We start from the raw sequence: 56,750 nt of genomic DNA, 5'->3' as shown, positions 1-56,750 counted from the left end.
CGTACGGCGCTTTTCTGATATCGCTTCGAGCCCCCTCTCCTATGCTTGGCAGTACGCGGCTGCCGGGTATAATCGGTCGCCGTATACCTGATACTCAACTGATAAACGCAAGCGGAGAACATCCTTCGCCGAGCTTGCCGCTAACCGGGGCCGACAGACATGGAAGCAAAGCCGCCACGCCGAACCCGCGAACGAATTCTTGAAGTGTCGCTACGACTCTTCAATGAAATCGGTGAACCGAATGTAACGACCACCACGATTGCCGAGGAGATGAAAATCAGCCCCGGCAATCTGTACTATCATTTCCGCAACAAAGACGACATCATCAACAGCATCTTTGCGCAGTTCGAACAGGAAATCGAACGGCGACTGCGGCTGCCTGACGATCACAAGCCGGACCTGGACGAAGTCGGAACGTACCTCCAGTACATGTCCGAATTTCTGTGGCGTTTCCGTTTTCTTTATCGCGACCTGAACGATCTACTCGCGCGCAATCGCACGCTTGAGACACACTTCAAGCAGATCGTGGGCCACAAACGGCGTTTCGCACGCGAGATGTGCGACCTGCTTGTGGCCGATGGGGAAATGGAGATCACGCCGGAGCAGATCGACGTGGTAACCACCAACATGGTGGTGCTTTCCACGTACTGGCTTTCCTATCAATTCGTGATGAACCCGCGCAAATACAACGATCCGGAAGAAATCGGCGCCGGGCTGCATCAGGCAAGCTATCACATCCTCTCGCAAATGGCGCCCTACCTGAAGGGCCATGCGCGGGAGATGTACGATGAAATGGCGCGCAAGGCGTCAGCATCCAACGGAGCGCAGTAAAGTATGTCGTCGGAAGTCAAATCCATTTGTATCTATTGCGGCGCCGCCACGGGCGTGCGTCCCGCGTATGCCGAGGCCGCGCGTGAGCTGGGCCGTCGCATGGCCGAAGCAGGCATTCGCCTCGTATACGGCGGCGGCAAGGTCGGGCTGATGGGCATCATCGCCGACGCCGTGCTGGCCCATGGCGGTCAGGTCGTCGGCATCATTCCGAAAGCACTGATGGAAAAGGAAGTCGGCCACACCGGGCTAACGCAGTTGCACGTCGTCGAGAACATGCACCAGCGCAAGCAGATGATGGCCGACCTGTCGGATGCCTTCATCGCCATGCCCGGTGGCATCGGCACATGCGAAGAGCTGTTCGAAGTCTTCACGTGGCTGCAAATCGGCTACCACGCGAAGCCGATCGGTCTGCTCAACGTCGAGCAGTATTACGACCCGCTGATGGTGTTCCTCCAATCGATGGTGACGGAACAGTTCCTCAAGGACGCGCAGCTCGATCAGTTGCAAGTCGCCGCGTCGCCCGAGACGCTGCTCGAAACAATGCGACACTTCAAGCCGTCGCAAGTCGATCGCTGGGCGCATCAGCGTACGCAGATCTGAGCGTATCGGCGTGATCGCTGCGCGGCGGCACCTCCGCTGCGTAGCGCCAGCATTCGCTTCTCCCGGCCATTATCCAGTCGTTATCCAGCCATTGTGGCCTGCCACACCGGGGCATCGCGCACAGCGTGCCGTCGCCTCGCCATTGAACTCCTTCGGTGCACAGCACTCAGACATCCGTTGCGTGCGGGTAATTCACTCACGCCACCGCCTCACGCCCGCCTGGGTCAACACATTCCTCGACGAGCAACCTGCCCATGATGTTAAAGATGCTTCGCCCGATGCGGCTGCTGCGTTCACGCTGGCTACGCCCGCATGCCGACCTGCTGCTGCGCCGTAGCTTGTGGCAGCCCACGCCGCGTGGCGTGGCCATCGGACTGGCGTGCGGCGTATTTTTCGGAATTCTGATTCCGTTTGGTCAGATGCTGGTGGCCATTCTCGCGGCGGCTTTGCTGCGCGGGAATCTCTTCGTCGCGGCTGCCGGCACGCTGGTGACCAATCCGCTGACGGCGCCTTTCGTCTACCTGGGGGCGCATCGTCTGGGCCGCTGGATGTTCGATTGGCCGCCACAGGCGGAGATCGAGGCAACGGTGGCGGCCGCCGCGCGGGCCAGCGAGAGCCTCTGGTCCCAATTGAAGAATTTCGACTTCGGCACCGCGACGCTGTATCTGGCGGCAGGCCTCACCGCCTGTGCCGTCGTCGGCGGTCTGCTCGCTTACGTCATCGGATACTACGCGATCCAATGGCGGCAACGCCGCCGGGCCTGAGCGCAACGCCGGCCGTCGTCAGAACGACGAACCCGGCTCCTTCAGAAAAGCGATTTCCTCCGGCGTCGAGGCACGCCCCAATGCCGCATTGCGATGCGGATAGCGTCCGAAACGCTCGATAACGACCGCGTGTTTGCGCGCGTAATCGAGGTTATCGACCAGCCCCGACACCTTCGCCAGTTGCTCGTACAACGCCAGCGAGAGATGCTGACTCTCCAGTGATTCGTCGTGTTCGAACGGCAGATAAACGAATACGCGATGCTGCGCGGTTGGCAAACGCTGATCGCCACCGGCCTCTACCAAACGACGCGCGACGGCTAACGCGAGTGCATCGCCCGCAAACGCTTTCGCCTGATGCCGGAACAAATTGCGGGAGAACTGATCGAGCACCACGATCAACGCGCAGGCACCGATCGGCGTTTGCGCCCAGCCCGCCAACTCCCCGGCGAGCGCCTGAGCATGCAGCGCACCAAAGCGGGTACGTATCTCTTCATCGAACGTCTCCGATTTACGAAACCACTCCGGGCGCGACAGGCCGTATTCCGGAGAATCCGGGGTGCCGAACCAGAAATCGAGCACGGCTTGCCAGGGTTGCGCTTGCGAGGAAATGTCTGCTGCCGGAGTCGCCATCGATAGTCCTGATGCGGGGGAAGAACAGGAGGGGATGGCTCGCATGATGCCAGACTCAGGCGAACGCCAACACCACCCGGCGCGTGCGTGAGGTCTTCTTCTCGATCTTGGCCACGCGTAACGCACCAATCTCCGCCGTGTTGGCCACATGCGTGCCACCGCAAGGTTGCAGATCGACCCCCTCGATACGCACCAGGCGCACGCGTCCCAGCCCCACCGGCGGCTTCACGCTCATCGTGCGCACCAGCTCGGGACGCGCAGCCATCTCCTCGTCGCTGATGCTGTCGATGGCCACCGGCCGTGCCGCCGCCACCAACGCTGCCAATCCCGCTTCGACCGTCTCGCGTTCGATCGGCTCGTTCGTGACGAAGTCGAGTCGCGCGTACTCCGTCGTAATGCTGCACCCGTCGACCGGGTGCGGCAGCACGGCGCACATCAGATGCGACGCCGTATGAAAACGCATATGACGGAAGCGCCGCTCCCAGTCGATTTCGGCACGCACGGCGTCGCCAACGGACACCCGCGCCAACAAGTCCTCCTGCCCCTCGGCGGGCACATGCACCGCGTCGTCCGGCGTCGCACCGTCTTGCTTCGACTTACGCGTGTCGGCAATGGTCAGTCTTGTGCCATCCGCAAGGACGAAGCCCCCTGCATCTCCCGCTTGCCCGCCGCCCAGCGGATAGAACACGGTGCGATCGAGCATGATGCCCGTCTCGTCGATATGCGTGATGCGCGCCTCGCACTGACGCAGATAGGCGTCTTGTCGAAAGAGGGCTTCGGTAGTCATGGGGCGTCTCCTTATTTAACGTTGTATGGTCGCGCGAACTGCGCATACATGACAAGGGACAATCCGGCGCCGAAGCGCCAGTACGGTCGTTGCGTGCTGACGGGCATGTCTTCGTTGTAGCGGACACCGCTGATGACACCGCCAGGCGAAGGTTTCACGGCATCGGCCCAACGTCGTCAAATTGGGCATACGCGGAGCGCGTGACACCCCATTTTTCCCAATGTGTTGACGTATAGAGGGCGGACGACATTGTCGTCCACGATTCGAAAGAGACGGTTATGGCGTCGACCATAACATTCGTCAGAGCACCACCTGCGTGGTGCTTGTCAATCCGAAACGATGCAAACCGGAAAGCCACCCTCATGCACTCCACGCGACACTCCCCCCCGCCCTCTCGTGGCGGCGTCACCGGGCCTGCGCACTCAGCGCCCATCGACACGGCCACCCTGCGCTATCAGGAAGCGCGCGACGCCTACAACGCCGCCGATTACGAAGCGGCTCTCCATCGGCTCTATCCACTCCTCAAGGAACGTCCGCTGGACATCAGTGTGAACAAGCTGGTCGGCTACGCGCACTTCGCGCGAGAGGAATACGCGCTCGCCATCGCGCCACTCGGCACAGTGTCGATGTTCACGCCCGACGACCCTCAACCCACGCTGATTTGCGCCCAGTGTCTGGCGAAGCTGGGCGACGCTGCGCTCGCACGCGACCTGGCCTTGCACGCCCTCGAGACCTCCCGGGAAAACGCGGCCTATGCCGACGTCGGCGCCGACGCCGAACGCTTTCTCGCCACGATCTAACGCCAACTCATCTCCGGGAGATTCTCATGACGATAGGTAATGCTTCGTCCTCCATTCAGCCCGCTCACGTCCCTCAAGTCTCCTACACCGCGAACGCGGGTGGGAGCGCCCAGGTGCAAATCACCATGCCGGAAGCGCCCAAGGATCTGATGGCGGGGCGTTGGGAAGAGTTTCAGAGCACCGTTCAAACGCATCGCGGCGCTCGCAACGCCGCCCTCATCGGCCATGTCGTCAACGTCATCGCCAAGACCACGGCGCTGAGCGTTTCCGCCGCCACGATGGAACACGACTGGAAAGAGTATGTCGATATTCCGCTTCATGCCATTTCCGCCTTCGTACAGCTTGCGAACCTGATCCTCGCTGCCAAGAAGTACAACGACTCGCCCGACATTCCGGGCACTGAGATTCGTGATACGAACATCTTCCAGGCACTAGGCCAGTGGCAAGGTGTCAACTTACTGCGAGAGTACGGTGGAGTGCTGAATATGGCAGCGACAAACGGCCCATTGGTGTTCGGCGCCGTGCACAACGGTGCCGCGCCATTGCTCGAATCGTTGGGCATAACCGTGCCCACATGGTTGAAGGACGCTGCGAACGAGGATGCCAGCACCGCCATCGTTGACGGTGTGGCGGCGGCCACCGACTTCGTGCAAAACCGCGTGTTGGGAACGGTCATCGATGGCCGTGAAAGGCGAGCGTCGATGGATAGGGTGGTGGCGGCAGAGGCCAGCGTGAACTTTGTCGTGCTGGAAGACAATCGCGATTACGTGCATATGGCGCCGCGTCCGGCGGTGGACTACGAACTGAATGGCGTGACGGTCATTCCGCGAGTGCCGAACGCGAGTGCGGCACAGCCGTCGGCTCACTCCAATAACGCAGACATCGCGGATACGGCGTCCCTGGCATCCGGCGACGATGACGAATTCTTCGACGCCGAATCCGACACGCATACACTCGTTTCGGAGACAGTGGGCGACGAGTTTCATGATGCGCTGGAGACCCTGTCGCAAGCGGAGAGTCCGCAACCGTAAGCCACGCGCGTGAGCATTGCGTTTCGGCACCCTGCTCACGCACGTCATCCCTCACAACGCCGTGACTCTCGTGTTCGGCGCCGGGAGGGCGAGTCCGCCCTTCCGGCACACTCCCATACGCCTTCACCTAATCGTCGGTTGACGCAGCCATGCGATTAACCGGCCCGGTTACGCATCCAATCGGCGGTTCCATGAAACGCCTGCATGAGCCGCTCCTGCAACGACGCCTCCACGCCAATGTCCTGCATGGCCCACGCCATGCAACGCAGCCATTGGTCGCGCTCGCTCGTCGCAATCGGGAACGGCAGATGGCGAGCGCGCAGCATGGGATGCCCGAATCGTTCGATGTAGTGATTGGGGCCGCCCAGCCACCCGCACAGGAACCAGAAGAGCTTATCGCGCGATCCGCCAAGCGCCTCTGGATGCAGGCTGCGAATGCCGGCGAATTCCGATTCCAGGTCCATCAAATCGTAGAAACGGTCGACAAGCTCGCGTACGCGATCCTCGCCGCCGAGTAGGGAAAAGGCCGTCGGTTGCGCAGGCGTATCCTGCGTGTCGTCTGCCTGAGAGGTTTGAGGGGTGTTTTCGGTCGTCATGACCGCTATTGTGCCCGAGGCCCACAACGTCTGCCATCGTCGGCCATCCGTCTGGACGCGGCACAATGCCGCGCCCCCCGCAGGCGTCAGACTTCGCGCAGCGTGCGTAGCGCCGACTGACGCAGCACGGCTCTCAGGCCACTCCATCCGCCGACCAGCGCACACAGCACGCCGGCGCCGACACCCAGCACCGGCAGCCACGGATTGAAGTTCAGCGCGAACTCGAAGACGTAACGCGCCAGTGCCCAGCCGAGCGCACCGGCCCCCAGCGCGGCCAGCAGTCCGGCCAGCGCGCCAACCGTTACCAACTCTGCCAGATGCACGTCGCGCAGTTGCCGCGACGATGCCCCCAGCGCGCGCAGAATACCGCTCTCGCGCATCCGTTCGTCGCGCGTGCCGGCAAGCGCGGCGTACAAGACCAGCACGCCTGCGGCGAGCGTGAAGAAGAAAAGCGCCTGCACCGCATCGATCACTTGCGACAGAATCTGTTGAATCTGTGCGAGCAACGCGCCTGTGTCGATCACCGTCACATTGGGGAAATCGCGCACCAACGCGTCGGCCACGTGTTGCTGCTTCGGTTCGAGATGGAACGAGGTGATCCAGGTCATCGGGAAATCGCGCAGCGCGGCGGGCGGCATCACCACGAAGAAATTCACGCGCATCGAGCCCCAGTCCAGCTTGCGCAGGCTTGTGATCGGCGCGTCGATGGTCTGCCCCGTGACTTCGAAGCGAAGCGTATCGCCGAGCTTCAGACCCAGCGTCTTCGCGATGCCTTCTTCCATCGAAATCTGCGGCGTCGTTGCGTCGCCGTACCACTGCCCGGCCGTCACGCGATTTCCGTCGGGCAGCTCCGCCATGTACGACAGGTTGAACTCGCGCTCGGCCAGACGCCGCGCTCGCTCTTCCGTGTAGCGCTCGCCCGTCACCGGTTTGCCGTTGATGGCGGTCAAACGCGCGCGAATCATCGGGGAGAGTTGCACATCGGGTAGCCCCGCCGCGCGCAGTTGCGAGAGCACCGGTGCGTCCTGTCCGGGCTGGATATCGATGACGAAGCGGTTCGGCGCATCCGGCGGACTCGACTGACGCCAGCCCGCGACCAGATCGTTTCGCGTGACGGCAAGCAGCAGCAGCGCCATCAGCCCAAGCCCGAGCGCCACCACCTGCAAGGCGCTGCCGAGGCCACGACGGCGCAGGCCCGCCACCGCATAGCGCCATCCGATACCACCCATCGCCCCGCCGGCGGCACTCGGGCGCCGTGCCCAGGCCGCCAGCACGCGAATGGCAAGCCATGCGAGCACGCCGAACACGACCGCACCGGCGACGAAACCACCGGCCACCATCGCGCCGAGGCGCAGGTCTCGTGCGGCGAACAGCAGCAGTGCGCCGAAGGCGAGTGCGCTCGCGCCATACGCCAGCCATCCTTGCCGGCGGGCGCCCACCACCACGTCGCGACGCAACACGTGCAGCGGTGCGACCTCCGACAGCGGGAGCAACGGCGGCAAAGCGAATCCCAGCAACATGACCAGCGCACTCGTCAGGCCGAAAAACGCCGGACGCCACGTCGGCGCGGGCAGCCCCGCCGGTATCACGTCACCCAACTGGGCCAGCAGCACCCAATGCGCCGCATAGCCAAGCGCGACGCCCAACACGCCGCCGATCAGACCCAGTCCGATGAATTCAATCGTCACCATGCCGCGCAAGGCCCGGCGCGACAGTCCCAGACAACGCATCACGGCACAAGCGTCGAGATGGCGTTCGCTGTAACGACGCGAGGCGATGCCCACAGCCACCGCCGCCAGCACGGCAGCGAGCAATGCGACCAGCGACAGGAATCGTTCTGCGCGATCGAGCGTCTGACGCACCTGCGGCTGCCCTTCTTCCAGCGATTCGAGATGTACGCCACGCGCCTGTTCGGCCGCCGGACGTGCCCACGCCGCGAACTTGCCGACCTGAGCATCTGTTCCCGCCAACAACAGGCGATAAGTGATGCGGCTGCCGAACTGCACGAGGCCCGTCGACGGCAATTCGTCGAAGCGCATCATGACGCGCGGTGCCAGCGATCCGAAGCCATAGCCGCGATCCATCTCGCGCGTGATGACAGCCGCGACGCGCAAGGTCCGATTGCCCACACGAATGGACTCGCCGGGTTGGACATGCAGGGCGTCGAGCAATGCGGCATCGACCCAGACCGTGCCCGGCGCGGGAATACCGGCGGCGGGAGCATCCGGCGTGCCGCCGCCCGCATCAGGTGCGGTACGCACGCGCCCGCGCAAGGGATAACCGTCACTGACGGCCTTGAGCGACGACAGACGGCTCGCACCGACCTGTCCGCTTTGTGCAATGGCACTGGCCATGCTGGGGAAATTGGCGACGACGGCCGTCGCCAGCCCGTCGGCTTGCGCCTGACGGGTGAATTCGGGTGACAACGGAGCGTCGCTGCGAACGACGAGATCGGCGGCGAGCATCTGCCGCGCGTCACGCTCGAGCCCGACCTGCATCCGATCCGAGAGAAAACCTACGCTGGAGAGTGCGCCGACCGCCAGCAACAACGCCACGAGAAGCAGATGCAACTCGCCTGCGCGCCAGTCGCGCTGGAACATCCGCCATGCTTGGCGGGCAACCTCAGTGAACCCCATCGTTCCTCTATCCTTTGACCCGCGCCAGCAACGAGCGCCACCCGCGCCAGACGCGGGGCAGCCACCACCACGCCAGCACGACGAAGACCAGCAACATCACGAGAAAAACGGCGGGAAGGAAGAACGCAAGCGCCAGTCCGCCCACCGTGGAGATATCTTCGCCGGCTGAGGCCGCAACATTGGAGAAAGGTTCCGGCGACGTGTTGATTAGCGCGCGGCTACCCGCTTTGGCCAGATGCGCCGTTCCCGCCAGCGCACCGCCCGCCAGACCGGCCAGCACCGTGACCGTCGGGTCCATCTGCCCCAGCGCCGCCGCCCCCAGCACAATCCCCGCAGGAATGCGGATGAAGGTATGCACCGCGTCCCAGGCACTATCGACGAAGGGGATTTTGTCGGCAACGAACTCGATGACAGCCAGCACACCGGCCACGGCAATCACCCACGTCGACGTCAGCACCATCAGCGACGGCGGCAGATGCAACCAACCCAGACGTGCCGCCAGCCCCGCGCAGAACACCGTCAGGTACAACCGCAGACCACTGCCCCAAGACAGCCCTGCGCCCAGCGCAATCGATTCAAGCATGGTGACCTCGCTGCCGCCGACATGACGGCGTCGCACGATCACGCGCCTCAGACCGCCGACGCGATAACGGCCAACCGGCAACGCGCATTGCCGCCACGCCATCCGGACTGAAGTGACCGGCGCAGACCGGAGACGCTCCCTTGCCGCCGGACGGCCATCGAAAGGTAATTCGACCGCTACCGCGTCATTATGCCGCGCGTTGCGGCAACGCACCACCGGTGCCGGAAGTTGGGGGATATGGCCCGGTTCGAACCAAACCGGGCGTGCCCTCAGGCTGCCGTCAGCTTCAGTCCGACGAGACCCGCCAGAATCAATGTCACGCTGGCGATACGGGCCGCGGAGGCCGACTCCCCGAACAGCACGATGCCCAGGACAAACGCGCCGACGGCGCCGATGCCGGTCCAAATGGCATACGCGGTCCCCAATGGCAGTGAACGCACAGCGAGCGCGAGCAGCCAGACGCTGCCGACCATAGCGGCAATCGTGAAGACCGACGGCACAAGACGCGAAAAACCTTGCGTGTACTTCAGGCCAACGGCCCATGCCACTTCGAGTAAACCGGCAAAAACGAGAAGTATCCAGGCCACAACTGACTCCGATGAAAAAATCGGGGTCGTCCCCGGAAAAAAAGCGAGCCGATTGCCAGGCCGTCCTGGCAATGGGTTCCATCGGATGTCGAATGAAGTGGCGCAGCGCCGACGTCGCGAAACCGCAGCTTGGCACCTCACCGCAAGGGAGATCGCCAGACACGCCGGACGGAACACCGCGATTTTAACAAAGCCGGCATCATACGGCCGTAGGCCTCATCCATAACCGGGGCATTGAGCAGCGTGCTGCCAAGTCATGGGGCGGGCAAGCGTCATCCGGTCGCCCGATCACCCGATCGCCTCGACCTCAAGCCGGTAACCGACGCCCGTCTCGGTCAGGATGTGCTGAGGCTGAGCCGGATCGGCCTCCAGCTTCTGGCGCAGGTGTCCCATATAGATGCGCAGGTAGTGATTGCTCTCTACGTGCGAAGGCCCCCACACTTCCTTGAGCAATTGCCGATGCGTCAGCACGCGTCCCGCATGCCGCACCAGCGTGACCAGCAGCCGGTATTCGATAGGCGTGAGGTGGACAGGCTCGCCCGCACGCGTGACCTTGCGTCTCGCAAGATCGATATGGATATCGCCGAACGAGAACGCTTCATCGAGCGTCTCCGAGTTGCCGCCACGATGGTGCCGTCGCAGTTGCGCGCGAATTCGCGCCAGCAGTTCCGACACCCCGAATGGCTTCGTCAGGTAATCGTCGGCACCCACGTCGAGCGCCACCACCTTCTCGGCCTCCTCATTGCGGGCGGACAGCACGATGATCGGCATGTCAGTCCAGCTTCGCACTTCCCGGATGACCTCCACGCCGTCGATATCCGGCAGTCCCAGATCGACGATGAGCAGATCTGGCTTGCGGGTGGCTGCCTCGACCATGCCCTGCCGTCCGGCTTCCGCCTCATGCACGACCATGCCTTCGGCCTCCAGCGAAGTGCGCAGAAAGCGTCGGATCTGCCGTTCGTCTTCAATCACCACGATGGTGATGGTGGGTTCACTCATGTTCTTGTGTCGCGTTGGCGTCTGGAGAGCGAGGCCACGGCGAGCCTTCGTCCTTCGTGGGCGTCACGTCTTTCATGTCCGTCATATTCGGCTCGTCCTCGTTAACGCCTTCGGGTGCGTCCGGGGCCACCGGCGGCGTCTCCACCGGCAACGTAAAGACGAACCGGGCGCCGTGACCATCGGGCACATTGGTGGCATGAATTTTACCGCCATGCGCCTCGACAATGGCACGACAAATCGCCAGGCCGAGTCCGATACCGGGCTTGGCGGACTCCTTCTCACCTCGCATGAACTTCTCGAAGATGCGGCCTTCCATGCCCGCAGGCAGGCCGGGACCGTCATCGCTCACACTCACTTCAACGTCGTCGCCGTTCACGCGCGCGGCAATTTCGATATGAGAACCTGCGGGTGAGTACTTCGCCGCATTCTCCAGCAGGTTGGTGAACAGCCGTTCGAGCAGTACGGCGTCGAAGCGCAGTAGCGGCAGGTCTGCGGGCAGCCGGGTCGTCACCTCATGCCCGGCGAGCACCCGGCGGCTGGCGCGCAGCGATGTGCCGACCACTTCCTCGAGCATCTGCCACTGACGATTGAGTTGCACCCCGCCCGCTTGCAGCTTCGCCATGTCGAGCAGATTTGTCACCAGGCCGGTCATGCGCTGCGCTTCCTCGTGAATGGCATCGACAAGTTCGGTGCGCAGCGGGCCGGGTGTCTGTGCATTGCGGCTGAGCATGCTCGCGAACCCCACAATGGACGTGAGCGGTGTGCGCAGGTCGTGCGAGATCGCCGAGAGCAACGAATTGCGCAGCCGCTCCGACTCCATTGTCACCAGCGCATCCTGAGCGATTTCGACGTAATGCACGCGCTCGAGCGCCAGCGCGATTTGTGCGGCGAAAGTATCGAGCAAACGTTGCTGTTCCGGCGTGTCGATGGCGCCGCCCCCGTCCGGCTCCGGTGCAACCACCAGCACCCCGCGCGTGCGCATGGGGGCGCGAAGCGGCAAATAGTAGGCGTCGGATGCCGGTAACGTGTTCGTGCCCTGTCCGGCGGCCTGCTGACGGTCGTAGACCCACTGTGCGACATCGGTATCGATATGGGCAGGCATCGTCTCTGCCCGCGCGTTCTCCACCGGCTGACGCACGCTGCCCTGGCTGTCCGGCAACAACAGCGCCACACGCGCCTGAAACACTTCGCGCACGTGGCGCGAGCCGATCTCCACGATCTGCGGCGTCGTGAGCGCCGCCGCCAGTTCGCGGGCCATGGCATACACCGCGCCCGTGCGACGCTCACGCCACGTAGCCAGCCGCGCCTGAAAGCGCAAGCTCGTTGTCAGATGGCTGATGACCAGCGCCACGGTCAGCATGACGGCGAACGTCAGCAGATACTGAGTATCCGAGACCGACAACGACATCTTCGGCGGGACGAAGAAAAAGTCGAACGCCAACACAGACAGAAACGAAGCCAGTACGCCCGGCCCGCGACCCAGCCGCATCGCGGCGATGATCACGCCAAGCAGATACAGCATCGCGATATTGGCCAGATCGAGGAACGACGTGAGTTCCGCCGCAACGAGCGACACGGCGCCGCAGATACCGACGGCCCACGCATACGCGCGCCACGGGCCGCCAACCAACTCCAACTCAGGCGCCGTCTCGAACCAGTCGCGCCAGTCCCCGCGCACTACGCGCTTGTCTGCCGCCGAGTCGCCAGCGGCTGGCCCGATCAGTACGACATCGACGCCTCGCGCGAGCCGCAGCAGTTGCTCATGCAGCGGCGTGCGTGCGGTCCACCAACGCCGCGCGCCACTTGCACCGACCACCAGCTTCGAGACGTTGCGCATCTGCGCATAGGCCAGCAGCGTGGTGGCGGCTTCCGCACCGTCGAGCGTGAGGGTTTCCGCGCCGAGTTCTTGCGCGAGTTTGAGCGTTGCATACGTACTTTCGCGACGCACCGGCGATTGCCGCAGCATCGCGGGCGTTTCCATGTGTACGGCCAGCCAGTCGGCACGCAGGCTTGCCGCAAGCCGCGCAGCCGAACGCACCAGCGCCACACCTTCCGGCCCCGGCCCGACGGCGACGAGCAGCCGCTCGCGTGCCTGCCAGACCTGGCTGATCGACTGATCGGCGCGGTATTCGCGCATCTGCGCATCGACACGATCGGCGGTGCGGCGCAGCGCCAGTTCGCGCAAGGCAATCAGGTTGCCCTTGCGGAAAAAGTTGCGCACGGCGCGCTCCGCCTGCTCGGCCATGTACACCTTACCCTCGCGCATTCGCTCGAGCAGTTCGTCTGGCGGCAGGTCGACCAGCTTCACCTCGTCGGCAAGATCGAAGACGCGATCGGGCACCGTCTCCCACACGCGAATGCCGGTGATCTGGCCGACAACATCGTTGAGCCGTTCCAGATGCTGCACATTGAGTGTGGTGTACACGTCGATGCCGGCATCGAGCAACTCGTGCACATCCTGCCACCGCTTCATATGACGCTCGCCCGGCACATTCGCATGGGCCAGTTCATCCACCAGCGCCACGGCCGGCTTGCGTGCGAGCATGCCGTCGAGGTCGAACTCCCGCAGGACACGCCCACGGTACTCGACCGCCTTCTGCGGCAGGATTTCCAGCCCTTCCAGCAAGCGCGCCGTTTCTTCGCGGCCATGCGTCTCCAGCACACCGACGACGACGTCGGTGCCCTCGTCGCTCAGCTTGCGTGCAGCCTGCAACATCGCAAACGTCTTGCCGACTCCTGCGGACGCACCGAAGAAAATCTTCAGCCGGCCACGCCGGCCGCGCGCTTCGTCGCGTTGCAGCTTGTCGAGCAATTCGTCGGGATCGGGGCGTTCCATGCCAGCCATCGGATCAGTCCACTATGAAGGCGCGAGCCACGCCATACGGCGCGGCAAGAATCAAATCACCGGTCGCCCGGCGATGCAAAAAGCGGCACGCGCCGGGGCGTGCCGCCAATCTACCGCAGGCCGTCGGGCAAGACCAGCGATTCACCGGCCCCACCCCGTCAGCGGATGCCCTTTTCAGACGCTACCGGGTGCGAGTCCGTCCAGCGCGAGGTTGAGCTTCAGAACATTCACCCGTGCCTCTCCGAAAATGCCCCATTGGCGGCCTTCGGTGTAGCGCGCCACGAGCGAGCGCACGGCATCGGGCGCGAGGCCACGCGCCTTGGCCACGCGAGCAACCTGATAGTCCGCGGCGGCCGGGCTGATTTGCGGGTCGAGACCACTGGCGGACGCCGTCACCAGATCGGCGGGCACCGGCAACGTGGCGTTCGGGTCGGCGTCACGCAGGGCGGCGATGCGGGCCTTCACGGCGTCGGCGAGCGCGGGGTTGAGCGGGCCGAAATTAGAGCCGCCCGAGGCCGTGCCGCTATTGGGCATTGGCGCCGTGGCCGACAGGCGCCCCCAGAAATACTTCGGTTCGTCGAAGTTCTGACCGATCAACGACGAGCCAACGGCGCGGCCGTCCTTGTAGATCAGGCTACCGGTGGCTTCGCGCGAGAACGCCGCCCGGCCGATGCCGGTCACGACCAGCGGATACACCAGACCCGTGATGACCGAGAGCACGACGAACAGGCTCAACATCGGGCGCAAGAGGGTTTTCATGACGTCTATTCCTTAGAGTTTCAGCAATGTGGCCCGGACGCGCGGCCCTTGTGGGCAAACGCGCCCGGAAGCCCCGCAATCAGGCCCAGCCCATCGCGGCGATGATCATGTCAATGGCCTTGATACCCACGAACGGCACCAGAATCCCGCCCAGACCATAAATCACGAGGTTACGGCGCAGCAGCGTCGCGGCTCCGAGCGGGCGGTACTTCACCCCCTTGAGCGCCAGCGGAATCAGCACCACGATAATCAGCGCGTTGAAGATCACCGCCGACAGAATCGCCGACGACGGGCTCGCCAGACGCATCACATTGAGCGCGTCGAGTTGCGGGTACGTGGTGGCGAATGCCGCCGGAATGATTGCGAAGTACTTCGCCACGTCGTTCGCAATCGAGAACGTGGTGAGACTGCCGCGCGTCATCAGCATCTGCTTGCCGATCTCGACGATCTCGATCAACTTGGTCGGGTTCGAATCCAGGTCGACCATATTGCCGGCCTCTTTCGCGGCTTGCGTGCCCGAGTTCATCGCCACGGCCACGTCGGCCTGCGCGAGCGCCGGCGCGTCGTTCGTGCCGTCGCCGGTCATCGCCACGAGCTTGCCTTCGGCCTGATACTTGCGAATCGTCGCGAGCTTGGCTTCCGGCGTGGCTTCGGCGAGGAAATCGTCGACACCGGCTTCGGCTGCAATCGCGGCTGCCGTGAGGCGGTTATCACCCGTGACCATCAGCGTCGTGATGCCCATCTGGCGCAATTCGGCGAATCGCTCCTTGATACCGCCCTTGACCACGTCCTTCAACTCGATCACGCCCAACGCGCGAGTGCCTTGCGCGTCTTGCTCGGCCACCACTAGCGGCGTGCTGCCGCGGCGTGCGATCTCGTCCACCGAAGTGGCCAGCGCGACCGGCCACAGGCCGCCGGCCGATTCCACATAACGCTTGACCGCATCGGCTGCGCCCTTGCGAATTTGCTTGTCGACGAGATCCACACCGCTCATACGCGTTTGTGCGGTGAACGGGATAAAGACCGCGTGCAGGCCGCTCATTTCACGCTCGCGCAAATTGAAGCGTTGCTTGGCGAGCACGGCGATGCTGCGGCCTTCCGGCGTTTCGTCGGCCAGCGATGCGAGTTGCGCGGCATCGGCCAGCGCGCGTTCATCCACACCCGGTGCGGGCACGAACTGCGACGCCTGACGGTTGCCCAGCGTGATCGTGCCGGTCTTGTCGAGCAGCAGCACGTCGACATCGCCCGCCGCTTCCACGGCGCGGCCCGACGTGGCGATCACATTCGCCTGCATCATCCGGCTCATCCCTGCCACACCAATGGCAGAGAGCAGCCCGCCGATGGTCGTCGGAATCAGACACACCAGCAGCGCAACGAGCACCGTAATCGTGACCGGATGACCCGCCTGCGTGACGAACACACTGTAGATCGAATACGGCAGCAGCGTAGCGGTGGCGAGCAACAGCACCAGCGTGAGCGCGACGAGCAGGATAGTGAGGGCGATTTCGTTCGGCGTCTTCTGACGCTTCGCGCCTTCGACCATCGCGATCATGCGATCGAGGAACGCTTCGCCCGGATTGACCGTCACCTTCATGACGATCCAGTCCGAGAGCACCCGCGTGCCACCGGTCACGGCCGAGAAGTCACCGCCCGACTCGCGGATCACCGGGGCAGACTCCCCCGTGATGGCCGATTCATCGACCGATGCCACGCCTTCCACCACGTCGCCGTCGGCCGGAATCACATCGCCGGCTTCGACCAGCACGAAGTCACCGCGACGCAGACTGGCACTATCGATCACCAGACATTCCGCATCACGACGGGCGGCGCGCAGTTGCTTGGCCGGCACATTCTTCTTTGCCTGACGCAGCGATGCGGCCTGCGCTTTGCTGCGGCCTTCCGCCAGTGCTTCGGCGAAGTTCGCGAACAGCACCGTGAACCACAGCCAGAGCGTGATCGCGAGGATGAACGGCGCGCTCGCCTCGGCGTGACCTGCCACGGCCATGCCGAAGAGCACGGTCGTGAGCAGGCTGCCGACATACACCACGAACATCACCGGATTTTTGGCCTGGGTGATCGGGTGCAGCTTGCGGAACGAGTCGACGATGGCCGGCTTCACGATGGCGGGGTCGAACATCGACTTGGCGGCCGATGTATGCCCTTCGCCTACCGGCCGGGTGACAGTATTTCCTGAGGTTTGATTCATGAGTGCCTCGAATGCCTCACTTCATTATTCAATGCGCACCGATCATCGCCAGATGTTCGGCGACAGGACCGAGTGCAAGCGCCGGGACGTAGGTGAGTGCGCCCACCAGCAGCACCGTGCCAAGCAGCAACACGACGAACAGCGGGCCATGCGTGGGCAACGTGCCCGACGTAGCGGCAATGCGTTTCTTGCGTGCGAGTGCACCGGCGATTGCCAACACCGGCACGATCACCCAGAAGCGGCCGAACCACATCGCGATCGCCAGCGTGTTGTTGTAGAACGGCGTGTTGGCTGACAGACCGGCAAATGCGCTGCCGTTGTTGTTCGCTGCCGAGCTATAGGCGTAGAGGATTTCCGAGAAGCCGTGCGTGCCGGGGTTCGCAACACCCGCCTGTCCTGCCGCGACAAGCACTGCAAGCGCAGTACCGCACAGCACGAGCAACGGCGTCATAAGCACGGCGACAGCAACCATCTTCATCTCGAACGCTTCGATCTTCTTGCCGAGGTATTCCGGCGTGCGGCCGATCATCAACCCGGCCACGAACACTGCGAGCATCGCGAAGACGAGCATGCCGTACAGACCCGAGCCGACCCCACCGAACACCACTTCACCCAACTGCATCAGCAACATCGGCACCATGCCACCCAGCGGCGTGAGCGAGTCGTGCATGGCGTTGACCGCACCGCACGACGCGGCCGTCGTTACCGTCGCAAAAATACCCGTCGCGGCGATACCGAAGCGTGTCTCCTTGCCTTCCATGTTGCCGCCGGCCTGCGTGGCGCTCACTTGCTGGTCCACGCCAAGCGTTGTCAAAACCGGATTTCCGGCTTGCTCGGCAGACACCGTAGCGACCGCTGCAATCGAGAAAGCAATCGTCATGGCAGCGAGAATCGCGAGGCCCTGACGACGATCGCCGACCATGCGTCCAAACGTAGTGCACAGCGCCGCCGGGATCAGGAAGATCGCGAGGATCTGCAGGAAGTTCGACAGTGGCGTCGGGTTCTCGTACGGGTGAGCCGAGTTCGCGTTGAAGAAGCCGCCACCGTTCGTGCCGAGCATCTTGATCGCTTCCTGCGAGGCGACCGGCCCCATCGGCAGCGTTTGCGTCTGCGTCACGGCGGGCGTTGTCACCGGCTTGCCTGCGGCATCGACCTTCGGCTGACCGTCCGGGCCGAGCACCGGGTTGTCGTAGTGCGTGGCCTGCAGCGTGGTTACGTCTTTATAGGCGTCGAAATTCTGGATCACGCCCTGGCTCATGAAGGCGGCGGCGAAAACCACCGACAGCGGCACCAGAATGTAGAGCGTAATGCGAGTCATATCGACCCAGAAATTGCCGATCGTCTGCGCAGTGTGGCGAGCAAAGCCACGAATAAGTGCGATGACCACGGCGATACCCGTGGCGGCCGACATGAAATTCTGGACGGCCAGACCGAGCATCTGCGTCAGATAACTCATGGTCGATTCGCCGGAGTAGCCTTGCCAGTTCGTGTTCGCCACGAAGCTCACGGCCGTGTTCATCGACGAGTCGGGCGAGACAGCTCCGAACCCTTGTGGATTGAGCGGCAGCCAGACTTGCCAGCGTTGCAGCGCGTAGACCGCGAAGGCGCCGAGGGCGTTGAAGCCGATCAATGCGAACGCGTAGGCGCGCCAGTGCATTTCCTTCTCGGGATCGATACCGCACAGGCGGTACAGCCCGCGTTCCAGCGGCGCGAACCAGCGGTTCACGCGAGATTCGCCGGCGAGTACGTCGGCCATGAAACGACCGAGCGGGCGCGCCAGCACCAGCAGCACGACGAGGAAGACGCCGAGCTGGATCCAGGCGTTGAGTGTCATGCTAAGTCCTCCGGCTTGAACAGCGCGTAGACGAGATAAACGAGCAGCGCGAGCGTGAGTCCGCCGCTCAGCCAGTACATGGCTGTCATTGCTGCCCCCCTACCGACGCGCAGAACGCGACAAAGCCGACGGTCGTGGCAGCGAACACCGCGAGGACGCCGAGATATAACCAGTCCATGACAACTCCCTATCGTGTGGCGGCCGGCGTGCCACGGACGCGACGCGCCCTCGCATGCGCATGCCAGCCGTGCAGTGAAAGATACGGATCGACGCGTAAAGACGGGGACAAAAGGGGTAAAGGGCGTGTAAACAACGTGTAAACAAAAAAACCCGCCCATATCACTATAGGCGGGCTTGGGGCCGGTCGTAGGGGCGGACGCGGCGGACATCTCATGCCGCCCGCGCCTCGGACGCGCGTCACTCGGTCACTTGCGCCCCCTTGTGCCAGACCTCGACCACTTCCTTGCTCGGTTCGAGGTGCAGGTTGACGTTACGCGGGGGGATGGGTTGTTGGAACTACTTGCGCTGAATGCGGCGAATCTCGCCGGAGCTGAATACGTGGGCGAGCGTCGTGTCGACAAAACGTTTGAATTGCGGATCGTCGCGACGCAGCATCGGGGCGTTGAGTTCCGTTTCCAGGGGCGCTCCAACAATGGCAAAATCCCCCGGTTCACGCGCGGTTGCGCGCAGGCTGGCGAGCAGTACGTCGTCGAGCGCGGAGGCTTTGGCGCGACCGGTTTCGAGGGTCATTATCGATTCGCCGTGATCGCGGGCGGGGATTACACGAAACCCGCCCTTCTCGGCTTGAAGACGGGCCAGACGTTCACCGGTGGAGCCGGCCGACGCCACGAGGTTTTGTCCCTTGAGGTCATCCAGTCCCCGAATGTTGTCCTTCTTGTTCACAAGCAGGCGAACCTCCGAAACATAGTAAGGATTACTGAAGCCGACTTGTTCGGCGCGTTCCGGCGTGATCGTATTTGGCGCGCAGTCCAGGTCCACCGTACCGTTCTTCACGAGGGGAATGCGGTTCTGGGGGGTGACGGGGGTGTCGGCCTTGGTGTTTGCAGCGATTGCCGTGGAGATGGCAGCTTGGGCGGCGAGCCAAACGGTTAGGCCCAATGCGGCGTGTTTGGCGACGCCTTTCCAGTTGACTTCCTTGAAACCGTTCACAGCAAATTCCTATCAAATCATCAGCACGATAGGAATTTACAGATATGGTACATAGAGGGCAAAGAACGAAGGGAATCGGGAGAGACGGATCGGGGCCCCTTTCTGCAGCGAGTTGGGTTTATGTCTGAGAGGCGGAAAGGGGCTCCGATCCGTCGTTGGGGGGGCGACGACGCGTGGTGAGTAAATTAGGGCGGTGAGTCGAACGTGGACAGCGCCTAGCTCCCGGGGGGATAGGTGGTGGTCAAAGCGCCGTGTCCCGTGAGGTTAGCGTTGGGGCTGATATCGAGACCGTCGCCGGAGGGGATACCAAAGCGGGCACCGGCTTCCCAGACCGCGAGCACCTCGGCGGACGGTTGAACATTCAGGCTGTGTCCAAAGGGCGGTATGGCGGTATGAAACCACTCGCGTTGGAGCTTGGCCATATCGCCGTTGCGGAACATTGCAGCGAGCGCGGCGTCCACGTGCGCCTTGAATACGGGGTCATCCTTAGGCAGAACCAGCGCGTAATACTCGGGTTGGTCCGACAGTGGCGGCCCGACGATTTGAAACAGCTCTGGCGATTTGCTCGTAGCGCGCAGGCCTTCGAGAAGAACGTCATCGAGCGCGAGGGCTTGAGCACGATGTTCGCGCAGCATGCGGAACGCGTCGGCGTAGTCGCGCGCCAAGAGGAGTTGGAAGCCTGTGCGGGGGTGCTGGGCGCGTACGAGCCGCTCGGCCGTCGTTCCTTGCACAACGGCGAGCCGCAGCCCGCGCAGGTCGTCGATGGAGTCGATCCCGGTGCCTTGCCGGACCATAAGGCGAACGTTGGCCGCGTAGTACGGAAGGCTGAAAGCCACCTGCTTCTCACGCGTTGCCGTGGCCGTCGACGGTGCGCAATCGATGTCGATGGTATCGCCCTTGATCATCGGCCCGCGCATCTGCTCGATCACTCGCACCGGCGTAATACGCAGGTCCGGCATCGCCAGTTCGTGCTGCAGCGCGGATACGATGCGCTGGCATAGTGCCCATGCCAGCCCCATCGGCCGATCCTTTGCGTCGACATACGAAAAAGGGACGGCGGTTTGCCGGTAGCCGAGCACGATGCGTCCACGCTCGCGGATACGCGCCAGCGTTGGGGCTACGCCCGACGCCGCAGTTTGCGTGACGGCGCTATCCCGGGATGCGGGCGAATCTGCCACCGATAGCGGGAGCGCGACGGTGTTGATCCGGGGCAACCCCGGCACTGGCGGCCCTCCGGCGTGCGCCATGACCGGGACGACGACCGCAAACCCGGCGACCGACCTCAGAACAAGATGAAGGAATTTGCGACAGAAGCCCACGACACTGGCCGCAGGCGAAGACGACAGGCAAAGAGGCAGGGACATGGTCGGCGTGGGCACAGGGAGGAAAGTGCCCCTACCTTAGCAACGCTCGCACCGCGCCCGCCCCCCGCAAAACGCGTTTTAAGACTTTTCCCATGGAACAAATTTCAACGATCAGCGCGTCTGCGCAAGCAGCGTTTGCAGCAGCCGCTCGTCATCGTCCAGCGCCGGTGCGGTGTTGTCGAAGCGAATCAAGCCGGGGAACGCGGCTGCGGGCGGCAAAATCCGACGTATGCGGTATGCATCCCAATGCGCGAGCTTATAGGCGTCGTTCGGATTCCCCCGGCTCTCGATGCGCGCCTTCGCGTGAGCCTCGTCGAGATCCACCCAAACGACATGCACCCCCACATCGTCATCGATACCGAGCCACGCACGGTCGAACAGCAGCCCTTCGCGCAACTCGCGGGAAAACGGCCCCACCACTAGCACGTTCACGCCGAGGCGCAGATTCTCCCGCGCCGTTTCCAGCAGCCCGGCGTACTCCGGTTCGCGCAGCGTCTGCAAATACAGAGGACTGTCGCGGTCGTTCGGATTGCCCGTCAGCGCGCCCATCACCGCCGCGCTGTAAGCACCGTAAAGCGTATCTTTATCGAGCAGACAGAACGCTTCTCCGCTACGGGCGATCAGTGGACGGATCAGCCGTTTCGCAAGCGTTGTCTTGCCTGCCCCTGCGTGACCGCAGAAGAAAATGAGGCGCGTCATGATTGCGTCTTGCGCTCGAACATCACGAAATGCTTGCGTACCGGCTCCACCACTTCGAACACCCCTTCGAAACCAGCCGGGATCACACAGGCATCGCCTGGCCCGAATTCCGATACGTTGCCGTCGAGATCGCTGATGCGAATACGCCCCTCGATCACCGAAAAATACTCCTGGCGATGCGCGCCGAACGCGATGCGCCACGCGCCGGGCTCGCACGTCCATTCACCGCAATCGAACTCGCCCAGCGCGTCGGTGTAGAACGAGCGCGTCACGCGTTGCGGATTGCCGCTCACGCGGCGGGCTTCAGCAGGATGGTCGAAGACGGCTTCGCCCGCCTGATCGGGAGCGAAGGTAATCAGAGAAGGAGCGGTCATCAGCGTACAGTCCGTAGTGAAAAGGATGTGCCTCAGAGAATGTGCCTCAGTTGAGCGCCGCGCTCAGCTTGCGTCGCCACGCGGCGACCGTGGCCGGGTCGGTCTCGGACAAGGCGTTGAAAATGGCCAGCATCGATTTACGACCGGCGTCGTCGCCAAACGCGCGGTCGCGCTGCACGATCTCCAACAGCGTCTGCAATGCGGGCTCGTAGGCGCGATCCGCCAGATAACGATTCGCGAGGTCAAGCCGTGCCTGCAAGTTATCCGGCGCAGCCGCCACGCGCGCCAGCAACGCCTGCGCAGGCGGCAAATGGCTCGCTTGCTCCGCCGCGGCGATACGCGTGTTCAGGGCGGCGATGCGAGCGTCGCCGCTGGCCGCCGTGCGCGGGGAAAGCAACGTCAGTTCGGTGCGTGCGCTCTCGACTTCGCCCATGCCAAGCAGCACGTCGGCCAGATCGAGACGCACATCGTCATGCGCGGGATCTAGCGCGAGGGCAGCCTGCAACGCGTCGCGTGCGACCTCCGGCTTGCCCTCCTGCAAGGCCTGGCGCGCCACCCGGCGAGCCATCTCCGCCGGATTCGGGACAACGCGATCGATGAACGCGCGCAACTGCCCCTCCGGCAACGCGCCCACAAACTGGTCGACAGGCTCGCCGTTGACGAAGGCGACTACCGTCGGCAGGCTGCGCACACCGTACTCCGCGCAAAGCTGTGCATTCTCGTCGGCATTGATCTTCACCAGACGAATGCGGCCCTGCCCTTCAGTCTCCAGACGTTCCAGCAGCGGGCCAAGCACATTGCACGGGCCGCACCATGGTGCCCAGAAGTCCGCCAGCACAGGCACCTGATGCGAGACGGCCAGCACGTCGGCGTCGAAACTGGCGAGGTTGGTATCGATCATAGTGTCTTCTTGAGCAGGGTAAATTGCGTTAACAGCGGCCGTCACTCATCGCATAAAGCCGCCAGCTTGAAGCATGGTAATCGTAAAACCGGGCAAATCGTTACGGACGCGCTTTGACGCCCGAGGTTCCCGCCTCGGCCGCGCACCACCGTCCGCGTCCCGATAAAAAACGCCCGCGGCCGATCGCTTCGGCGGCAGGCGTGCGCGGGCGTGAAAGGTGCTGAATCAGGTACTGAATTAGGTACTTAATGGCCAGCCGGCTTGCGCTCAGGCAGCGGAATCCACTCCGTCTCACCGGGCACGGTACCCATCTGCTGGGCCGTCCAGGCCGCCTTGGCCTGCTCGATACGCTCGCGGCTCGACGACACGAAGTTCCAGAAGATGAAGCGGTCGCCGTCGAGCGGGGCGCCACCGAGCAGCATCAGCCGCGCTGGCTTGTCGCCCGCCACGATGCGCACATCGGTGTGCGGCGCGAGTACGCCCATACGCTGTTCCGGCAACACCTCGTCGTTCACCGTCACCTCGCCCTGCACCGTGTAGACCGCGCGCTCCGCATACTCGGGCGGTAGCACGAATGCTGCGTAAGGCTCCATGTCGACGGCCAGATAGAAAATCGGTGAGAACACCTTCACCGGCGCCTTCTTGCCGAAGGCTTCCCCAAGAATCAGACGCATATGCACGCCCGGCAGGAAGATATCCGGCAGCGAGGCCGCTTCGTGATGCGCAAACGAGGGCTCCGTCTCTTCGTCGGCCTGCGGCAGCGCGACCCACGTCTGAATGCCGTGCACGTCGCCGCCACGCTCCCGAACGTCTTGCGGCGTGCGCTCCGAGTGCACGATGCCGCGTCCCGCCGTCATCCAGTTCACCGCGCCCGGCGTGACGCGCTGGTCGCTGCCAAGGCTATCGCGATGCCATATCTCCCCGTCGAACAGGTAGGTGACGGTCGCCAGCCCGATATGCGGATGCGGACGCACGTCCATGCCCTGCCCCGGCGCCAGCGTGGCCGGGCCCATGTGATCGAAAAAGATAAACGGCCCGACCGTCTTGAACGGCAGACTGGGCAGACTCCGCTGCACGGTGAAGGCGCCGATATCGCTCAAATGCGGCTTGAGCACGGCGAGAAAGGGACTCGTGGAATCTGTCATGGCGCTGCTCTCCTGCAGTCATGTGGGGCGTTGTGCCCGATTGTAGAGGACATTGGCGGCCCATTCCATGACACCTGAGCATGATTGCCAGGCGGCGAATCAGGCCTGTGGGCTTGCGCGCATGCTCGACGCGCATCGAACCTATAATGCATGAATCCTGAAACCCATTTCCGTACGCGCGCGTCGTGTGCATGGACTTATGAATAAAGCCTTCGTCAAGGAAGACAACGGCGACGACGATGACGATCTCGACGCCGGTGCCCCGGAAATTCCGGCAGGCACCAAGAACTACATCACGCCGACCGGTTATCGCCGCCTGAAGGACGAATTGCTCGATCTCATCGACAATCAACGCCCCGAAGTCGTGAAAGTCGTGTCGTGGGCGGCGTCCAATGGCGATCGCTCGGAGAACGGGGATTACATCTATGGCAAGCGGCGTCTGCGCGAGATCGACCGTCGCATTCGCTTCCTCACGCGACGTCTCGATAACGCCGAGGTTGTCGACACGCGCCGTCAGGAAAACGTCGATCAGGTGTTTTTCGGGGCGGAAGTGACCTATGCCGACACCAAGGGAGACGAGCACACGATCATGATCGTCGGCATCGACGAGGTCGACCTCGACCGGGGGCACGTCAGTTGGATCTCACCGATCGCCCGCGCGATCACCAAAGCGAAGATCGGCGACACGGTACCCCTGCGCACCCCGGCAGGGCTCGAACAGATCGAGATTCTGGACGTACGCTACCCGCTATCGACGTGATGACGGCGCTCACAAGGACTTTCAGGGTTTGAAAATAGCGGTACGGACTGTGCCGGCGCGCCTCGATTGACGGTGTGCGCCGGCCGCCTCGTCAAAAGTTGCCGCGTTCGCGCGCCATACGCAAGGCGCGCAGTTCTTCGTGATGGCGTTCGCTCGGGCGCTCGCGCGCCACCCGCATCACATCCGGATTCACGCGGATACGACGCATCACGTTGGCCAGATGCACGCGGTCGCTCACCTGGATGAGGAAGCGCAGCGTTGCCGATTCGTCCGGCACCACTTCATCCATGCCGATGTGCGCGATGTTTGCATCCGACGCGGTAATGTCGGCCGCCACCCGCGAGAACACGCCGCGGTTGTGATGCACGAGCACTTTGATGCCCACATCGAACAAACGCCCCGGCTGCGGTGCCCACGCCACGTCAATCCAGCGAGTCGGGTCCTTGCGATGAATACGGCGTGCGATCGGACAATCGGTCGTATGAATCGCCATCCCCAGACCAATGCCGATATAGCCCATGATGGCGTCGCCTGGAATCGGTCGACAGCAGGCCGAGAACTGCACCGACATGCCTTCCGTGCCCGTGATGAGCACCGGCGGCCCGACGTTCTCATCGCCGGTACGCGGCGAATCGGGATCGTCCGGGCTATCGGTATCGTTCTCGCCTTCCTTGCCCGACGAGAGCACGGCAAGACGCTTGGCCAGAACCGCTGCCACACGACGCCCCAAGCCGATATCAGCGAAGATGTCCTGCCGGTCTTTGTTGCCAGTCCACTGCGCGAGCTTGTCCCAGATCTCCGGCGAAATCTCGCTCATCGTCAGGCCATAGCCCTTGAGCGCCTGCTCCACCAGACGTTCGCCAAGTTGCACCGACTCGGCGAACCGCATCGTCTTGAGGTAATGACGAATGGCCGAGCGCGCCTTGCCCGTGCGCACGAACCCGAGCCAGACCGGGTTCGGCTTCGAATACGGTGCGGTGATGACTTCCACGATGTCGCCGTTCTTCAGCTCGGTGCGAAGCGGCAACAACTCGTTGTTGATCTTGACGGCGACACACTGGTTTCCCAGATCGCTGTGGACCGAATAGGCGAAGTCCAGGGCCGTCGCGCCGCGCGGCAGCGCCATGATGCGCGCCTTGGGCGTGAAGACATAGACGGCGTCCGGGAACAGGTCGATCTTGACGTGTTCGAGGAATTCGGTCGAATCGCCGGTCTCGCTCTGAATGTCGAGCAGCGATTGTAACCATTGATGCGCATGCTTCTGCACATCGTTCATGTCCGCGCCACCGTTCTTGTACAGCCAGTGTGCGGCCACGCCCGCTTCCGCAATCTCGTGCATGCGGCGCGTGCGAATCTGGAATTCGATGGGGGTACCGAAGGGCCCGACGAGCGTCGTATGCAACGACTGATAGCCGTTGACCTTCGGAATGGCGATGTAGTCCTTGAACTTGCCCGGCACCGGCTTGTAGAGCGCGTGCAATACGCCAAGCGCCAGGTAGCACTGCGCATTCGACTCGACGACGACACGGAAGCCGTAAACGTCGAGCACCTGCGAGAACGACAGTTGCTTCTCCTGCATCTTGTTGTAGATGCTGAAGAGCGTCTTTTCACGGCCGAAGACGTCGGCGCTCACGCCACCGTCCGTCAGCGCCTTCTCGACGGCGTCGAGGATCTTGCCGACCACTTCGCGCCGGTTGCCGCGCGCGGCCTTCACGGCCTTGTCGAGCACGGCGTAGCGACGCGGATGGTAATTCGCGAAGCTCAGATCCTGCAGCTCGCGATAGGTATTGTTCAGGCCCAGACGGTGCGCGATGGGCGCGTAGATGTCGAGCGTCTCGCGCGCCACACGGCGCTGCTTTTCCGTCGACGTGACGCCCAGCGTACGCATGTTGTGCAGGCGGTCCGCGAGCTTGACGAGAATGACGCGAACGTCGCGCGCCATGGCCAGCAGCATCTTGCGGAAGCTCTCGGCCTGCGCTTCTTCCCGGCTGCGAAACTCCATCTTGTCGAGTTTCGACAGGCCGTCGACCAGTTCCGCGACCTTCGGGCCGAATCGCTCGGCGAGTTCGGCCTTGGTCACGCCCTGGTCTTCCATCACGTCGTGCAACAGCGCCGCCATGATCGATTGTGCATCGAGCTTCCACTCGGCACAGATCTCGGCAACGGCGACGGGATGGGTGATATAGGGTTGTCCGCTCTGGCGATACTGGCCCAGGTGGGCTTCGTCACTGAACTGGAATGCCTCTTTGATTTGCGCGAGGTCGTTTTCCTTGAGGTACTCCCCAAGCATGCCCTTCAGACGGGCAATCGAAACGACTTCGTGCTTACGCGGCTGCTCAGGCGTTGCCGTCGGACCGAACAGGTGCCGGTACGACTGCTCTAGCAGCGCGTCGATGTACTGCCGCGTGGCGCTTTCGCCCTTCTTTTTCTTGCGTTCGGGCTTGGGCTCCCCCGCTTTGGGTTCATCCGCAGCGATGGACGCGGCCGGTGATTTCGCATGACTCATACGTGTACCTGCATCGTCGAGCGGCCCGGAACGTCACATCGCATCAGTGCTGTCTCCAGATCAGAGCGGCACTTTCTTGAGCATCTCGATGCCCACCTGACCCGCCGCGATTTCGCGCAGCGCGACAACGGTCGGCTTGTCCTTGTTGTTCTCGAGCTTCGGGGTGTGACCTTGCGCGAGTTGACGAGCGCGGTAGGTCGCAGCGAGTGCCAGCTCGAAGCGATTCGGGATTCTTTTCAGGCAATCTTCAACGGTAATACGGGCCATAAGGGGGTTCCTTCTTGATATAAGGCGTATTCTATCGCAGGCGGCGAAGACTCGCGCAAAACGCGAGCGCCGCCGGCGAATGCTCGGGTATTACTGGTGCTCGTTCGGCGCGTGGATGTCCAGATCGGTGAACAACGTCTTGTGCCGGGCGTACTGCGAAGCGAAGCGCAGACGCACCGCGGTAAAGACCGATTGCAGTTGATCGAGCGCGCGCTGGAATTCGTCATTGATGATGATGAAGTCCGCTTCAGGCGCGTGGGCGATTTCGCCGCCGGCCGCCAGCAGACGTCGTGCAATCACCTTCGGCTCGTCGGTGCCGCGCTTCTTCAGCCGCTCTTCGAGGGCCTCGATGGACGGCGGCAGGATGAAGATCCCGACCGCATTCGAAAAGCGCTTGCGCACCTGTTGTGCGCCCTGCCAGTCGATCTCCAGCAAGACGTCGCGACCGTCGCGCATCTGATCTTCGATCCAGACGCGCGACGTACCGTAATAGTTGCCGTGCACTTCGGCGCTTTCCAGAAACTCGCCGCGCTTGCGGCGCTCCAGAAACTGCTCGACCGAAATGAAGTTGTAATGCACGCCCTCTTCCTCGTTCGGACGCGGTGCGCGCGTCGTGCACGAGATCGACAGACGCACCTCGCTGTCTTGTGCAAGCAGTGCGTTGACGAGCGTGGACTTGCCCGCGCCCGAGGGGGCGACCACCATGAACAGGTTGCCGGGATACTCGGCGTGCAAGGCGGAGGGCGGGACTTGCGATTGCGGGGTCATGCGAGTTACTCCAGATTCTGCACTTGCTCTCGCATCTGCTCGATATAGAGCTTCAGCTCCATCGACGCGTCGGCGAGTTCCTTCGAGGCGGCCTTCGAGCCGAGCGTATTCGCTTCGCGATTGAGCTCCTGCATCATGAAGTCCAGCCGTTTGCCGACCAATCCTCCCTTATCGAGGATGTGGCGGGTTTCCTTCAGGTGAGCGTCCAGACGCGTGAGTTCTTCTGCGACGTCGATACGCACGCCGTATATCGTCACTTCCTGACGAATGCGTTCGACGATTTCGTCCTTACCAGGCGCGGCCGAGCCTTCCGGCAACACGATACCCAGCGCTTCCTGCAAGCGATCGACGATCTTCTGTTGATGGCGCGCGATCAGTTCCGGCACCTGCGGCTGCAGGACCGCGAGAATTCTCTCCATGTTCTCGACGCGCTCGACAAGGCTGGCCTTGAGCTGTGCGCCTTCGCGCTTGCGGACATCGACGAGATCGCCAATGGCGGTGCGGCCTGCGTCGATGACGGCATCGCGCAGCGCTTCGGCGGTCACCGACTCTTCGCCGAGCACGCCCGGCCAGCGCAGGATTTCGCCGGTGCGCATGCGTTCCGCGTCCGGGAAAATCGCGAGGACCTGTTGTTCGAGATCGGAGAGTTGCTTGACGGCGTCGAGATTGAGCGCACCGTTCGTGCCACTCTCCGGACGCTGCACATTGATGCGGATATCGACCTTACCGCGCGAGAGCTTGGCGGTGAGCGCTTCGCGCAGCACCGGCTCGCAGGCACGCGCTTCTTCGGGCATGCGGAATGCCAGATCGAGGAAGCGCGAATTGACCGTGCGCAATTCGACCGACACGCTCGCGCCTGCGGCTCCATCGGCATGCGCAATGTCGCGCGTGACGCTGGCGTAGCCGGTCATACTGTAGATGTTGTTGTCTTTCATCGGGGTGTCCGGTACCACCGCCTCGTGACAGTTCTTCAGCGAGGTGAAGCAGCAATCGGATTCGCATGCATGGATGAAACGCGATTATCGCATTTTCCGGCCCGACGCTCCGGAATCGGCACGCCGCGCCGGACGGTGGCGCCAAGCCTGACGCGTTTAGCGATACCATTCGGGTATTGCTGCATAAACTCACCTCGCAGGACATTCACTCATGACGCAAATCACCCGCCCGGATGGCCGTGTGCTAGATGCACTGCGCCCCGTGCGCATTACCCGCCAATACACCCGTTACGCCGAAGGTTCGGTGCTGATCGAGTGCGGCGAAACCAAGGTCATCTGCACCGCCAGCGTTGAAGAGAAAGTGCCGGGCTTCCTGCGCGATTCCGGCCAGGGCTGGCTCACCGCCGAGTACGGCATGCTGCCGCGCGCGACGCACACCCGCAGCGATCGGGAGGCGGCGCGTGGCAAGCAGAGCGGACGCACTCAGGAAATCCAGCGCCTGATCGGCCGGTCACTGCGCGCCGTGTTCGATCTCGAGAAGTTCGGTCCGCGCACGATCCAGATCGACTGCGACGTCATTCAGGCGGACGGCGGCACACGTTGCGCCTCGATCACCGGCGCGTTCGTTGCAGCGCACGACGCCGTTTCGAAGCTCATCGCCGAGGGCAAACTCTCGTCGTCGCCCATTCGCGCGCACGTCGCGGCAGTCTCGGTCGGGCTGTATCAGGGCCACCCAGTGCTCGATCTGAATTACGCCGAAGATTCCGCGTGCGATACCGACATGAACGTCATCATGACGAGCGAAGGCGGTTTCGTCGAAATTCAGGGAACGGCCGAAGGCACGCCGTTCACGCGTGCGCAAAGCAACGTGCTGCTCGATCTGGCCGACACCGGCATTCGTCAATTGATCGACGCCCAGAAGCGCGCATTGGGAGTCTGACGATGACGATGCAGAAGATCGTGCTGGCGTCGAACAACCCGGGCAAGCTGCGCGAATTCGCGTCGTTGTTCGAGCCGCTCCGCATCGAGTTGGTGCCGCAGGGCATGCTTGGCGTTTCGGAAGCCGACGAGCCCCACGTAACCTTCATCGAGAACGCGCTGGCGAAAGCGCGGCACGCGGCGGCGGCGGCCGGCTTGCCCGCACTGGCAGATGACTCCGGCCTGTGTGTGCCGATCCTTGGCGGCGCACCCGGCGTGTATTCGGCCCGTTACGCGGCCCGCGCCGGACGCGAGAAGTCTGATGCTGCAAACAACCGCCATCTGATCGAGCAACTCACCCCGCATGCCGACACCCCCGGCTACCGCGATGCCTATTACTATGCGGCGCTCGTGCTGGTGCGTCATGCTGCCGATCCGCAGCCGATCATTGCCGAGGGCCGTTGGGATGGCGAGATCATCGACACGCCGCGCGGCGCGCATGGCTTCGGGTACGATCCGCACTTCCTCATCCGCTCGCTGAATCAGACGGCGGCCGAACTCGATCCCGCCGTGAAGAACGCCCACAGCCACCGTGCGCGCGCATTGCGCGTACTGCTGGAAAAATTGGGCCGGGAGGCGTGAGCGGTATGAATGAGTCCGTGCTTCCCGTGCAGAACTTCCTGCGGCCCGGCAAGATCGGCTTGCCGGCGTTGCCGCCGATGTCGCTGTACGTGCACTTCCCGTGGTGTGTACGTAAGTGTCCGTATTGCGACTTCAACTCGCACGAGTGGCGTGGTGACGGCGGTGCACAAGCGTTCCCGGAACAAGCCTATCTCGACGCGCTGCGTCAGGATCTGGAGCAAGCGTTGCCGCTGGTGTGGGGGCGCCCGGTGCACACGGTCTTCATTGGTGGTGGCACGCCGAGCCTGCTGTCGGCTGCGGGTCTGGACCGTCTGCTGTCGGATCTGCGCGCGCTGCTGCCGCTCGACGCCGACGCCGAAATCACCATGGAAGCGAACCCCGGCACCTTCGAAGCCGACAAGTTCCGCAGTTTCCGTTCGAGTGGCATCAATCGGTTGTCCGTCGGCATTCAGAGCTTCAACAGCGAGCATCTGAAGGCACTTGGGCGCATTCACGATGGCGACGAGGCCCGTCATGCCATCGAGATCGCGCAGGCGAACTTCGAGAACTTCAACCTCGATCTGATGTTCGCGTTGCCGAACCAGACGTTGGCGCAATGCCAGCAGGATGTGGAGACGGCGTTGTCGTTCGCGCCCCCGCATCTGTCGCTGTATCACCTCACGCTCGAACCGAACACGCAGTTCCACAAGTATCCGCCCACGGTGCCCGACGACGACACAGCGGCGGACATGCAGGATTGGATTGCTGAACGCACGGCATCGGCGGGTTATGGACATTACGAGGTGTCGGCGTATGCCCAGCCGCATCGCCGCGCGAAGCACAACGTGAACTACTGGGAATTCGGCGACTATCTCGGCATTGGCGCGGGCGCGCACAGCAAGATTTCGTTCCCGCACCGGGTGTTGCGACAGATCCGGCACAAGCATCCGCAGCGGTTCATGGAAGCGGCGGCGGCGGGCAGTGCGGTTCAGGAGGAGCACGAGGTCGACGTGCGCGAGTTGCCGTTCGAGTTCATGCTCAACACATTGCGGCTGACCGATGGCGTGAAGACCGAGCTTTTTGCGGACCGCACTGGCTTGCCGATGGCGAAGATTGCCAAGGCGCTGGCGGCGGGTGTCGACAAGGGATTGCTCGTTGACGACCCGCAACGCATTGCCCCGACCGAACTGGGTCAGCGGTTCCTTAACGATCTTCAGGCGATGTTTCTGGCGCGTGACGGAAAGTAACTGTCCGACATAGCACTCGCCCCTCCCTTGGCGGCGACGCGCGCCCAAGAGACATGCGCCGTCGCGCGGCGCACCTCCCTCTCCAGACTCGCTGACTTGAGCTGCGGCACGTTGGGATCACCCCAGCGCGGAGCCCATCTCACGCAGCGCTTTGCGGATGATCTTGCCGGTGACCGTCATCGGCAGTTCCGGCAGGAAGACAACTTTGCGCGGATATTCATGCGCCGCGAGGCGGGTCTTCACGAAGTTCTGAATCTCCTTGGCCAGTTCGCCGGACGGCGCATATCCTTCGCGAAGCACGACAAACGCCTTCACGATTTCGGTACGAAGCGCGTCGGGCTCTCCGATCACGGCGGCGAACTGCACTGACGGATGTCGGATCAGGCAGTCTTCGATGGGGCCGGGACCAATGCGATAACCGGCACTGGTGATGACATCATCCGAGCGGCCGGTGAACGTGACGTAGCCCTGTTCGTCCACAAAGCCCGAGTCCCCCGTCAGCAGGTAGTCACCGCGATACTTGTCCATCGTGGCGTCGGGGTTGTGCCAATAGCCGAGGAACATGACCGGGTTGGGCCGGGCGATGGCGATGTTGCCGACCGAGCATACGGGAAGCGGGTTGCCGTCGTCATCGACGATGGTGACATCGTGACCGCGCACGGCTCGCCCGATGGCGCCGGGCAGCGCTGGAAACGCTGCGGCGCATGACGAGACGACCATGTTGCACTCTGTTTGCCCGTAGAACTCGTTGATGTCGACGCCGAGATGTTCGCGTCCCCATGTCAGCAGCTCGGGGCCGAGCGATTCGCCGCCGCTGGCGACCGAACGCAGTTGCAGCGGCCAGTGCTCACGTGGCGACGGGACGGTGCGCAGCATCTTGAGCGCCGTCGGCGGGAGGAAGGTGTTGCGCACCCCGTGGCGCGCCATCAGATCGAACGCGGCGACGGGATCGAATTTCTCGAAGCGTCGCGAGATCACCGGTACACCGTGATGCAGGGCGGGCAGCAGCACGTCGAGCAGTCCACCGATCCAGGCCCAGTCCGCGGGCGTCCAGATCAGATCGCCGTCCTGAGGAAATCCGTTGTGCGAGGTTTCCACGCCCGGCAGATGGCCGAGCAGTACCCGATGCGCATGGAGCGCGCCCTTGGGTTTGCCGGTGGTGCCTGAGGTGTAGATGATGAGCGCGGGGGTGTCGGCGCGGGTCTGCACGGGCTCGAAGTGCGTATCGCGCGAGGCGATGGCGGGCCAGAGAGCAAGCAGGCCGTCTTCTGCGACCCCCCAGTCCTGATCGTCGGCGACGTGATGATGAGCTTCCGGGAGGTCGTCGTGAACGACATAGACGAGGCGCAGGTGTGGGATTTCGGCGCGAATGTCGTCGATCTTCCCGATGCTGGCGAGGTCAGTGACGAGCACGGTGGCGCCGGAGTTTTGCAGGCGATAGGCGAGCGCTTCCGGGCCGAATAGTGTGAACAGGGGAACGGCGATGGCGCCGAGTTTGTAGGCGGCGACGTGAGCGACGAGTGTGGCGGGCGATTGGGGCAGGAAAATGCCGACACGGTCGCCAGCCTTGACGCCATTGGCACGCCACTCGTTGGCGAGTTGGTTCGAGAGTCGTTTGAGGACGTCAAACGTGAGTCGCACGTGAGAGCCGTCTGCACTTTCGTGAATAAGCGCGAGGCGGTTGGAGCCGTCGGCCCATTTGTCGCAGACATCGACGCCGATGTTGTAGAGGGTGGGGATCTGCCAGGAGAAGGCGGTGGCAGTCGGGGCGTCGGTCGCGCGTTCGCCGCTGGCGTCGTTCGACGTCTCTTGGGCGGAATCGCGGGAGGTGTCGGCATCCATGCGGTGTCTCCGGGTCATGTCTGGCCTCGCACGGTAACGCGGGGGGCGTTCACCGCACGTCTTGAAGCATGATGCATGCCGGACGCAGACAAAACAAGGGGTTGATGAGGGAAACGCCAGGATTTGAGCGGGATGCGAGGCGATTTTGGCGCAACGAGGGCTTCACATGACGGGATGAGCGGGTATAATGCCGGCTGCCGTGCGGTACTGGTCTGCGCCGGAATACCGATGCCGATTCTCCCGGACCGCACGCATCTCAAGTCGTCGTCTCAGACGGCATCCCATGCCACGACACGCAGTCGTGCGCAACGCCCCGGAGGCGTGCCAGAGTGGTTTAATGGACTGGTCTTGAAAACCAGCGAAGGGGTAACCCTTCCGTGAGTTCGAATCTCACCGCCTCCGCCAGTTTTCTATGTTTTTCACGGTAGTGGTTGCTGACTTTTTTGAGTGGTGCTCCGCAATTATTTTGGCGGTGCTCCGCAAAAACAGGAAACTGCACCGTGTGACGTGCGGCCTGAATAAGACATTGATCAGCCTGCCGAGGTGCAATCAATGGCTAAGCTACCCGCCACGAAGCTGACGCCGACTGCAGCTTTGCTGCGGTTACGGTCACACTAATCCATCTACTCGCTATTCCGTTTCTGCCACATAGCAGTCACACCGACTGAGCAACCAAGTTGCTTTCAAAAGGACGGCGGTGTGGCGCCGCTACTCCCTCGTTCCCATGGTTTTCACGCGAGGCAACTTCTTGTGCCAAGTGTCCTTCTGCCGCCGTTCAAATTTCCCTCTTTTTCTTATGTGCGAGACTGCCGACGCATGTTTTCGACGGCGGCAACCAAATCTACGTCCGCCTTGGGCGTCGCCCAGCGAGTCCAGAAGGGAATCGTTGCGCTGCGTGGCTTGTGTTTTGGCATGGCCATTTTGATGCGAGTTGGCAGCAGGGTCGCGTCGCCGACCACCACAGCTTCTCCCACATCAAGGGTTGGTAACACCTCCATGAGTCCTTCCAGGCTCTCCGGCAGCAACTGCTTGACAACCGCCTGATCGGTCTTGTTCGCCAATCGCAAGCTAATGATGTTGCTGCACTGGCTGAGAATGGTTGTGCTGACGTCCGAAGGGCGCTGGCTGACCACCATCAGGCCCACACCATACTTTCGGCCTTCTTTGGCGATGCGCTCGTAGTTTTCCAATGCACGCTTCTCCAGCGGACCTGTCGATGCGGCCCCGCTGGGTAGGTACAGATGTGCTTCGTCGCAGACGATGACAATCGGATGCCTTGCGTCACCGTCTTCGCCAGGGCTACTCCAAAATTGGATTTGGTAAATCAGACGACCGACCAGCCCCACGACAACCGGAAGGATGTCTGATGGAACCTCGGAGAAGTCGATGATCTTGATACCAGGATTAACGCCGTCCTTGACACTGCCCGTGCCTAGCAGTTTTTTCGCGAGGTCGTGTAGTGCTTCGTAGGTTTCGTACTCCACAGGTGCCTGGTACATAAACGCATAGCGTCGGTCGTTCATCTTGGTTTTCAGACGAACGAGGAAGCGCGACAACTGCCCATTCATCGGGCCTTTCTCGGTTTTCGACTGGCCTTTACGCGGCCCAGATGCATACGTCTCACCTGTGTCGATAGCCTCGTCATTCTTGAAATCCAAGGAACTAACAAGTTCGGCAAGTCGGTAGGGCACAGGGGTATCAACCGTGAAACCCTCAAGAAGCTGAGGCTTTCCAAGCGCATCAATTGCCGAGCGTTTCAACTCGATGACAGAGTCCATCAAAGCAATTGCTTGATTTGGCGCATTGTTACCTGAGCGATCCACGAAAACAGACTGCATCTCGTCATAAGTCAGCAACCAGAAGGGAAGAAAGATCGCACCGTCCTTCTTCGCCTTGATGTCCCCGATCCCTGCAATCCGATAGTGCGAGGCGAACGTCATGCTCGAATACTCGCCATGCAGATCGAGCACAACAACGTTAGCATGAGGCAGTTGTGCGGTCTGCTCCAAGATCGAGGCGACGGCAAAGGACTTTCCTGAGCCAGTGCTGCCGAGCAGCGCCGCGTGGCGCTGGAAGAGCTTGTCTCCGTCGATGTAGGCGCTGGCCTTGCCGTCTAGAGTGTAGGTGCCCACCTTGAGGGGGGTCGCTGCATCCGCTTTGGATGAAGCACTCAAGATGCCCATGAAGTCCTCAAGGGACTTCTCTTCAATTGGGTAAACGGGTCGATTGATCTCAGGAAGCGCAAAGACGGCGCGACTGAAGGTGTTGTGTCGTTGTCCGTCACGAGCACGGTAGGTACCCACCAAGCTGATAGCAACTCCATTCTCTTCCTGTTCAATGACAGCGGCGCCCGCAGCAACCTCGCCCTCTTCCAAGGTCGGCAATTCAACCGGGTGTCGCCAGACACGCTCCACAATGCCAATCAACCACTCGTCACCGGTTGCCTGAATGGCTACCAGCCGCCCGACGCGCGCCTTTTGCAAGCGTTGACCATCGGTGACTCGAATAGTGATACGTGACGTTTCAACACTGCGAACTTCACCAATCGACTGTTGTTCATTGAATGTAAAGATTGTCATTGCGTGCCCTTACTCCAAGAATTTTTTCAGGAAGTCATCCAACTGCCACAGAGGTTCTTCGGACCTGTACACCCGCCCGTTCCAAAAGCACTTTGCCCCCACATCCTCCTTGAAAACTGCAATAGCATGTGGGTATGCGCGGAGAAGCCCATTAATGCTTTCGGTTGGATCTCGGGTCAACAAGATCATTGGCATGTGAGCGTCCAGCCGGGCCCTTATTACGCCTTGGAGGTGGTCATCGTTAAATCCGAATCCGAGACACAGGAGCGCCGAGGCACCTCCGAGCACGCCATTCATCTCCGTTCGCATAGCGTCGAACAAGGTATTCACCAGCGCGTCTTGATACTTGGATGGGCCCGGCACCACAATGGCCCGAGCCGCATTCGAATTGTCATTCAGAGCTTCCACCGGCCCAGTAGGCGTCGCCAGCCAACTGATCGAGCCATGCGGCTTGTGAAGGCGAACAGTCCTGAAGGGTCGATGATCCGCTTGAAAGCCCCCCTTCTTTTCTGCTGCCCACACGCGACTGTATTGCGTCTGAAATATTGGCGCCGTTCGTGGCTTGCGGCGACGAAAGCCGGTGAACCCCGTATCAATTGGCAGATCGGCCAGATCGCAGAACAGCTCCAATAGCGTATCGTAGTTCGTTGTGATGACCGGGATGCTCTCTGCGTTTTGCGCGGCCCCATTGAAGAGAAGTCGAAGTAAACGCGCGGGAGCGTGGCCGGCCGCAAGGCCTTGGTCGAGGATGGTTTTCTCTGCCACTGACGTCGCCGAGAGAATTAGCTTCGCTGTCTCGTAGCGAATGGCACGAACAAGTTCCTCTCTACCAGCCGCTCCCTGTGGAATGGTGTTTAACCCAGCCTCAAGGTTGGCCTTAACGGCATTAGACGCACCCCGCCACAGCGCCTTCGCCTCATCTGTTGTTAGCGCAGCCTCAACATTGGCTAATAAATGTACGCCCAAGTCCCACATGCCGGGGAGCCCATAGCCGCACGAAAAACCAGACCCAATCAACAGAGCCGGCGTCGCACGAAAGATTTTCTGAACTTCGACGAACAATTCATCTGGAAGCGTGCCCTCCGGTGGACTTGTTGACATAGTGGCTATCAAATTAGGAAATACCGTGACAGAGTAGTGCAGATCTTTCAATTCGATTACAGCAATACAGACATTTCTTACCCCTGTGACAGGGTTGTCAGGTACATCTTTCTCAGCAATGGCTCCATCAATTGCTCTGTGGGCTCCCAATCCTCCTCATTTAACATCGCGTACTTCTCCGTTAGCGTGACCTGATGATCGAAGATGAAGTCGGTAGGTGTTTCCAGTCCGACGATGAGTTGCATGCCTGCGGGTAAGTCGTTGGCAATGAATTTGAGCACCGCAGGCAGGTTGAAGTCGTCTTGGGCCTGTTGGTTGGGCGAGTCTATGACGACAGGGATGTCGTATGTGCCCATCTCGCTTTGAACGGTCCGCCAGATGGACGCGTAATAGGCGAGAATTGATCGCGGTCCGCCACTGCCCGAGAGCGAGGGGCGGGATGCCAACTGCATAGTTTTGGTCGAAACGGATTGGAGCTGTAATGCAATGCGACTGGCTGCGTAGTGTTCACGAAAATCGGTCAAGATGGCCTTCGTGCGCTTGGGAGAGCGCAGCTCGTTCATCTTCGTCTCGAGCGCATCTACGGTGAGAACCACAGCATCAATGGCATTTTGAATATGTTTTCGCTCCTCCTCGAAGGCCGCGAACGCCGACTCTGCGCCAAGGCTACCTACGACGTCTTGGAACTTCAACGCGCCTTTTCGTGTGTCCAACAAACGGGAGATACGCAGGTAGTTCTCATTGAGTGAGCTTAGCTCCAAGAATGCCTTCTGCGTCCGCTTGCGAACCTCGGCGGCATCCTCACGCAGTCGTGCAGCGAGCTCGCGTAGAACGCGAGCGTCTTCCGCGAACTCCAATAGGTCAAGGAATGGCTTCTCGTGTTCCGCATGACAAGTCGGGCAGACCAGTGGTGCTGCATCTTTTTTGAAAAGGTACTTTGCGTCGCTGTCGTATGCGACAAGAGCGGTTTCGGCGAGCTGAATCTGATGGTCCAGATTCTTCAGAAGTTCTTGCTCCCGAACGGCCACATTACGCAGTGCTTCCTGTCGGACGTTGAGCTGATTGACTTCCTTCGTGAGTTGCTCAATCTCTAAGGAAAAATTGTCAGCGTTGACCTTTGGGCCTGATAGCGGGATGGTTTTGCTGAAGCGCTCGATAGCACGCTCGAGCAGGCGGTACTCGCGTCGGTTCTCTTCAAGAACCTTGGAGTGTTGAGACTTCTCTGCGCTTGCTGTGTAGTAACCCGGCGGGCATACGCCAGTGAAGTATTCAAGGATTGGCTTGAACGGCGCGCTGAAGCGCTTCATGCCGCCAAACGTATTCCAGTCGGATTGCCAACTACCATCTTGGTTTACGTAGAACGGCACGAAGAAGCACGCGGGGTCGGCCAGGACCACCTCCGCCTGCTTCTTATCTGAGAACACCAGGTTGAAGTCGGTTATCTCGCAGAAGTGCTTGGACCAATCGCCGAATTTTGATGTCGAGACAATGAGGTTGAAGTTCGTGTCAAAAAGCGCGCGTCGTCCATCCTGATGAAGAGCGAAGTAGCTCTTGTCATCCACTGAAAATTCAAGCAAAGAAGTAGCGTTCTCGTCCCATTGCTCAAGCTTGCCCTGCGGCTTCGCGCCGAGCGTCTCAAACAGGCTCCGAATCACCGTCGTTTTGCCCGTGTGATTTCTCCCCACCAGCAAGTTCTTGTTCGGATGGAACCCTATGTGTCGAGCTTTCTTCTCGCGATGAGATAGCAGCCAGATGTTTTTGAATCGGAAGCGATGCATAGTCTTTTGTTCTCAGGCTTCGGACGAGGCGTCTCAGTTCTGGTCCACGCATTTCGTTATGGCTCTCATGACAAACCGTGCCATCAGGTCGTGATCGCGATGTCCGCTGAATTTGACCTTGAGCGCGGCAAGCGCGGCTTCGACAAAAGGCCGCAAGTTGGATGTCCATGGATTGGTTGCAATCCATTCGTCGCAGAAGATGTCGATCTCTTTCGAGAGCTTGGTTCCTCCAATGAGCCGGTCTCGCTGCGCACCCGCCGCTGCTATGCGTACCGATGTGACGGTCATGAAGTCAACGCCCTCGGTTTGGAGTTGCTTCAGCCAGAGGTCGAGCAACGCGAGGCGATCGGGAACCGTCTCCAGTGCGGCCAAAGCCGCCAAGAATGCGTTCCTCGAGAAGCCACGTTCTTTGACGAGCTCTTCGAACGATACGCAGGCGTCGGTGCGGCGGGTCAGCGGTGAAATCTGCATCACCAATGAATCGACGAACGCCTTTGCCTGACCTGCGTGTTCCGGGCTACGCTCGTTCAGGAGTTGCAGCGCAGCGGCAATTGCCGGTGCGGCCAAATCGTCGGAATGTATGGCAACCTTCTGCAACTTCACTCGGGCCAAATCTGGCGGAGGGGCGCCTGGTGATAATGAGGCGAAGGCATCGGTTAGTAGTCGCACGTGATCCGCTGCTAGGTCCACGAGCGAGCAAGGCATCGTCGTGGCCGCAGAGCCGCCACTGGCGAGCGGGAAGTCACAGCCTGCGTTCGAGAGGAATACGCCTTCGACAGGCAAAGAGCTAAATGCCGTCAGACTAAGATGCAGTTTGCCGAGAGCAGATTCCGGGACCTTTTCAAAGGTGGGTGCCTTCGCTGATGCAGTTGCCGCCCTAGTCGACTTACTTTGCGTGGGCGACGGGGCCTTAGGGGCAGAGGTGCCGGTGAGGACGGACCAGGTCCAAGTGCCAGCGTCCTTCTTCTTGACCTGATAGACCCTCGCGCGGGTTGGCGTGGTCGCGGAATTAAGTTCTGCGACGTCCTGGACGGACTCAAAGAGTAGGAGGAAGTCTGGCTCGTTGGCCGTCTCCAACTCCATCATCCGAACGACGGCCCACCAACGAGGAAAGTCGACGCCCTTAGCCCCGTGCCCCCCACCAGTTTCCGAATATTTAGGATCGTTAGCTACGAGCAAAAGCTCTGCCGCACCGTCGACTAGGCTCAAAGCGCCTCCCCATCTGCCTCCGGTCATGCGGAGGAATCGTGTTCCGGATTAGAAAATCAGATGGCCGCACAATCCCGATCAGAGTCGATCGCCGTCCATTCTTTTTCGCCATTATAATAAGTACATCTACAAATTTTGCAAATTTTAATGATGGGCAACGGGCAGCACGGGGAAATTGGTCGCCTGCATGCGAAACTTCCGAGATTATTTCTCTGTATGCCACTCTTCGTAGTAATGACTGAATCGATGAGACCCCTTGATTCCATCGATAGGGGTCTCATGAATTTGGTAGTCGTTGTTGGTACGGATTTCAAATCCATACCTCTCCCAACCCACCAGTCCGGGGATGGAAACCAAGATGACTCGATAGTCTGCAACATAAAGATTCTGATACTCGTCATCAAGGTATCGCGCATCTTTCTGGTTTTCATCTTGAGTCGGCCACCAATGAGCATCTTCAAGTCGCCTCAGGACAGTGGGCTTGAATATTCGAAAAAATAAATTTGGATTTTTGGTTGGCTTGAATACAGCAAAGCTATGGATGACCGACGCAATGGAGCCTGGATTGAAGAGCACCAACTTGACCAAAAAGCGCCCATCAAGTTGCTCAGTGTTAATGTACTTGAGCACGATCCTACTACTTCGATGAAGTGCGCGGGTGAGGCGATATGCCGATACTTGTGTCCGTCTGTTCTTGATGTTGATGTAGAGCAAGTAGAGAGAAATTAGCAGCCCGACGGTGGCGATCACTAGTGTGATGAGTTGCTGTGTCTGTTGATTCATGGTACTTATTTAAATAAATATTTGTTGGACAAGTGCCTTGAGTGGCTAGTTGAAACAATCGACGAACTCGCGGAGTTTCAATATTATTTGTCACGCACGCCGGCCACGAAAATTCCGACGTCACATTGTCGGCTGAATAGTTAGTAAGTGCCCCCCCGACCCTCAGTATTAGATGGTGAATTGCCCCCATAGGCGACACGCTAGGCCGCTAGTGCCGCGGAGGTGTCGTGTTCCCCGTGTGAATCCACAGACGCCATCACGCGCGCATGCCTGAAGGCAGAAGATCATCGCGTCGGCTCGACTTTAGCGCCTCGACGGTTTCGCATATATCGCTCGGTAGTCGAGATGTTTGTATGACCGAGTTGTTTCTGCGCCGCGCGTATATCGCCGGCATCATCAGCCTTGTCCGTCCCCGCCTTTGCTCTCAAATCGCGGAATTGAAATTTCTTTGGATCAAGCAATCCGGCTGCCAGGCGCGCTTCCACGAACATAGATTGGATCGACTTGAGCCCGACGCGTCGACCACGCTCGTTCACCACCAAGAAAAAGCTGCGTGGATTATGACAAATTTTTTGTTTTGCAATCCGATCAAGCGTTTCCTTGAGCCGCCCCGTTACACGAATTCGAAGCTTAGCGTCAGTCTTTCCCTGCTGAATTAACAAACAACCATCCGATAGATCACACTCACTCATCTTGAGGACGTCCGACGGGCGTTGACCGGTTAGATATGCCAAATCCATCGCATCGCGTAGCGGCTGACGAGCGTGTTTGTGGATGAGAAGATATTCATCGTCCTCGATGTACACATCTCGTGGGCGTTCGCGATAACCCTTGATGCCAGCGCATGGATTCGGTTGATCCGTATAGCCCCACTCCCGTGCCTTGTTCCAGATGTGCGAGAACAGAGCCTTCTCTCGGTTCGCTCGCACCTGCCCTTCCGTGCCTTTAACCACCTTTCCTTCGGCCCCTAGGGCATCTACCGTGCTTCGCACACGCCAATCCAGATACTGACGGACGTTGATCGGCTTAATCTCGTCAAGTGGCGCTGGCGGGTCGTCGAAGAAGGCGTAGAGCTTCGCGAGCATTAACCGGTCTCCCTCTCGGGTACTTAGCGCTTTCGTCGGTAGGACCTCGCGAACATATCGCTCCGACACATAGCGGAACGTAATCATTTTCCGGTGAATCGGTTTCACATCTGCTTCCAGCTCCGTCCACTTTCGCACCGCCTGCACGAAATCGGGACCCAGTGGAATCTCTCGACGAGGCGCGCCGCCGGCGTCGTAGTAGTAGAAAATTCGGCCGCTTCTCTGCGTTCTCGCGCGCATGCCCTTCGGCAGGTTCAGATTCACGCTCGGCTTACGTCCCATGATCGCCCTCCAATACACGAGGGGCCCATCGGGGCTTCCTCACCTCCAAAGCATCGCCTCGCCCCTCGACTGCAACTCTCGTCACGATGGGCCGTCCGCCGGCATTCAGGAAGAACGGGACGCCCATACGGCGCAGCGTCTCGGCCTGCTTGGTCTTGACCTGCCTACCGGTCAAGTACACAACCTCTTCTCGGGTCAAAAAGGTCTCCATACTCATTTCTCCCGCGTTGCTGTTCAGAAGCGTTCAAACTCCCGAGCAAGCACTTGACCACTTCGTCAGCAATAACACCGGCCGTCGCAGGGGTCATCGCTTCGGATGTTCATCCGAGTAGCAATCCGTTCTTATCTACTTTGAACGGCCTGCCCCCGGTCCATAATCGTTAAGTGTTACGGATATAAATTTAGGACGCGCTTCGCGCGCCCCCGCCGTCCTCGCCCCTGCGGGCGGCGGTGGTCGCACGAAGCTTCTGCCTCAATGCGATCCAGGTCACTTCGCCGCCGAGTCCGGAAAGACTGTATTCAGTAGAGGCCTGTGCACTCATGGCGCAGGTACGGCCAACGTCCGTAGTGCTACCCGCTGCTCGGTCGCGCGAGTCGCGCTGAGTCGCGCGGCTACGGCCCGGACGTTGCAGATACGCCCATGCAAACCCCTGGCTCCGACAACGGCGCCGACACTCCCGACGCTAGACACCCTTCTTCGTTTCATTGGGAGAGCGTGGAGACACTCGCGACGAATTTGGCGCCACCGAGAATACGGAGCCGAACAAGGGCACGGCGAAGGCTCCTGAATAGAACGCGCCGGACAAAAGCCACCGGGCAAGCGGAGTGATAACTGTTGAAACATCGCAACCTCCAATTTCCGTCACGACTGTTCAGCGGCGACGGTGCAAAAAATCTGGCGGGGGGCCGGATGTGGAAAGCGAGGAACGCTCGCTAATTTGAAGACACGTCACGAGGCGGACAAAGTCACTCGGCGGATTTGCCTGAAACTGAGGGACTCGCGTTAGTTGCGTAGGCGTGCGACGCTACAATGCGCGAGACCAAGTGACCATCCATTGACTGCGTAAGGGCGAATTCCGCGAGGTATTCGCCTTTGGTCGTTTCATAAGGCCCCTAGGCAACATGACTCGGCCGACGACGGGTTGATCGCCTTCGCTCGTCGATTGTTCGCGCACGCATTGTGCGGTGCGTATGTCGCATGGACGGCCGGTCGTGTTTGACATGCCCTCTAGTCGCGTGACATGGACGAAGATGACCTTTTTTTCGCTGCTAATACGCCTCCGGTTGCACATATGCGGTGCCAACGGACGCCGAGTCACTTACACCTAAAAATTAGGCGTGCCTAAAGTATAGGTTTCCATGTCTGGAACGTATTTGGGGATATTCCGATATGCGTGAGCGCATCTGCGAACTCATTGAGCATGTCGCCGACGCCGACCGATGTTGGCGGGAGATGGAGAACTTCACGGGCATTCCATCGAAGCGGTGGCAGAACGTATCCCGAGGTCTTCAGCGCCCGACATCCGAGATGATCGAGGCGATTGGTCAAGTCTGGCCCCAGTTCGCCTTCTGGTTGGTCACCGGACGTACCGACGAAACCAGTGGACATATCTCGCCCGCACAAGAGCAAGCCGCTCGCAACGCAAACACGATCTGGAAAGCCGGGTAGTCAAGGCGAAGCGCTCCTCTGTAAGACCGCTATGTCCAGAATATGCACCAATCACCATCGGATCTTGGCACAGCGCTAACCCGATGCGCCCCCCCTGGCTCTCGCCCATCAACGGCCCAGCGGCTCCAAGCAGCGTCTCCGCTCAAGTCGCCGCACCCCACCTCCCCCAAACATCAAAAGTGAACATGTCTCTCGCGATGAGAGGCGAGAAGGGACGGCGACACCACGACGAAATCAAATGGGTGCGAGAGCGGGATTCTTCGCGAGACTCAGATCGTCATCCAATCGTTGAGTCAGATCGAGAACTTCGTCCGCGAGGTCTCCCATTTGCTCGAAGTACGCGTTTGCGAATTCGTGCGGAATGGATTCGGTGTTTTCTTGATTTGCCGCGACCATGCAGAGTGCTACGAGGCGTTCGGACAAGCTGTGCAGTTTGTCGAGAGAGTCGCGAACAACGGGAGTAGTAGATACGAGAGAGGTCATGCTGTGCCCTCATGCTAACCGTTTCAATCCTGCCCCTCGCAAGAACGAGAGGGGGTGGGCAGGCACTGGACTGGGGTAGCAAACCGCTGGTTTCCCGAATACACGGCACACCCGAAGGTGTCCCAGTACAGGCCCGCCCGTTGATAACGAACGCATGAGTCGGCGCACACGAAGACCGCAAGCTTCTGCGGTCGTGTGCCCAGGTTTAACCAATCGGGTTGCTACGCCCGGTCACGTTTGGGACGTGACGGTTAAAGAATATTGGGACAGGAGCGGCGTGACAACGCCTGAGAAGCGCAACTTTACAGCACCTCGCGTTATTCGGACGCATCCCCAGAACGCACTTGGGAAAGGTCTGAAGAACCGCATCTTGGGTGGCAGAAAACCGCCTCCGTCGCCGAAATTGCTAGGGTCGCCCCCCCCAACAAAATACGGTTTTCTACGCAGCTTGAAGTACGTGCTGACGCAGACGCCTGAGACGGACTAGCAACCCTCGTCCATTTGAGAAAAGAGTCCTGTACAACACCTGCCGAATGAGCCTGACTCATTAATCTTGGCCCTACCAATCAATAGATCATGAAAATCCATGTTTCAAGAAGGAGGGCAGTGTGAAGTTGAGAGACAAGCTGAAAAGCTCGCTACGTCAATGGAAAGCAGATGTCTTTCTGCGTGCAGACTTCGCCGCATTGGGGAGCGAGGCACACCTTAGCCGTGTGCTGCGGGGACTCGTCGATGCGGGGACGATAGTTAAATTGGGGGTTGGGGTATACGCCAAGGCGAAACCTAGCGCCCTGTCCGGCAACCCAATCCCGGTGCGTCCTGTTGAAGTTCTGGCTCCGCAGGCGCTCAAGCGGCTTGGCATTAAAACATACCCGAGCAAATTAGTAGCGGCCTATAACGCCGGCAGCACCACACAGTTGCCCGCGAACATCGTCGTCAATACAGGGAACCGCCGTATTACCCGCAAGCTAGGGTTCGGCCGAAAATTCATTCAGTACGAGAACAATTCCGGAAGAGCCATTTGAACCCATCGACGCGTCGGTCGCGGAAGAATATCTCAGCAGTTCCCCTCACACCAAATGCGGATGCTCTGCAATGAACTGCCGGAGCGCCGCATCAATTCGCGTCTGCCAACCGCTACCGGATGCCCTGAAGTAATCGACAACCTCCGGCGACAGCCGAATGTTGATTCGCTCCTTCGTAATCTCAGCCTTGGGCCGACCGCGAGGCTTGAGCAGCTTCTCAGCGGCCTCGTCGCCAACGATCCCCGGCAACACTTCACTCGCAGGCCGCGCCTTGGCGAAGTCCTTCTTCGTCCATTCCGGATTCTGCGAATCCTGACGCATTTGCTTTTTGATCTTGGCGTCCTCAGCCGGTGTAGGGAGGACGGTTCCCGGCTTAAGTTTCGGCATAGCGTTTCACCTCTCGCGAATTCGCCTTGCGCAAGCTGATGATGTGTATTTTTTCTGCGCGAGGCGTGAAGACCAATGCGAACAGCCGGTCACCGATGTACCCGAAGGCCCGGTAACGTCTCTCGCCATAGTCGACTCGAACATCCTCTTCGATCACCGCGCTGTCCCACTCAAAGTCCTGGGCCATCGTGAACGGCAAACCCCGTTCCTGCACATTCCGGTCACTTTTCGCCGGGTCGAAACTGATATCCATGGGCATTTATTGTACTCACAAAAATTCTCGCCCATCAACTATTTTTTGTGGCGACGATAAATCGGGAAGTTTCCCGACTGCACGCCGCCAAATCCCTCCAAATCCTGCTCCGCAACCCGTTTTCCACCCCCAGTAAACACGCGGGTTTCCGGCGTTTCACGCCCTCCGGTTGTCGAAGCGGAACCTCCCCTAACCTCTTCCCCCGTAACGATTTCCCATTAAGACTTGAAAACCAGCGAAGGGGTAACCCTTCCGTGAGTTCGAATCTCACCGCCTCCGCCAGATTTCTTGGTTTTCCTGATAATGCTTGCTGCCCTGTGGCGTAACAGGGACGAGATCAAATGTGCGGTGTCAAGGAAGGCACTGGCGGCCTTTAAGCAAGGTATCCGGGAACTGACGCGCCGCTCGTGCGGGCGCAGTTTGCCCGAGGTGGCGGAACGACTGCGAGCGTATGTGCCGGGCTGGGGGCGTACTTCCATCTCGCGCAGACACCGAGGGTGCTCCGTGAACTCGACGAGTGGATCAGACGCCGGTTACGCGCATTGCAGCTCAAGCACTGGCGACGAGGAACAACAATGTACCGGGAGTTGCGGGCGCTGGGTGCCTCGGAGGTCGATGCTCGAAAGGTGGCAGCCAATAACCGCTGCTGGTGGCGCAACAGCTACCGGCGACTGAAACGAGCAATGCCCCTCGCGTACTTCGACCGGCTTGGCGTCCCCTGGCTCTCATAACCTCACCTGCTCGAACCACCCGGTACGGCCCCGCATGCGCGATAGAGATTGTTCGGGCATGGCTGGCCGAGGCCAACACCGTTGCGATGAAAGTACGCTCCGTCGTTTGTCCGGCAGACTGGAGCGTCATCCTGAATCCTCTCCACGCTGACTTTCAGCGAGTGACGGTATCAAGGCAGGAGCCATTTGCTCTTGACTCACGACTCCTCCGATAAACCAGGCGGTCTTCGCTGACCACGCCAGCATCAACCACCGAACTAAAACTGACGATTATCCAGAACGACGCCGCTACCGCGATCCTGGGTGAGGCGGCAAAGACCTGCGAGGCGTTGATGGGCCAGCCCATCAACGAGCTGATCTCGGCGGGGCGCGCGAAGCTGAAGGCTGAACTGGCCAACTACATGCAATAGGGGACGGCCGCGAACACCGCGAATCGGTGCAATCGAGTCAACGAGCGGCAGCAGTTGCGTGACGTCATTGACGTTTGCGCCGGTGAGGATCGCGACGATGGGAATGCCGTTGGCGTCTACGAGGATGTGGTGCCTGGAACCGGGTCGCGCCCAATCTCCGTTGCCTGGATGCCTGAGGTTAGCAGGTCGCCTCGAAAGTTAACAGCCCCTCACGGGATTTTTGAACTGGCCTCTTAAGACCTTCCGTTCGACTGCCGGAATCCTCGCATGCGCCTAATTCGCAAGGGGCAACTGCACTGCCCTGAAGGGCAACACGCGTCCTTGGCCGAGCAATTCTACAGCTTGGCTCTTTGAATACCGAAACGCTCGAGGCGGCCACTCCCACACGCGTCGTTACTGCGACGGAGCCTGAATACTAATAGTTTGAATAGTTGGCTATGACCAGTGTATGTGGCCTACTGGCAATTCGGACTGGACATGGAATCGCTTAAAAAAAAGACTGGACTCGCAACCTGCTGGCTGGCTACGGCGTCAGATTTCAAACTGGCTGTGCGTCTCGTAGCGATAGCGTTTGACGATTGCCCCTGTCGTTGTGGTGCTTCCGTGAAGAACTTGGCCCATAGTGCCTATTTCCACTCCAAGGAGAGAGTGGCACTATGAAAATTCGGGACTGTACACCTAGTGTCCCGTTCCGCTGATTCGTTCGCAAAGTCTGCTGAGCTTGGCCAGGACTGAATCGGCGGTGACGGTCCAAGTAAATGGTTTGCAGTTCTGGTTGTAGTGCGCAACGAAGTGATCCATCTTCCGAACCAGTTACTTGACCGAACTGAACGAGCCGCGGCGGATCGCCTTGTCGGTAATGGTAGAGAAGAAGCGTTCGACTTGATTGAGCCAGGAACTGTGGGGCGGGATGAAGCGCATATGCCAGCGCTGGCAGGCTGCCAGCCACGCCTTGACCTTGGGGTGCTTATGGCTGCTGCAGTTGTCCACGATGCAATGCACGTCGAGGTCAGCGGGAACGGCCTTGTCGATCGAGCGCAAGAAGGCAAGAAACGCCTGGTGCCGGTGGCGCGGCTTGCATTCGGCCAACACCGCACCGTTCAGGACGTTCAGCGCAGCAAACAGCGTCGTCGTGCCATGGCGGACGTAATCGTGGGTGACGCCTTCAACATAGCCCAGCCTCATGGGCAGCATCGGCTGCGTGTGCTCCAGTGCCTGGCACTGACTCTTCTCATCGACGCACAGCACCAGAGCATTCTCGGGCGGGTTCAGGTACCGGCCGACCACGTCGCGCAACTTCTCAATGAAGAACGAGTCCGTGGACAGCTTTGAAACTCTCGCTGCGATGCGGCTGCAAGCCCAGCAGCTTGAAATAGCGGCGCACGCTGGTCGCCCTGCACGAGACACCCATCGAAGGCCACCAGAACCAGAACCTGAACAACCTCGTCGAGCCGGGTCACCGCGCGATCAAACGTCGTCTCGGGCCGATATGCCGGGCTTCCAGAATTTCCGCTGTGTACGCATCATCCTAGGCGGCATCGAGGCCATGCACATGATTCGCAAGGGGCAAATGTCTGCCCCCAAGCGGGCCGTCCGCCTCCCGCTGAGCAACTCTATTCCCCGGTCGCATAACCGCAGCTTCTCGGTCACGCTCGCTCGTCCAGCTTCGCTTACCGCGACAGAACCCACGGACATCCGCGTGATGTATGCCAGCACCGACGTCTTCGTTGCGCTCAAGACGGGAGGCGGGCCGGCGACCTGGGGCGCGCCGACCGGTGGCGGCGACAGTTCGTTCGTCATAGCGACATGATGCCGGGCGGTTCTATGAGGCGACGTAGGACAGGTTGTCGCACGCCACCGAGGAGGGATGTGCGATCGCGGCCCTCGACGTTTGACTCACAAGATCCATTTCACGTTTAAGGAGTCTCGCATGACCCAGCAAGATGCAACGCCGGTGCCGCCGCACGGTTCCGCTAACGCCCCCGCGCCGCATCCGGCGACGAGTGGCGCGGTCGAGACGGCGGTCCATTATCCCGAGCCCGTTTGTGCCGACGCCCCCGGCAAATTTCTCGATCCCGACGAGGTGCCCGGTAGCGGTTCGGACTTTAAGGTCGAGGTCTATCCCGACATGGCCCAGGGTGACCACATCTTCTTCTATTTCGATGATGGCGGTCCCGGCCAATACACCGATGAATTCGACGTCTCCAAAAGACGGGTCGGTACGGACACAATCTTCACCGTGCCGAAGGCGAACATCGTCAAAGCACTCAATACCGACGTCGTGGCTTACTACATCGTCGAGCCTGCCGCAGGCGGGGACCCCATCGAATCGCACAAGCTCGGCCTTACCATCGGCGCCCCATTGCTGCTCAAGGAACCGAGCGTGGAGGGCGTCGTCAATCAGCATCTGGACACTGACCTCGCCCACAAAAACGTGCGCGTCGTCATCCCAATCTATGACGGCATGGCAGTGAAAGACACCGTCTACCTGTACTGGGGCGCCGAGGGCGAGCCGGGCTACTACGACGACGAAATCACTCTCCGCGCCGTGCGCTCAATCACGTTTGTGGTCCCAGCCGAGTATGTCGAGCTCTACATCGGTCAAACCGTGAATGTGCGCTATGAGCGCGAGCAGGGCGGCACCTTGCAGCCCTCTCACATTTATTCGCTGAGCATCGGCGATGCCGTGGACGTCAGCAAGCCAGCCGCGCCGGTCATCAAGGAAGCCATCGACGGTATTCTCAACCCCAACCTCGCGCTCAGTGGGGCCACGGGGCTCATCGGCCCCGATGACAGTTTGAAACCCGGTGTTCAGGGCAAGACGATTTGGGGCGGCGGCCCCCCGAAAGGGATAGAGGTGCCATTCGCCCTCCCCGCGAACTACGACGTGACGCAGCCGTATCCGATCCAAATCCCGTACGCCAGCATCGAGGCGTTCGTTAACGCCGACGTCACGTTCGAATACGCGATCCAGCAGGCCGGCGGCAAGTGGCTGTCGTCCAACGTGCTCACCCTGAAAGTCGAGCGGCAAGCGGCCGTGGTCGCAGCGCCGTCGGTGCCCGATGCGATCGCAGGCGTGCTCGATCCGCGCGACCTCTCAGCAGTGAAAGGCTGCCCGGTGTTCGTGCCCCCGAATGCCGACATGCGCCAGGGTGACATCGTCAATCTGACGTGGGCCTGCGCGAAGCCCGCCGGCAGTTGGACCGTCAATCGCGTCCTCCAAGCGACGGACGTTGGACAGGCGATCGAGTTCGACGTGCCGTACGACAAGATCACTGCGGGGCTCGACGCGAAGGTGACCGCATCCTACGATTTCGTGCGTGGCAGCAACGCCTACGTCACGAGCCTGCCGCTCGACTTGATTATCGTTCAAGGCCTTCTGCCCGCCGCGACCATCGACCAGGCCAAAGGCTCCCAGCTCAACGTGGACGACTGCCCGAAGGGGGCCACGGTGCGGTTGGGCGCTTCGGCCAAGTTCCGCAGCGGCGATCGAATCACCTTGTATTGGGACGGCGCGGCGGGCGCTGGCACGACCGTCATCTCTACCACGGTGGACGACCAGGAAGCGGGCGGCGACATTACACTCACGGTGCCGCTCGCCACGGTGCAGGCGGACGTCAATCATGTCGTGACGCTCGACTACACCGTCATGCGGGCCAGCGGCGCGCCTGAAGAGACGTCGCCGCCGTCGCTCTACGACGTCGTCGCCCTGCCGGACCACGGCCCGTTGCTGGTGATGGGGGCGCGCAACACCGGCAACGGTTGCCGAGGAGAACGCCAGTCGCACCGCCTGCGCGCGTTCAACAAGACGACGCAGCAGCCGCTGAACGCCCAATGGCGCTATGCGGATGACGACGCAAACGCATGGACGCTGGCGCCTTCGTTCAAGGACACGCGTCCGTGGGCCTCGCTCCTCGTGCAGACGCAGGACGATTCGGCCACGATCCATCCGGTCAACATCGCCGCCACCGGCAATGATGCGGCCCCTCCCGGCACTTCCGCGGCCCTGGCGGCCCGCCTCGACAAAGGCAGCGTGCTCGCCTGGGGAGTGCCGACCTGGGGGGGCTCTGTGCCGTCGGCCATCGGAGCCTACGACGACGTGGTCGAGATGGCCTCCACGCAAGGCGCCTTCGCGGTGCGGCGCGGCAACGGGCAGATTGCGGCGTGGGGTTCGTCAGCGTACGGCGGGTTGGCGCCCGCGGGCGTGACCGACGCGGCACGCATCGTCGGGAACTCCTGGGCCTTCGCCGTCCTGCATGCGAGCGGCCATGTCACGGCTTGGGGAGATGCAGGCAACGGGGGGCAGTTGACGCCCGCTGTCAAGGCACTGAACGACGTCGTGGACATTTACCACACCTCTTTCAGTTTCGCCGCATTACGGAAAACCGGCGGGGTTGCAACATGGGGGTTTTACCTCACGGACGTGCCACGCGGCATCGACACCTTGACGGACATTGTAGACGTCCGAGGGACCTGGAGCGCCTTCTGCGCGCTGCGTGCCAACAACAAGGTGGTGGCCTGGGGCGACCCGAACGGCGGTGGTTCACTCCCCGCCAGTATCGCGGGCCGCTCGGACATCGTGGAACTGGCCGCCGCCTCGGGTCACGCCTTCGCCGTGCGCACCGCGGGCAGGCGGGTGTTGGCCTGGGGCGCTGATGGTTACGGCGGCACCGTGCCGCCCGCCATCGCCAACCTTGCAGATATCGAGGAGGTGGTTGCCACCCGGACCTCCTTCGCGGCGCGGCGCGGCAACGGGCAGGTCGTCGCTTGGGGTTATACCTGGACAGGGGGCGACGTGCCGCCCGACATTGCGAAGCTCACTGACGTCGTGCAGATCACCGGCACCGATGGCGCGTTCGCGGCGTTGCGCCGCGACGGCACCGTAGTGACCTGGGGGAACACGGCCTTCGGCGCCGATTCGTCGACGGTCAAGGCCCAGCTTCAGAACGTGCGCGCTATCTACGCGAACAGCGAAGTGTTCGTCGCCGTGCTGGCGGGCGGCGGCGTGGTGACCTGGGGCTCGGCGGCGTGCGGCGGCGACAGCGGGTCGGTCAGATCGCGCTTGGCCAGCGGCTTGAGCTATGAGGCCGTTCCTGCGGTGAGCGGTCGCGCGAGTTCGGCAAGGCAGGTGTGGTAAGGCATGGGGCGAGGCGGCATCCCGCGCCACGGCGGGCGAAGCGCGGCCTCGCGTCATTTGTGGAGTAACGCTTAATCCTAGGAGACCATCATGACTCAGCAAGATCCGACTCCGGCAACCTATTTGCCGCGCCCGTATTGTCCAAACGCCACGGACGGCCCCCCCCTCCATTCTCTATACCGATACGCTCGAGCGCAGCGCGGACTTCATCGTCGCGGCTTATCACGGCATGGCCGTGGGCGACAGAATCACGTTGTATTTCAATATTGTTGGCCCGGACGAATACAACGCCGGCACTTTGACCGTCTCTCAAAGGATGGTCGGCGCGAACATTACCTTCACGGTGCCCAAATCGAACATCGTCAAGGCACTCGATACTGAGGCCCAGGTCATGTACGTCGTGGCGTATGACACCAACACGGACCAATCGCCCACGCTCACCCTTAAAATCCTCAAAGCACCGGCTGCATCGTCTTAGCGCGTTCAACAAGGCGACGCAGTTGCTGGCGACGGCCCAATGACGCAACGATCGTGCCGATCGCCAGCACCGACGCTGCCGCTCGACGGCTGCCTCTACGCCCCGCGGCCGACAATTCCACATCTGACAAGATCTTCGCTGTATCACTGCCTCCAGCGTCATGGCATGTGCCGGTTGCCCGAAATCGAAGGCGCAAAGCCGGTGAAGAAGCTGTGTCAACAGCAACTTAGAAGCGAACCACTTGGGCCGTTGTGAACCACATTAGATTTGACTCACCCGGGTCACCACGTTGATGCCCAGCATGGTGGCTGGCCCTGAGTCAGCGCCAATTACTGGTCACCAGTTTCGCTTGACCCAGGGTCAAGCTGTGTTGCTGCTCATCTCTTATCCGACCTCGTCGATGATCAGCAGCCGAGCGTTCATGATGTTGCATTTCAGGAAGTCGGCGAGCCGGTTCTGTCGAGAGGCCGCCGCCAGTGCGATGACGAGATCCGCTACGGAGATGAAGCGCGTCTTGATTCCCATCTGCGTTGCGATGCTGCCGAGTGCGATCGCGGAATTCTCCGTTGAAGCTTTCGTTGATACCGTTTTGCCAAGGCTTGCCTGGATCAATCAATGCCGTCTCGATCTGCTCTTGAGTTGCCCATTTCAACAGCACTGTGCTGACAAACTCCGGCCCGTTGTCTGACCGGAGATAACGTGGTGCGCCATGCATGCTGATCAATCGGCTGAGGACCTCAATGACTCGGCATCTCCCGCATGACCTCGATCTCGAGATCACGCTCGGCGATCATTTTCTTGAGGTGCGCGTTCTCGGCTTCAAGTGTCTTGAGGCGTTCGACATCATCGCTGATCATCTCACCGAAGCGCTTTCGCCAAGCGTAAATCGACGCTTCGCTCACGCCATGGCGCTTGGCCACTTCAGGCACTGTGTCTCGGTCTGTCTAGCGCAATATCCGCACAATCTGTTCGTCGCTGTACCGGCGATTCTTCATGGCAACTCCTCGTCTGAGCTGAGAAGCCACTATCTCTAGATCTGATTGGCACGAAATATCCGGGACAGGTCAATGCTGATTTGGTGCAGGAATTTCTGCACGTAGCCGCAGATTCCGGTCGGTTTTCTCCCTCGATCGATTTCGTCGATTCTTATATATCCCCTCCGATTGATTGTTACACAATAACACTCAATGAAATCTCCCCGGGCACGGGAATTAATGGCGCAAATTACTGGGGAACGCGTTATTATTTTTTAAGTCGAGATAGAGCCGAAGTGGAGGTTGATGTTGTGACAAATGGCGGCATTAGGATGATTAGTTCAATTCACCAAAATGCCATCTCGGCGCGAGCCGCAATGCGCGCCATTAATGTTATCGCCTTAAAACCCCCAAGCGAAGAGTGCGAGTTGCGTTTGCTTATCATCCATGAGGCTCCATTCATTGGAGTTTGGCTTCATGGCAAGGAAGATGTACTTATTCCCATTGAGCCAACCTCTATAGAAACCGTGAGGAATTATGAACCTTATTCCGAAGAGGTAATATTTGATCTACTCAAATCCGCATGTCGCCTTCATACGCCAACATTGCATCCGTAGTTTGATATAATGGGAGGTGGCATTGACGAGGACGACGTCCAGGAGTTTCGCGCTGCCACCGCCCAGTAAAACCTCACAGTGGAGCTGTGAGTCTGAATTTCTCGTGGGATTTCGGCGAACACAATTTAGGCAGACGAAACGCGAGATTTTGACGAAAATTCGCAACTCTTTCCAATTTTCGGACTCGTAGCGATTTTTTGTCGTGCAAACGGTGATTCGCAGAGTCGTCGTGAATCTGTGTCGATCGCAGCTCGCGCGGTTAATTGTTTAATTAATTACGCAGCCGCCATATGCGGCATACCGAAGCGCATCGATTCATGCGAGTCAGTCTTGAACTTCTGAGCGAAAAATGCACGTTTCGAAGACCTCCATACCCAGAAATTCGACGATGCGGCAATCCAATGTTGTCGCTGCGGTTTTGATGGTTGCGTCGGCTCTCGTCCTGCTTTTCGCATCAGTAATGAATATGGCTTGGTCGGCAGAAACAACTGACAGCGCAGCCACATCGCAACAGACCTTAGGCGGAAGAATGACAAGCCAGCAAGGAAAGAACCCTGGTGGCTTAATACCCTGCTCTTCTGCGTCATCCCCCACCGCGCAGAAAAAAGCAACGCCTGGCGTCTTAGGCTCAGATCATGACGTGGTGTTCTACAATTGCAGCGGCAGTTATTCGCTTGACGTTACCCAAGCAGATGCTAAATGCATGATTGATGCTGGGGACAGCCACTTTACTGTTCCGGTCGGCACGGCTTATAAAATGCGTCTTTCGGATAACAATGTTGGGGACAACTGCTCTAACCGCCAGAAGAACGTGCTGTGGTACGTCCGACCTTCGGGAGGGTACAACAGTAATGTCGCCTGGCGCCATGGCCAGAACGGCGGCGCGAAGACCACGATGTTCGACGTCAGCACTCAGGGGGTCCCTGGTGCGCCTTGGGCTGCGGTTTGCGACGGTATGCGGTGCTTGAACTACTGGGTAACTGAAACCTCCGAAATACCGCTGGACCGCATCTCCTTTCAATGAAAATCTAAAGGTGGGATTTCGTCGTGCCCCTTCAACATACGAAGCTGCTCCCAACTCGAACTGGGGCAAGTAGTGGGCTTTTTTTCTGGTATACACCACACTCGACGTACTGAGCTGCTTATCCAAATGTAGTGGTCAACTCATCCCGGACACTGCGTTGAGTTTTTCTTCCGCTACCGCAGGGGCTAAGCCGTCGTTAAATTGATGCGAGCGTAGCCAGTTGTATCGTTGCATCAGGTAATGGCTGATATCCTGCTGAGCTTGTGATGTCGTCATATATCCCACGGTCGGCACACATTCCGTTTTCAAACTTCGGAACAAGCGCTCCATCGGCGAGTTGTTCCAGCAATTTCCGCGTCGACTCATGCTCTGTTCGATCCGGTATCGCCACCGCTGCTGACGGAACTTGCGACTAGCGTACTGGGCGGATTCAACCGATCGTAGCAACACCTCAGGTTGATGAGGTGCTTATGGGACGTCCGTCGTCCAGCCGTCCAGCCGATGTACAAGACCGCGCAGTTCCGAGCCACTGGGAAGGAGATCTGCTCATTGGCCTGAACAGATCAGCAATTGGGACTCTTGTGGAGAGGTCTAGCCGTTTTACAATGCTCATGCACCTGCCACGGGAAAAAGGTTACGGACTTGTCCCACGAGTGAAGAACGGTCCGGGGGTGTCAGAAATTCCGTGTTCAAGGCGGGTTGAGAGTCACACGGAAGGACGAACGAATCGATCTGCGTAA

General features: G+C 60.6%; 50 protein-coding genes, 1 tRNA gene and 9 pseudogenes (1 of these 60 running past the window's edge). 22 read left to right on the top strand and 38 right to left on the bottom strand.

From position 1 onward, the window contains the following. The 4 genes from PHO31112_RS16640 to PHO31112_RS16625 form a co-directional block, all read left to right on the top strand. A protein-coding gene (locus PHO31112_RS16640; RefSeq protein ID WP_150621501.1) for a diacylglycerol kinase crosses the window boundary here: on the top strand, positions 1-18 show its final stretch. It extends 417 nt beyond the left edge of the window; 18 of the gene's 435 nt are visible here — the last part of the coding sequence; the start codon falls outside the window, past its left edge; it ends in the stop codon at positions 16-18. A 141-nt stretch (positions 19-159) separates the two neighbouring features. Further along, a complete protein-coding gene (locus PHO31112_RS16635) occupies positions 160-831 on the top strand; it encodes a TetR/AcrR family transcriptional regulator (protein WP_150621500.1) in 672 nt (223 codons plus the stop codon). A 3-nt stretch (positions 832-834) separates the two neighbouring features. After that, positions 835-1,431 carry an LOG family protein gene (locus PHO31112_RS16630; protein ID WP_150621499.1) on the top strand — a complete coding sequence of 199 codons (597 nt, stop codon included), beginning with the start codon at positions 835-837 and terminating at the stop codon, positions 1,429-1,431. Positions 1,432-1,685: 254 nt separating this feature from the next. Further along, the gene (locus PHO31112_RS16625; RefSeq protein ID WP_150621498.1) at positions 1,686-2,195 is read left to right on the top strand and encodes a DUF2062 domain-containing protein; all 510 of its coding nucleotides are present in this window, start codon (positions 1,686-1,688) and stop codon (positions 2,193-2,195) included. Between the two features lie 18 nt (positions 2,196-2,213). Here the strand turns inward: PHO31112_RS16625 and PHO31112_RS16620 are convergent, their stop codons facing one another. Next, complete coding sequence (locus PHO31112_RS16620) at positions 2,214-2,825, bottom strand: DUF924 family protein (RefSeq protein WP_150621497.1); 612 nt, start codon at positions 2,823-2,825, stop codon at positions 2,214-2,216. 55 nt (positions 2,826-2,880) lie between these two features. Next, on the bottom strand, positions 2,881-3,612 hold the full coding sequence (locus PHO31112_RS16615; RefSeq protein WP_150621496.1) for an alanyl-tRNA editing protein: 732 nt from the start codon (positions 3,610-3,612) through the stop codon (positions 2,881-2,883). Between the two features lie 362 nt (positions 3,613-3,974). On the opposite strand from PHO31112_RS16615, the gene PHO31112_RS16610 reads away from it, so the two are divergent. Next, positions 3,975-4,412 (top strand): hypothetical protein, encoded by a 438-nt coding sequence (locus PHO31112_RS16610; protein ID WP_150621495.1) that lies wholly within the window; start codon positions 3,975-3,977, stop codon positions 4,410-4,412. 26 nt (positions 4,413-4,438) lie between these two features. Further along, positions 4,439-5,443: a hypothetical protein gene (locus tag PHO31112_RS16605; protein ID WP_150621494.1), complete on the top strand. Its 1,005-nt coding sequence runs from the start codon at positions 4,439-4,441 to the stop codon at positions 5,441-5,443. Positions 5,444-5,598: 155 nt separating this feature from the next. On the opposite strand, the gene PHO31112_RS16600 is transcribed toward PHO31112_RS16605, so the two are convergent. The 16 genes from PHO31112_RS16600 to PHO31112_RS16525 all read right to left on the bottom strand — a co-directional run bounded on the left by PHO31112_RS16600 (position 5,599) and on the right by PHO31112_RS16525 (position 24,141). After that, on the bottom strand, positions 5,599-6,039 hold the full coding sequence (locus tag PHO31112_RS16600) for a group II truncated hemoglobin (protein ID WP_150621493.1): 441 nt from the start codon (positions 6,037-6,039) through the stop codon (positions 5,599-5,601). An 86-nt stretch (positions 6,040-6,125) separates the two neighbouring features. After that, on the bottom strand, positions 6,126-8,675 hold the full coding sequence (locus PHO31112_RS16595; RefSeq protein ID WP_246178302.1) for an ABC transporter permease: 2,550 nt from the start codon (positions 8,673-8,675) through the stop codon (positions 6,126-6,128). Between the two features lie 7 nt (positions 8,676-8,682). Continuing rightward, positions 8,683-9,258 carry a DUF4126 domain-containing protein gene (locus PHO31112_RS16590; protein WP_150621492.1) on the bottom strand — a complete coding sequence of 192 codons (576 nt, stop codon included), beginning with the start codon at positions 9,256-9,258 and terminating at the stop codon, positions 8,683-8,685. A gap of 269 nt (positions 9,259-9,527) precedes the next feature. Beyond that, entirely contained in the window at positions 9,528-9,845 is a 318-nt protein-coding gene (gene sugE, locus PHO31112_RS16585) for a quaternary ammonium compound efflux SMR transporter SugE (RefSeq protein ID WP_010806580.1), read from the bottom strand. 288 nt (positions 9,846-10,133) lie between these two features. Then, positions 10,134-10,844: a two-component system response regulator KdpE gene (gene kdpE, locus PHO31112_RS16580; protein WP_010806579.1), complete on the bottom strand. Its 711-nt coding sequence runs from the start codon at positions 10,842-10,844 to the stop codon at positions 10,134-10,136. Then, a complete protein-coding gene (locus PHO31112_RS16575; RefSeq protein WP_150621639.1) occupies positions 10,837-13,680 on the bottom strand; it encodes a sensor histidine kinase in 2,844 nt (947 codons plus the stop codon). The genes kdpE and PHO31112_RS16575 overlap by 8 nt, the downstream gene beginning before the upstream one ends. Before the next feature lie 183 nt (positions 13,681-13,863). Further along, on the bottom strand, positions 13,864-14,448 hold the full coding sequence (gene kdpC / locus PHO31112_RS16570) for a potassium-transporting ATPase subunit KdpC (RefSeq protein WP_150621491.1): 585 nt from the start codon (positions 14,446-14,448) through the stop codon (positions 13,864-13,866). 79 nt (positions 14,449-14,527) lie between these two features. Beyond that, entirely contained in the window at positions 14,528-16,654 is a 2,127-nt protein-coding gene (gene kdpB, locus PHO31112_RS16565; protein WP_150621490.1) for a potassium-transporting ATPase subunit KdpB, read from the bottom strand. Positions 16,655-16,682: 28 nt separating this feature from the next. After that, positions 16,683-18,488 (bottom strand): potassium-transporting ATPase subunit KdpA, encoded by a 1,806-nt coding sequence (kdpA, locus tag PHO31112_RS16560; protein ID WP_150621489.1) that lies wholly within the window; start codon positions 18,486-18,488, stop codon positions 16,683-16,685. Next, a complete protein-coding gene (gene kdpF, locus PHO31112_RS16555) occupies positions 18,485-18,577 on the bottom strand; it encodes a K(+)-transporting ATPase subunit F (RefSeq protein ID WP_064675054.1) in 93 nt (30 codons plus the stop codon). Before kdpF ends, kdpA begins: the two co-directional genes overlap by 4 nt. Before the next feature lie 427 nt (positions 18,578-19,004). Next, positions 19,005-19,658: a transporter substrate-binding domain-containing protein gene (locus tag PHO31112_RS16550; RefSeq protein WP_150621488.1), complete on the bottom strand. Its 654-nt coding sequence runs from the start codon at positions 19,656-19,658 to the stop codon at positions 19,005-19,007. Positions 19,659-19,873: 215 nt separating this feature from the next. Next, a complete protein-coding gene (locus PHO31112_RS16545) occupies positions 19,874-21,022 on the bottom strand; it encodes an amino acid ABC transporter substrate-binding protein (RefSeq protein WP_150621487.1) in 1,149 nt (382 codons plus the stop codon). Positions 21,023-21,133: 111 nt separating this feature from the next. Continuing rightward, complete coding sequence (locus PHO31112_RS16540; protein WP_150621486.1) at positions 21,134-21,721, bottom strand: P-loop nucleotide/nucleoside kinase family protein; 588 nt, start codon at positions 21,719-21,721, stop codon at positions 21,134-21,136. Then, complete coding sequence (locus PHO31112_RS16535; protein WP_150621485.1) at positions 21,718-22,095, bottom strand: cupin domain-containing protein; 378 nt, start codon at positions 22,093-22,095, stop codon at positions 21,718-21,720. Before PHO31112_RS16535 ends, PHO31112_RS16540 begins: the two co-directional genes overlap by 4 nt. Positions 22,096-22,141: 46 nt before the next feature. Continuing rightward, positions 22,142-22,993: a thioredoxin gene (trxA, locus tag PHO31112_RS16530; protein ID WP_150621638.1), complete on the bottom strand. Its 852-nt coding sequence runs from the start codon at positions 22,991-22,993 to the stop codon at positions 22,142-22,144. A 248-nt stretch (positions 22,994-23,241) separates the two neighbouring features. Next, positions 23,242-24,141 (bottom strand): pirin family protein, encoded by a 900-nt coding sequence (locus PHO31112_RS16525; protein ID WP_150621484.1) that lies wholly within the window; start codon positions 24,139-24,141, stop codon positions 23,242-23,244. Positions 24,142-24,340: 199 nt separating this feature from the next. Between PHO31112_RS16525 and greB the strand changes: the two genes are divergently transcribed. Continuing rightward, the gene (greB, locus tag PHO31112_RS16520; protein WP_150621483.1) at positions 24,341-24,901 is read left to right on the top strand and encodes a transcription elongation factor GreB; all 561 of its coding nucleotides are present in this window, start codon (positions 24,341-24,343) and stop codon (positions 24,899-24,901) included. 91 nt (positions 24,902-24,992) lie between these two features. Here the strand turns inward: greB and PHO31112_RS16515 are convergent, their stop codons facing one another. The 4 genes from PHO31112_RS16515 to PHO31112_RS16500 all read right to left on the bottom strand — a co-directional run bounded on the left by PHO31112_RS16515 (position 24,993) and on the right by PHO31112_RS16500 (position 29,377). After that, a complete protein-coding gene (locus PHO31112_RS16515) occupies positions 24,993-27,407 on the bottom strand; it encodes a RelA/SpoT family protein (RefSeq protein WP_150621482.1) in 2,415 nt (804 codons plus the stop codon). Positions 27,408-27,467: 60 nt separating this feature from the next. After that, positions 27,468-27,674: a DNA-directed RNA polymerase subunit omega gene (gene rpoZ, locus PHO31112_RS16510; protein ID WP_010804294.1), complete on the bottom strand. Its 207-nt coding sequence runs from the start codon at positions 27,672-27,674 to the stop codon at positions 27,468-27,470. Between the two features lie 90 nt (positions 27,675-27,764). Further along, positions 27,765-28,442, bottom strand: a complete 678-nt coding sequence (gene gmk / locus PHO31112_RS16505; RefSeq protein ID WP_150621481.1) for a guanylate kinase — start codon at positions 28,440-28,442, stop codon at positions 27,765-27,767. A gap of 5 nt (positions 28,443-28,447) precedes the next feature. Continuing rightward, positions 28,448-29,377, bottom strand: coding sequence for a YicC/YloC family endoribonuclease (locus PHO31112_RS16500; protein ID WP_174995755.1), 930 nt, complete (start codon positions 29,375-29,377; stop codon positions 28,448-28,450). Between the two features lie 211 nt (positions 29,378-29,588). Here PHO31112_RS16500 and rph point away from each other — a divergent pair, with 211 nt between their 5' ends. Genes rph through hemW form a run of 3 tightly spaced genes read left to right on the top strand, consistent with a single transcriptional unit; the run spans position 29,589 to position 32,163 of the window. After that, positions 29,589-30,317 (top strand): ribonuclease PH, encoded by a 729-nt coding sequence (gene rph, locus PHO31112_RS16495; RefSeq protein ID WP_150621480.1) that lies wholly within the window; start codon positions 29,589-29,591, stop codon positions 30,315-30,317. A 2-nt stretch (positions 30,318-30,319) separates the two neighbouring features. Continuing rightward, complete coding sequence (rdgB, locus tag PHO31112_RS16490; protein ID WP_150621479.1) at positions 30,320-30,937, top strand: RdgB/HAM1 family non-canonical purine NTP pyrophosphatase; 618 nt, start codon at positions 30,320-30,322, stop codon at positions 30,935-30,937. Positions 30,938-30,942: 5 nt separating this feature from the next. Continuing rightward, a complete protein-coding gene (gene hemW, locus PHO31112_RS16485; protein WP_150621478.1) occupies positions 30,943-32,163 on the top strand; it encodes a radical SAM family heme chaperone HemW in 1,221 nt (406 codons plus the stop codon). A 117-nt stretch (positions 32,164-32,280) separates the two neighbouring features. On the opposite strand, the gene PHO31112_RS16480 is transcribed toward hemW, so the two are convergent. Next, the gene (locus tag PHO31112_RS16480) at positions 32,281-34,005 is read right to left on the bottom strand and encodes an acyl-CoA synthetase (protein ID WP_150621477.1); all 1,725 of its coding nucleotides are present in this window, start codon (positions 34,003-34,005) and stop codon (positions 32,281-32,283) included. Between the two features lie 315 nt (positions 34,006-34,320). Between PHO31112_RS16480 and PHO31112_RS16475 the strand changes: the two genes are divergently transcribed. After that, a tRNA-Ser gene (locus PHO31112_RS16475) sits at positions 34,321-34,410 on the top strand. Positions 34,411-34,799: 389 nt separating this feature from the next. Here PHO31112_RS16475 and PHO31112_RS16470 read toward each other — a convergent pair. The 7 genes from PHO31112_RS16470 to PHO31112_RS16440 all read right to left on the bottom strand — a co-directional run bounded on the left by PHO31112_RS16470 (position 34,800) and on the right by PHO31112_RS16440 (position 43,033). Then, positions 34,800-36,584 carry an ATP-binding protein gene (locus PHO31112_RS16470; RefSeq protein ID WP_150621476.1) on the bottom strand — a complete coding sequence of 595 codons (1,785 nt, stop codon included), beginning with the start codon at positions 36,582-36,584 and terminating at the stop codon, positions 34,800-34,802. Positions 36,585-36,593: 9 nt separating this feature from the next. Beyond that, positions 36,594-37,685: an SIR2 family protein gene (locus tag PHO31112_RS16465; RefSeq protein ID WP_150621475.1), complete on the bottom strand. Its 1,092-nt coding sequence runs from the start codon at positions 37,683-37,685 to the stop codon at positions 36,594-36,596. A gap of 77 nt (positions 37,686-37,762) precedes the next feature. Beyond that, the gene (locus PHO31112_RS16460; protein ID WP_150621474.1) at positions 37,763-39,463 is read right to left on the bottom strand and encodes a coiled-coil domain-containing protein; all 1,701 of its coding nucleotides are present in this window, start codon (positions 39,461-39,463) and stop codon (positions 37,763-37,765) included. A 33-nt stretch (positions 39,464-39,496) separates the two neighbouring features. After that, complete coding sequence (locus PHO31112_RS16455; RefSeq protein WP_150621473.1) at positions 39,497-40,699, bottom strand: dsDNA nuclease domain-containing protein; 1,203 nt, start codon at positions 40,697-40,699, stop codon at positions 39,497-39,499. A 177-nt stretch (positions 40,700-40,876) separates the two neighbouring features. Beyond that, positions 40,877-41,455 carry a hypothetical protein gene (locus PHO31112_RS16450; protein ID WP_150621472.1) on the bottom strand — a complete coding sequence of 193 codons (579 nt, stop codon included), beginning with the start codon at positions 41,453-41,455 and terminating at the stop codon, positions 40,877-40,879. 284 nt (positions 41,456-41,739) lie between these two features. Then, the gene (locus PHO31112_RS16445) at positions 41,740-42,822 is read right to left on the bottom strand and encodes a tyrosine-type recombinase/integrase (protein WP_150621471.1); all 1,083 of its coding nucleotides are present in this window, start codon (positions 42,820-42,822) and stop codon (positions 41,740-41,742) included. Then, the gene (locus PHO31112_RS16440; RefSeq protein ID WP_246178300.1) at positions 42,812-43,033 is read right to left on the bottom strand and encodes a DUF4224 domain-containing protein; all 222 of its coding nucleotides are present in this window, start codon (positions 43,031-43,033) and stop codon (positions 42,812-42,814) included. Before PHO31112_RS16440 ends, PHO31112_RS16445 begins: the two co-directional genes overlap by 11 nt. Positions 43,034-44,212: 1,179 nt before the next feature. Here PHO31112_RS16440 and PHO31112_RS16430 point away from each other — a divergent pair. Next, on the top strand, positions 44,213-44,491 hold the full coding sequence (locus tag PHO31112_RS16430; protein ID WP_150621469.1) for a DNA-binding protein: 279 nt from the start codon (positions 44,213-44,215) through the stop codon (positions 44,489-44,491). A gap of 234 nt (positions 44,492-44,725) precedes the next feature. Here PHO31112_RS16430 and PHO31112_RS16425 read toward each other — a convergent pair whose 3' ends face one another. Continuing rightward, positions 44,726-44,974 (bottom strand): hypothetical protein, encoded by a 249-nt coding sequence (locus PHO31112_RS16425; RefSeq protein ID WP_150621468.1) that lies wholly within the window; start codon positions 44,972-44,974, stop codon positions 44,726-44,728. A 608-nt stretch (positions 44,975-45,582) separates the two neighbouring features. Between PHO31112_RS16425 and PHO31112_RS16420 the strand changes: the two genes are divergently transcribed. After that, positions 45,583-45,999 (top strand): DUF6088 family protein, encoded by a 417-nt coding sequence (locus PHO31112_RS16420; protein WP_150621467.1) that lies wholly within the window; start codon positions 45,583-45,585, stop codon positions 45,997-45,999. Between the two features lie 45 nt (positions 46,000-46,044). On the opposite strand, the gene PHO31112_RS16415 is transcribed toward PHO31112_RS16420, so the two are convergent. After that, positions 46,045-46,320, bottom strand: a complete 276-nt coding sequence (locus PHO31112_RS16415; protein ID WP_150621636.1) for a BrnA antitoxin family protein — start codon at positions 46,318-46,320, stop codon at positions 46,045-46,047. A 52-nt stretch (positions 46,321-46,372) separates the two neighbouring features. After that, the gene (locus tag PHO31112_RS16410) at positions 46,373-46,639 is read right to left on the bottom strand and encodes a BrnT family toxin (protein WP_150621466.1); all 267 of its coding nucleotides are present in this window, start codon (positions 46,637-46,639) and stop codon (positions 46,373-46,375) included. 336 nt (positions 46,640-46,975) lie between these two features. On the opposite strand from PHO31112_RS16410, the pseudogene PHO31112_RS16405 reads away from it, so the two are divergent. Further along, positions 46,976-47,370 (top strand): annotated as a pseudogene (locus tag PHO31112_RS16405) (group II intron maturase-specific domain-containing protein); the annotation flags it as partial. Then, the gene (locus tag PHO31112_RS28045; protein ID WP_343042753.1) at positions 47,289-47,585 is read left to right on the top strand and encodes an RES family NAD+ phosphorylase; all 297 of its coding nucleotides are present in this window, start codon (positions 47,289-47,291) and stop codon (positions 47,583-47,585) included. The pseudogene PHO31112_RS16405 and the gene PHO31112_RS28045, both read left to right, overlap by 82 nt. A 192-nt stretch (positions 47,586-47,777) precedes the next feature. On the opposite strand, the pseudogene PHO31112_RS16400 reads toward PHO31112_RS28045, so the two are convergent. Beyond that, positions 47,778-47,936, bottom strand: a pseudogene (locus PHO31112_RS16400) (transposase); the annotation flags it as partial. 522 nt (positions 47,937-48,458) lie between these two features. Continuing rightward, positions 48,459-49,182, bottom strand: a pseudogene (locus PHO31112_RS16395) (IS630 family transposase); the annotation flags it as partial. On the opposite strand from PHO31112_RS16395, the pseudogene PHO31112_RS16390 reads away from it, so the two are divergent. The 4 genes and pseudogenes from PHO31112_RS16390 to PHO31112_RS16375 all read left to right on the top strand — a co-directional run. Next, positions 49,172-49,412: pseudogene (locus PHO31112_RS16390) on the top strand (DDE-type integrase/transposase/recombinase); the annotation flags it as partial. The pseudogenes PHO31112_RS16395 and PHO31112_RS16390 overlap by 11 nt on opposite strands. Before the next feature lie 298 nt (positions 49,413-49,710). Continuing rightward, positions 49,711-52,917 carry an RCC1 domain-containing protein gene (locus tag PHO31112_RS16385; RefSeq protein WP_150621465.1) on the top strand — a complete coding sequence of 1,069 codons (3,207 nt, stop codon included), beginning with the start codon at positions 49,711-49,713 and terminating at the stop codon, positions 52,915-52,917. A gap of 229 nt (positions 52,918-53,146) precedes the next feature. Further along, positions 53,147-53,395 carry a hypothetical protein gene (locus tag PHO31112_RS16380; protein ID WP_150621464.1) on the top strand — a complete coding sequence of 83 codons (249 nt, stop codon included), beginning with the start codon at positions 53,147-53,149 and terminating at the stop codon, positions 53,393-53,395. Between the two features lie 75 nt (positions 53,396-53,470). Next, positions 53,471-53,641 (top strand): annotated as a pseudogene (locus PHO31112_RS16375) (IS481 family transposase); the annotation flags it as partial. 141 nt (positions 53,642-53,782) lie between these two features. Here PHO31112_RS16375 and PHO31112_RS16370 read toward each other — a convergent pair. Together PHO31112_RS16370 and PHO31112_RS27690 are read right to left on the bottom strand one after the other, a co-directional pair. After that, positions 53,783-53,998: pseudogene (locus PHO31112_RS16370) on the bottom strand (ATP-binding protein); the annotation flags it as partial. Further along, positions 53,946-54,390: pseudogene (locus PHO31112_RS27690) on the bottom strand (transposase); the annotation flags it as partial. The pseudogenes PHO31112_RS16370 and PHO31112_RS27690, both read right to left, overlap by 53 nt. 80 nt (positions 54,391-54,470) lie before the next feature. On the opposite strand from PHO31112_RS27690, the gene PHO31112_RS16355 reads away from it, so the two are divergent. Next, the gene (locus PHO31112_RS16355; RefSeq protein ID WP_150621462.1) at positions 54,471-54,986 is read left to right on the top strand and encodes a hypothetical protein; all 516 of its coding nucleotides are present in this window, start codon (positions 54,471-54,473) and stop codon (positions 54,984-54,986) included. 388 nt (positions 54,987-55,374) lie between these two features. Beyond that, positions 55,375-56,010, top strand: coding sequence for a hypothetical protein (locus PHO31112_RS16350; protein ID WP_150621461.1), 636 nt, complete (start codon positions 55,375-55,377; stop codon positions 56,008-56,010). Positions 56,011-56,145: 135 nt separating this feature from the next. Here PHO31112_RS16350 and PHO31112_RS16345 read toward each other — a convergent pair. Next, positions 56,146-56,460: pseudogene (locus PHO31112_RS16345) on the bottom strand (integrase core domain-containing protein); the annotation flags it as partial. A 35-nt stretch (positions 56,461-56,495) separates the two neighbouring features. Here PHO31112_RS16345 and PHO31112_RS16340 point away from each other — a divergent pair. Next, positions 56,496-56,687: pseudogene (locus PHO31112_RS16340) on the top strand (IS30 family transposase); the annotation flags it as partial. Positions 56,688-56,750: the final 63 nt, after the last annotated feature.

The organism is Pandoraea horticolens, assembly GCF_902459555.1.
GTDB classification, from domain to species: Bacteria; Pseudomonadota; Gammaproteobacteria; order Burkholderiales; family Burkholderiaceae; genus Pandoraea; species Pandoraea horticolens.
Note: the sequence above shows the minus strand (reverse complement) of the source record. Positions and strands in the feature narration are given on the sequence as shown.

What these genes read in the sequence shown, in the direction of transcription:
- PHO31112_RS16635 (WP_150621500.1), top strand. Translation starts at nt 160, where the DNA reads ATGGAAGCAAAGCCGCCACGCCGAACCCGCGAACGAATTCTTGAAGTG.
- PHO31112_RS16630 (WP_150621499.1), top strand. Translation starts at nt 835, where the DNA reads ATGTCGTCGGAAGTCAAATCCATTTGTATCTATTGCGGCGCCGCCACG.
- PHO31112_RS16625 (WP_150621498.1), top strand. Translation starts at nt 1,686, where the DNA reads ATGATGTTAAAGATGCTTCGCCCGATGCGGCTGCTGCGTTCACGCTGG.
- PHO31112_RS16620 (WP_150621497.1), bottom strand. Translation starts at nt 2,825, where the DNA reads ATGGCGACTCCGGCAGCAGACATTTCCTCGCAAGCGCAACCCTGGCAA.
- PHO31112_RS16615 (WP_150621496.1), bottom strand. Translation starts at nt 3,612, where the DNA reads ATGACTACCGAAGCCCTCTTTCGACAAGACGCCTATCTGCGTCAGTGC.
- PHO31112_RS16610 (WP_150621495.1), top strand. Translation starts at nt 3,975, where the DNA reads ATGCACTCCACGCGACACTCCCCCCCGCCCTCTCGTGGCGGCGTCACC.
- PHO31112_RS16605 (WP_150621494.1), top strand. Translation starts at nt 4,439, where the DNA reads ATGACGATAGGTAATGCTTCGTCCTCCATTCAGCCCGCTCACGTCCCT.
- PHO31112_RS16600 (WP_150621493.1), bottom strand. Translation starts at nt 6,039, where the DNA reads ATGACGACCGAAAACACCCCTCAAACCTCTCAGGCAGACGACACGCAG.
- PHO31112_RS16595 (WP_246178302.1), bottom strand. Translation starts at nt 8,675, where the DNA reads ATGGGGTTCACTGAGGTTGCCCGCCAAGCATGGCGGATGTTCCAGCGC.
- PHO31112_RS16590 (WP_150621492.1), bottom strand. Translation starts at nt 9,258, where the DNA reads ATGCTTGAATCGATTGCGCTGGGCGCAGGGCTGTCTTGGGGCAGTGGT.
- kdpE (WP_010806579.1), bottom strand. Translation starts at nt 10,844, where the DNA reads ATGAGTGAACCCACCATCACCATCGTGGTGATTGAAGACGAACGGCAG.
- PHO31112_RS16575 (WP_150621639.1), bottom strand. Translation starts at nt 13,680, where the DNA reads ATGGAACGCCCCGATCCCGACGAATTGCTCGACAAGCTGCAACGCGAC.
- kdpC (WP_150621491.1), bottom strand. Translation starts at nt 14,448, where the DNA reads ATGAAAACCCTCTTGCGCCCGATGTTGAGCCTGTTCGTCGTGCTCTCG.
- kdpB (WP_150621490.1), bottom strand. Translation starts at nt 16,654, where the DNA reads ATGAATCAAACCTCAGGAAATACTGTCACCCGGCCGGTAGGCGAAGGG.
- kdpA (WP_150621489.1), bottom strand. Translation starts at nt 18,488, where the DNA reads ATGACACTCAACGCCTGGATCCAGCTCGGCGTCTTCCTCGTCGTGCTG.
- kdpF (WP_064675054.1), bottom strand. Translation starts at nt 18,577, where the DNA reads ATGACAGCCATGTACTGGCTGAGCGGCGGACTCACGCTCGCGCTGCTC.
- PHO31112_RS16545 (WP_150621487.1), bottom strand. Translation starts at nt 21,022, where the DNA reads ATGTCCCTGCCTCTTTGCCTGTCGTCTTCGCCTGCGGCCAGTGTCGTG.
- PHO31112_RS16540 (WP_150621486.1), bottom strand. Translation starts at nt 21,721, where the DNA reads ATGACGCGCCTCATTTTCTTCTGCGGTCACGCAGGGGCAGGCAAGACA.
- PHO31112_RS16535 (WP_150621485.1), bottom strand. Translation starts at nt 22,095, where the DNA reads ATGACCGCTCCTTCTCTGATTACCTTCGCTCCCGATCAGGCGGGCGAA.
- PHO31112_RS16525 (WP_150621484.1), bottom strand. Translation starts at nt 24,141, where the DNA reads ATGACAGATTCCACGAGTCCCTTTCTCGCCGTGCTCAAGCCGCATTTG.
- greB (WP_150621483.1), top strand. Translation starts at nt 24,341, where the DNA reads ATGAATAAAGCCTTCGTCAAGGAAGACAACGGCGACGACGATGACGAT.
- PHO31112_RS16515 (WP_150621482.1), bottom strand. Translation starts at nt 27,407, where the DNA reads ATGAGTCATGCGAAATCACCGGCCGCGTCCATCGCTGCGGATGAACCC.
- rpoZ (WP_010804294.1), bottom strand. Translation starts at nt 27,674, where the DNA reads ATGGCCCGTATTACCGTTGAAGATTGCCTGAAAAGAATCCCGAATCGC.
- gmk (WP_150621481.1), bottom strand. Translation starts at nt 28,442, where the DNA reads ATGACCCCGCAATCGCAAGTCCCGCCCTCCGCCTTGCACGCCGAGTAT.
- PHO31112_RS16500 (WP_174995755.1), bottom strand. Translation starts at nt 29,377, where the DNA reads ATGAAAGACAACAACATCTACAGTATGACCGGCTACGCCAGCGTCACG.
- rph (WP_150621480.1), top strand. Translation starts at nt 29,589, where the DNA reads ATGACGCAAATCACCCGCCCGGATGGCCGTGTGCTAGATGCACTGCGC.
- rdgB (WP_150621479.1), top strand. Translation starts at nt 30,320, where the DNA reads ATGACGATGCAGAAGATCGTGCTGGCGTCGAACAACCCGGGCAAGCTG.
- hemW (WP_150621478.1), top strand. Translation starts at nt 30,943, where the DNA reads ATGAATGAGTCCGTGCTTCCCGTGCAGAACTTCCTGCGGCCCGGCAAG.
- PHO31112_RS16480 (WP_150621477.1), bottom strand. Translation starts at nt 34,005, where the DNA reads ATGGATGCCGACACCTCCCGCGATTCCGCCCAAGAGACGTCGAACGAC.
- PHO31112_RS16470 (WP_150621476.1), bottom strand. Translation starts at nt 36,584, where the DNA reads ATGACAATCTTTACATTCAATGAACAACAGTCGATTGGTGAAGTTCGC.
- PHO31112_RS16465 (WP_150621475.1), bottom strand. Translation starts at nt 37,685, where the DNA reads ATGTCAACAAGTCCACCGGAGGGCACGCTTCCAGATGAATTGTTCGTC.
- PHO31112_RS16460 (WP_150621474.1), bottom strand. Translation starts at nt 39,463, where the DNA reads ATGCATCGCTTCCGATTCAAAAACATCTGGCTGCTATCTCATCGCGAG.
- PHO31112_RS16455 (WP_150621473.1), bottom strand. Translation starts at nt 40,699, where the DNA reads ATGACCGGAGGCAGATGGGGAGGCGCTTTGAGCCTAGTCGACGGTGCG.
- PHO31112_RS16450 (WP_150621472.1), bottom strand. Translation starts at nt 41,455, where the DNA reads ATGAATCAACAGACACAGCAACTCATCACACTAGTGATCGCCACCGTC.
- PHO31112_RS16445 (WP_150621471.1), bottom strand. Translation starts at nt 42,822, where the DNA reads ATGGGACGTAAGCCGAGCGTGAATCTGAACCTGCCGAAGGGCATGCGC.
- PHO31112_RS16440 (WP_246178300.1), bottom strand. Translation starts at nt 43,033, where the DNA reads ATGGAGACCTTTTTGACCCGAGAAGAGGTTGTGTACTTGACCGGTAGG.
- PHO31112_RS16430 (WP_150621469.1), top strand. Translation starts at nt 44,213, where the DNA reads ATGCGTGAGCGCATCTGCGAACTCATTGAGCATGTCGCCGACGCCGAC.
- PHO31112_RS16425 (WP_150621468.1), bottom strand. Translation starts at nt 44,974, where the DNA reads ATGACCTCTCTCGTATCTACTACTCCCGTTGTTCGCGACTCTCTCGAC.
- PHO31112_RS16415 (WP_150621636.1), bottom strand. Translation starts at nt 46,320, where the DNA reads ATGCGTCAGGATTCGCAGAATCCGGAATGGACGAAGAAGGACTTCGCC.
- PHO31112_RS16410 (WP_150621466.1), bottom strand. Translation starts at nt 46,639, where the DNA reads ATGGATATCAGTTTCGACCCGGCGAAAAGTGACCGGAATGTGCAGGAA.
- PHO31112_RS16385 (WP_150621465.1), top strand. Translation starts at nt 49,711, where the DNA reads ATGACCCAGCAAGATGCAACGCCGGTGCCGCCGCACGGTTCCGCTAAC.
- PHO31112_RS16380 (WP_150621464.1), top strand. Translation starts at nt 53,147, where the DNA reads ATGGCCGTGGGCGACAGAATCACGTTGTATTTCAATATTGTTGGCCCG.
- PHO31112_RS16350 (WP_150621461.1), top strand. Translation starts at nt 55,375, where the DNA reads ATGCGGCAATCCAATGTTGTCGCTGCGGTTTTGATGGTTGCGTCGGCT.